This is a genomic window from Eremococcus coleocola DSM 15696 (genome assembly GCF_000428865.1).
Taxonomy (GTDB): domain Bacteria; phylum Bacillota; class Bacilli; order Lactobacillales; family Aerococcaceae; genus Eremococcus; species Eremococcus coleocola.
Map to the genome: position 1 here is coordinate 1 of NZ_AUAT01000013.1, position 57671 is coordinate 57671.

At 38.9% G+C, this 57671-nt stretch carries 60 protein-coding genes and 3 pseudogenes (1 of these 63 running past the window's edge); 32 read left to right on the top strand and 31 right to left on the bottom strand.

From position 1 onward, the window contains the following. Positions 1 to 177, bottom strand: a pseudogene (locus tag G396_RS12085) (IS5/IS1182 family transposase); the annotation flags it as partial. Between the two features lie 401 nt (positions 178 to 578). On the opposite strand from G396_RS12085, the gene G396_RS0104080 reads away from it, so the two are divergent. Further along, entirely contained in the window at positions 579 to 1553 is a 975-nt protein-coding gene (locus G396_RS0104080; RefSeq protein WP_028125130.1) for an NAD(P)H-dependent flavin oxidoreductase, read from the top strand. A gap of 359 nt (positions 1554 to 1912) precedes the next feature. On the opposite strand, the gene G396_RS0104085 is transcribed toward G396_RS0104080, so the two are convergent. The 6 genes and pseudogenes from G396_RS0104085 to G396_RS0104115 all read right to left on the bottom strand — a co-directional run bounded on the left by G396_RS0104085 (position 1913) and on the right by G396_RS0104115 (position 7202). Then, complete coding sequence (locus G396_RS0104085) at positions 1913 to 2743, bottom strand: DUF7973 family transport facilitator (protein WP_028125131.1); 831 nt, start codon at positions 2741 to 2743, stop codon at positions 1913 to 1915. Positions 2744 to 3081: 338 nt separating this feature from the next. Next, positions 3082 to 3561: pseudogene (locus G396_RS10105) on the bottom strand (ATP-binding cassette domain-containing protein). Positions 3562 to 3720: 159 nt separating this feature from the next. Then, positions 3721 to 4989, bottom strand: a complete 1269-nt coding sequence (locus G396_RS0104100; protein WP_006418798.1) for an MFS transporter — start codon at positions 4987 to 4989, stop codon at positions 3721 to 3723. Between the two features lie 84 nt (positions 4990 to 5073). Then, a complete protein-coding gene (gene pyrE, locus G396_RS0104105) occupies positions 5074 to 5709 on the bottom strand; it encodes an orotate phosphoribosyltransferase (RefSeq protein ID WP_028125134.1) in 636 nt (211 codons plus the stop codon). A 3-nt stretch (positions 5710 to 5712) separates the two neighbouring features. Beyond that, positions 5713 to 6456 (bottom strand): orotidine-5'-phosphate decarboxylase, encoded by a 744-nt coding sequence (pyrF, locus tag G396_RS0104110; RefSeq protein ID WP_028125135.1) that lies wholly within the window; start codon positions 6454 to 6456, stop codon positions 5713 to 5715. Between the two features lie 188 nt (positions 6457 to 6644). Next, positions 6645 to 7202: an ECF transporter S component gene (locus G396_RS0104115; protein ID WP_028125136.1), complete on the bottom strand. Its 558-nt coding sequence runs from the start codon at positions 7200 to 7202 to the stop codon at positions 6645 to 6647. 158 nt (positions 7203 to 7360) lie between these two features. Between G396_RS0104115 and G396_RS0104120 the strand changes: the two genes are divergently transcribed. Next, positions 7361 to 7804, top strand: a complete 444-nt coding sequence (locus G396_RS0104120) for a GatB/YqeY domain-containing protein (RefSeq protein ID WP_028125137.1) — start codon at positions 7361 to 7363, stop codon at positions 7802 to 7804. A 24-nt stretch (positions 7805 to 7828) separates the two neighbouring features. Continuing rightward, positions 7829 to 9199 (top strand): polysaccharide deacetylase family protein, encoded by a 1371-nt coding sequence (locus tag G396_RS10905; protein WP_051221106.1) that lies wholly within the window; start codon positions 7829 to 7831, stop codon positions 9197 to 9199. Between the two features lie 109 nt (positions 9200 to 9308). Here the strand turns inward: G396_RS10905 and G396_RS0104130 are convergent, their stop codons facing one another. Then, positions 9309 to 9944 (bottom strand): NUDIX hydrolase, encoded by a 636-nt coding sequence (locus G396_RS0104130; protein WP_028125138.1) that lies wholly within the window; start codon positions 9942 to 9944, stop codon positions 9309 to 9311. Between the two features lie 109 nt (positions 9945 to 10053). Here G396_RS0104130 and pgeF point away from each other — a divergent pair, with 109 nt between their 5' ends. The 4 genes from pgeF (at position 10054) to efp (ending at position 12528) form a co-directional block, all read left to right on the top strand. Continuing rightward, positions 10054 to 10788 carry a peptidoglycan editing factor PgeF gene (gene pgeF, locus G396_RS0104135; protein ID WP_028125139.1) on the top strand — a complete coding sequence of 245 codons (735 nt, stop codon included), beginning with the start codon at positions 10054 to 10056 and terminating at the stop codon, positions 10786 to 10788. Between the two features lie 75 nt (positions 10789 to 10863). Beyond that, positions 10864 to 11133 (top strand): 30S ribosomal protein S14, encoded by a 270-nt coding sequence (gene rpsN / locus G396_RS0104140; protein ID WP_006418790.1) that lies wholly within the window; start codon positions 10864 to 10866, stop codon positions 11131 to 11133. 123 nt (positions 11134 to 11256) lie between these two features. Beyond that, positions 11257 to 11910, top strand: a complete 654-nt coding sequence (locus tag G396_RS0104145) for an HD domain-containing protein (RefSeq protein ID WP_028125140.1) — start codon at positions 11257 to 11259, stop codon at positions 11908 to 11910. 60 nt (positions 11911 to 11970) lie between these two features. Then, positions 11971 to 12528 (top strand): elongation factor P, encoded by a 558-nt coding sequence (efp, locus tag G396_RS0104150; RefSeq protein ID WP_006418793.1) that lies wholly within the window; start codon positions 11971 to 11973, stop codon positions 12526 to 12528. A 108-nt stretch (positions 12529 to 12636) separates the two neighbouring features. Here efp and G396_RS0104155 read toward each other — a convergent pair whose 3' ends face one another. The 3 genes and pseudogenes from G396_RS0104155 to G396_RS11165 all read right to left on the bottom strand — a co-directional run. Next, positions 12637 to 13365 carry a GntR family transcriptional regulator gene (locus tag G396_RS0104155; protein WP_006418778.1) on the bottom strand — a complete coding sequence of 243 codons (729 nt, stop codon included), beginning with the start codon at positions 13363 to 13365 and terminating at the stop codon, positions 12637 to 12639. A gap of 75 nt (positions 13366 to 13440) precedes the next feature. Beyond that, entirely contained in the window at positions 13441 to 13983 is a 543-nt protein-coding gene (locus G396_RS0104160; RefSeq protein WP_028125141.1) for an LOG family protein, read from the bottom strand. 28 nt (positions 13984 to 14011) lie between these two features. Continuing rightward, positions 14012 to 14590: pseudogene (locus tag G396_RS11165) on the bottom strand (alpha/beta hydrolase family protein); the annotation flags it as partial. 286 nt (positions 14591 to 14876) lie between these two features. Between G396_RS11165 and G396_RS0104175 the strand changes: the two are divergent. From G396_RS0104175 to G396_RS0104210, 8 genes are all read left to right on the top strand, one after another. Continuing rightward, positions 14877 to 15449, top strand: coding sequence for a LemA family protein (locus G396_RS0104175; RefSeq protein ID WP_081683541.1), 573 nt, complete (start codon positions 14877 to 14879; stop codon positions 15447 to 15449). A gap of 238 nt (positions 15450 to 15687) precedes the next feature. Beyond that, a complete protein-coding gene (locus G396_RS0104180) occupies positions 15688 to 16446 on the top strand; it encodes a hypothetical protein (protein WP_006418812.1) in 759 nt (252 codons plus the stop codon). Positions 16447 to 16459: 13 nt separating this feature from the next. After that, complete coding sequence (locus G396_RS0104185; RefSeq protein WP_028125143.1) at positions 16460 to 17545, top strand: D-alanine--D-alanine ligase; 1086 nt, start codon at positions 16460 to 16462, stop codon at positions 17543 to 17545. A gap of 34 nt (positions 17546 to 17579) precedes the next feature. Next, the gene (locus tag G396_RS0104190; protein ID WP_028125144.1) at positions 17580 to 18998 is read left to right on the top strand and encodes a UDP-N-acetylmuramoyl-tripeptide--D-alanyl-D-alanine ligase; all 1419 of its coding nucleotides are present in this window, start codon (positions 17580 to 17582) and stop codon (positions 18996 to 18998) included. Positions 18999 to 19078: 80 nt separating this feature from the next. Further along, complete coding sequence (gene cshA, locus G396_RS0104195; protein WP_028125145.1) at positions 19079 to 20659, top strand: degradosome RNA helicase CshA; 1581 nt, start codon at positions 19079 to 19081, stop codon at positions 20657 to 20659. A 20-nt stretch (positions 20660 to 20679) separates the two neighbouring features. Next, positions 20680 to 21078, top strand: coding sequence for a holo-ACP synthase (acpS, locus tag G396_RS10115; RefSeq protein WP_006418893.1), 399 nt, complete (start codon positions 20680 to 20682; stop codon positions 21076 to 21078). A gap of 15 nt (positions 21079 to 21093) precedes the next feature. Then, positions 21094 to 22281, top strand: coding sequence for an alanine racemase (gene alr / locus G396_RS0104205; RefSeq protein ID WP_028125146.1), 1188 nt, complete (start codon positions 21094 to 21096; stop codon positions 22279 to 22281). Positions 22282 to 22291: 10 nt separating this feature from the next. Continuing rightward, entirely contained in the window at positions 22292 to 22918 is a 627-nt protein-coding gene (locus tag G396_RS0104210; RefSeq protein WP_006418731.1) for an MBL fold metallo-hydrolase, read from the top strand. Between the two features lie 277 nt (positions 22919 to 23195). Here the strand turns inward: G396_RS0104210 and cbpA are convergent, their stop codons facing one another. After that, positions 23196 to 23828, bottom strand: a complete 633-nt coding sequence (gene cbpA, locus G396_RS10120) for a cyclic di-AMP binding protein CbpA (protein WP_006418810.1) — start codon at positions 23826 to 23828, stop codon at positions 23196 to 23198. A 220-nt stretch (positions 23829 to 24048) separates the two neighbouring features. Here cbpA and G396_RS0104220 point away from each other — a divergent pair, with 220 nt between their 5' ends. From G396_RS0104220 to G396_RS10125, 13 genes are all read left to right on the top strand, one after another. After that, positions 24049 to 25446 carry a hemolysin family protein gene (locus G396_RS0104220; RefSeq protein WP_028125147.1) on the top strand — a complete coding sequence of 466 codons (1398 nt, stop codon included), beginning with the start codon at positions 24049 to 24051 and terminating at the stop codon, positions 25444 to 25446. A 79-nt stretch (positions 25447 to 25525) separates the two neighbouring features. Continuing rightward, entirely contained in the window at positions 25526 to 26212 is a 687-nt protein-coding gene (locus G396_RS0104225) for an O-methyltransferase (protein WP_028125148.1), read from the top strand. Continuing rightward, positions 26199 to 26495, top strand: a complete 297-nt coding sequence (locus G396_RS11910; protein ID WP_028125149.1) for an HAD hydrolase family protein — start codon at positions 26199 to 26201, stop codon at positions 26493 to 26495. Before G396_RS0104225 ends, G396_RS11910 begins: the two co-directional genes overlap by 14 nt. A gap of 11 nt (positions 26496 to 26506) precedes the next feature. Then, a complete protein-coding gene (locus G396_RS11915; RefSeq protein ID WP_028125150.1) occupies positions 26507 to 27022 on the top strand; it encodes an HAD hydrolase family protein in 516 nt (171 codons plus the stop codon). Between the two features lie 96 nt (positions 27023 to 27118). Beyond that, on the top strand, positions 27119 to 28495 hold the full coding sequence (locus G396_RS0104240; protein ID WP_028125151.1) for a L,D-transpeptidase family protein: 1377 nt from the start codon (positions 27119 to 27121) through the stop codon (positions 28493 to 28495). Positions 28496 to 28673: 178 nt separating this feature from the next. After that, the gene (yycF, locus tag G396_RS0104245; RefSeq protein WP_006418916.1) at positions 28674 to 29378 is read left to right on the top strand and encodes a response regulator YycF; all 705 of its coding nucleotides are present in this window, start codon (positions 28674 to 28676) and stop codon (positions 29376 to 29378) included. A gap of 2 nt (positions 29379 to 29380) precedes the next feature. Then, positions 29381 to 31237, top strand: coding sequence for an ATP-binding protein (locus G396_RS0104250; protein WP_028125152.1), 1857 nt, complete (start codon positions 29381 to 29383; stop codon positions 31235 to 31237). Further along, positions 31234 to 32631, top strand: coding sequence for a hypothetical protein (locus tag G396_RS0104255; RefSeq protein WP_028125153.1), 1398 nt, complete (start codon positions 31234 to 31236; stop codon positions 32629 to 32631). Before G396_RS0104250 ends, G396_RS0104255 begins: the two co-directional genes overlap by 4 nt. Positions 32632 to 32633: 2 nt before the next feature. Continuing rightward, positions 32634 to 33482: a two-component system regulatory protein YycI gene (yycI, locus tag G396_RS0104260; protein ID WP_006418865.1), complete on the top strand. Its 849-nt coding sequence runs from the start codon at positions 32634 to 32636 to the stop codon at positions 33480 to 33482. 220 nt (positions 33483 to 33702) lie between these two features. Beyond that, entirely contained in the window at positions 33703 to 35613 is a 1911-nt protein-coding gene (locus G396_RS0104265) for a DUF2207 domain-containing protein (protein ID WP_162139961.1), read from the top strand. 77 nt (positions 35614 to 35690) lie between these two features. Next, positions 35691 to 36542 (top strand): MBL fold metallo-hydrolase, encoded by an 852-nt coding sequence (locus G396_RS0104270; protein ID WP_006418904.1) that lies wholly within the window; start codon positions 35691 to 35693, stop codon positions 36540 to 36542. Between the two features lie 113 nt (positions 36543 to 36655). Then, positions 36656 to 37555, top strand: coding sequence for a DUF7916 family protein (locus tag G396_RS0104275; RefSeq protein ID WP_028125156.1), 900 nt, complete (start codon positions 36656 to 36658; stop codon positions 37553 to 37555). Between the two features lie 493 nt (positions 37556 to 38048). Continuing rightward, positions 38049 to 38828, top strand: coding sequence for a hypothetical protein (locus tag G396_RS10125; protein ID WP_051221109.1), 780 nt, complete (start codon positions 38049 to 38051; stop codon positions 38826 to 38828). Between the two features lie 384 nt (positions 38829 to 39212). Here G396_RS10125 and G396_RS0104285 read toward each other — a convergent pair whose 3' ends face one another. The 13 genes from G396_RS0104285 to G396_RS0104350 all read right to left on the bottom strand — a co-directional run bounded on the left by G396_RS0104285 (position 39213) and on the right by G396_RS0104350 (position 46696). Continuing rightward, a complete protein-coding gene (locus G396_RS0104285) occupies positions 39213 to 39842 on the bottom strand; it encodes a hypothetical protein (protein ID WP_028125157.1) in 630 nt (209 codons plus the stop codon). Between the two features lie 50 nt (positions 39843 to 39892). Further along, a complete protein-coding gene (locus G396_RS0104290; RefSeq protein WP_028125158.1) occupies positions 39893 to 40270 on the bottom strand; it encodes a hypothetical protein in 378 nt (125 codons plus the stop codon). Continuing rightward, positions 40261 to 40578 carry a hypothetical protein gene (locus tag G396_RS0104295; protein ID WP_028125159.1) on the bottom strand — a complete coding sequence of 106 codons (318 nt, stop codon included), beginning with the start codon at positions 40576 to 40578 and terminating at the stop codon, positions 40261 to 40263. The genes G396_RS0104290 and G396_RS0104295 overlap by 10 nt, the downstream gene beginning before the upstream one ends. Before the next feature lie 124 nt (positions 40579 to 40702). Next, positions 40703 to 41161: a hypothetical protein gene (locus tag G396_RS0104300; RefSeq protein ID WP_028125160.1), complete on the bottom strand. Its 459-nt coding sequence runs from the start codon at positions 41159 to 41161 to the stop codon at positions 40703 to 40705. Continuing rightward, the gene (locus G396_RS0104305) at positions 41158 to 41667 is read right to left on the bottom strand and encodes a hypothetical protein (protein ID WP_028125161.1); all 510 of its coding nucleotides are present in this window, start codon (positions 41665 to 41667) and stop codon (positions 41158 to 41160) included. The genes G396_RS0104300 and G396_RS0104305 overlap by 4 nt, the downstream gene beginning before the upstream one ends. A gap of 342 nt (positions 41668 to 42009) precedes the next feature. After that, on the bottom strand, positions 42010 to 42168 hold the full coding sequence (locus tag G396_RS11375; RefSeq protein WP_155857401.1) for a DUF2292 domain-containing protein: 159 nt from the start codon (positions 42166 to 42168) through the stop codon (positions 42010 to 42012). Between the two features lie 40 nt (positions 42169 to 42208). After that, positions 42209 to 42457, bottom strand: coding sequence for a hypothetical protein (locus tag G396_RS0104320; protein ID WP_155857402.1), 249 nt, complete (start codon positions 42455 to 42457; stop codon positions 42209 to 42211). Between the two features lie 274 nt (positions 42458 to 42731). Beyond that, complete coding sequence (locus tag G396_RS0104325) at positions 42732 to 43523, bottom strand: bifunctional DNA primase/polymerase (protein ID WP_028125164.1); 792 nt, start codon at positions 43521 to 43523, stop codon at positions 42732 to 42734. Positions 43524 to 43817: 294 nt separating this feature from the next. Beyond that, entirely contained in the window at positions 43818 to 45467 is a 1650-nt protein-coding gene (locus G396_RS0104330; protein WP_051221111.1) for a hypothetical protein, read from the bottom strand. A gap of 47 nt (positions 45468 to 45514) precedes the next feature. Beyond that, positions 45515 to 45667 (bottom strand): hypothetical protein, encoded by a 153-nt coding sequence (locus G396_RS11380; protein ID WP_155857403.1) that lies wholly within the window; start codon positions 45665 to 45667, stop codon positions 45515 to 45517. Between the two features lie 113 nt (positions 45668 to 45780). Continuing rightward, a complete protein-coding gene (locus G396_RS0104340) occupies positions 45781 to 45966 on the bottom strand; it encodes a hypothetical protein (protein ID WP_028125166.1) in 186 nt (61 codons plus the stop codon). A gap of 183 nt (positions 45967 to 46149) precedes the next feature. Beyond that, complete coding sequence (locus tag G396_RS0104345; protein ID WP_028125167.1) at positions 46150 to 46443, bottom strand: hypothetical protein; 294 nt, start codon at positions 46441 to 46443, stop codon at positions 46150 to 46152. Positions 46444 to 46480: 37 nt separating this feature from the next. Beyond that, positions 46481 to 46696, bottom strand: coding sequence for a helix-turn-helix domain-containing protein (locus G396_RS0104350; RefSeq protein WP_345917259.1), 216 nt, complete (start codon positions 46694 to 46696; stop codon positions 46481 to 46483). Between the two features lie 120 nt (positions 46697 to 46816). Between G396_RS0104350 and G396_RS11790 the strand changes: the two genes are divergently transcribed. Further along, complete coding sequence (locus G396_RS11790; protein ID WP_248623901.1) at positions 46817 to 47554, top strand: helix-turn-helix domain-containing protein; 738 nt, start codon at positions 46817 to 46819, stop codon at positions 47552 to 47554. Between the two features lie 103 nt (positions 47555 to 47657). Further along, positions 47658 to 48794: a site-specific integrase gene (locus G396_RS0104360; RefSeq protein ID WP_028125169.1), complete on the top strand. Its 1137-nt coding sequence runs from the start codon at positions 47658 to 47660 to the stop codon at positions 48792 to 48794. 97 nt (positions 48795 to 48891) lie between these two features. On the opposite strand, the gene sufB is transcribed toward G396_RS0104360, so the two are convergent. Genes sufB through sufC form a run of 5 tightly spaced genes read right to left on the bottom strand, consistent with a single transcriptional unit; the run spans position 48892 to position 54027 of the window. Then, entirely contained in the window at positions 48892 to 50280 is a 1389-nt protein-coding gene (sufB, locus tag G396_RS0104365; protein WP_425358106.1) for a Fe-S cluster assembly protein SufB, read from the bottom strand. Next, complete coding sequence (sufU, locus tag G396_RS0104370; RefSeq protein WP_006418903.1) at positions 50264 to 50779, bottom strand: Fe-S cluster assembly sulfur transfer protein SufU; 516 nt, start codon at positions 50777 to 50779, stop codon at positions 50264 to 50266. The genes sufB and sufU overlap by 17 nt, the downstream gene beginning before the upstream one ends. Next, positions 50769 to 52019, bottom strand: coding sequence for an aminotransferase class V-fold PLP-dependent enzyme (locus G396_RS0104375; RefSeq protein WP_051221114.1), 1251 nt, complete (start codon positions 52017 to 52019; stop codon positions 50769 to 50771). The genes sufU and G396_RS0104375 overlap by 11 nt, the downstream gene beginning before the upstream one ends. An 18-nt stretch (positions 52020 to 52037) precedes the next feature. Next, positions 52038 to 53243, bottom strand: coding sequence for a SufB/SufD family protein (locus G396_RS10135; RefSeq protein WP_006418740.1), 1206 nt, complete (start codon positions 53241 to 53243; stop codon positions 52038 to 52040). Between the two features lie 10 nt (positions 53244 to 53253). Further along, complete coding sequence (sufC, locus tag G396_RS0104385; protein ID WP_028125171.1) at positions 53254 to 54027, bottom strand: Fe-S cluster assembly ATPase SufC; 774 nt, start codon at positions 54025 to 54027, stop codon at positions 53254 to 53256. 161 nt (positions 54028 to 54188) lie between these two features. Between sufC and G396_RS0104390 the strand changes: the two genes are divergently transcribed. Both G396_RS0104390 and G396_RS0104395 read left to right on the top strand, forming a co-directional pair. Further along, the gene (locus G396_RS0104390) at positions 54189 to 55466 is read left to right on the top strand and encodes a S1C family serine protease (protein ID WP_028125172.1); all 1278 of its coding nucleotides are present in this window, start codon (positions 54189 to 54191) and stop codon (positions 55464 to 55466) included. Between the two features lie 394 nt (positions 55467 to 55860). Continuing rightward, on the top strand, positions 55861 to 56988 hold the full coding sequence (locus G396_RS0104395; protein WP_028125173.1) for an amidohydrolase: 1128 nt from the start codon (positions 55861 to 55863) through the stop codon (positions 56986 to 56988). Positions 56989 to 57120: 132 nt separating this feature from the next. Here G396_RS0104395 and G396_RS0104400 read toward each other — a convergent pair whose 3' ends face one another. Beyond that, positions 57121 to 57671, bottom strand: the 3' portion of a protein-coding gene (locus G396_RS0104400; protein ID WP_028125174.1) for a potassium channel family protein. Its footprint extends 118 nt past the window's final position; 551 of the gene's 669 nt are visible here — the last part of the coding sequence; the start codon falls outside the window, past its right edge — the gene reads right to left on this strand; its stop codon occupies positions 57121 to 57123.

A 57671-nucleotide genomic window follows, 5' to 3' on the forward strand; every position in this document is an offset into this window, starting at 1 on the left:
TTTTAACATCATCCGAGGATGATGGCCTGGACGCCCTGTGGAAGTAGGTTTAGGAAATTCACTATCAGGGATTGAATCAACGAATAAGCTAATGAAACGGGCATCGTGATTTTTAGCGATATCAAAATCTAAATTTAATACTAAAGAACAATCAGATGTGTTATAATGTTTATACATGAAAGCCACTCCTTTAAATGTATTTGTGCTTATTTACATTATATCATGTGAGTGCTTTCATGTTTACTAAAATAATAAAAAAAGGTCATTATCACGATTGCGATAATGGCCTTGTCTTTTTATGGACTGGACTTTTTGCCCAGCCTCTTCTTTTTTTGTTTTAATTTCGTTCATGTGAAAATTGAATAAAAACAACACTTACAATCAGCTGTTTTAATGAATTTATTAATAATGATTTGTGAAAAAATATAAAACATTATAACTTTACCTTATAGTCACTCTGTCTTTTTGTTATTTTATTTCTATCCTGTTTCTTGATAAAGTATATTTATAAATGATATCGCTTACATTAGAGATATCTTTATCTTGCTTAAGTTATCAAAAGATTAGGAGGGAATTGTATGAAAACAAAGTTGACTGAAATGTTGGGGATCAAATATCCTCTAATTCAAGGGTCGATGCAGTATATGTCTTTAGCTGAATTAGCCTCTGAAGTATCTAATGCCGGTGGTCTCGGCTTAGTTCCTTCGATGGCCTTCCCCAATGTAGATGCCTTACGAGCGGAAGTTCGTAAAATGAAGTCTTTAACGGATAAGCCTTTCGGCTTTAATATATCTCTAGTTCCGGAAGTAGTCATTCCTCAGATGATTTTTGATTATATCAATGTTTTGATTGAAGAAGAAGTGCCGGTCATCGAGACGTCCGGACAACGTCCGGGTAACTTTATAAAACCGATTAAGGAAGCGGGCATCCCAATCATCCATAAAGTTACCTCAATTAAGCATGCCTTAGCAGCCCAAGCGGACGGGGCAGATATTGTCACAGTAATCGGGACTGAAGGGGCGGGCCACCCTGGTTTAGACCAAGTACCTGGCTCTATTCTCTGGGCTAAGGCGGCTGAAGAATTAGAAGTTCCTGTTTTAGCTGCTGGTGGGATTGTCGATGGTAAATCCATGTATGCTGCCATGTCCTTAGGCGTTGATGGCATCCTAATGGCTTCGCGTTTTTTAGCTTCCGATGAAGTCAAAGCACCCCGTTCTTTCAAAGAAAAATTGATTACCTTACCTGAAACATCCACCGTGTTAACCATGAAATCCTTAAGGAATGCTATGCGGGTGGTTCATAACAAGCAAGCCCAACGGATCCTGGATGCGGAGGCTGCCGGCGCGACTTTAGAAGACTTGATGCCTTTAATTTCAGGCAAGGCGTCAAACATTGCTTTAATGGAAGAGCGGTATGACGATGCCCAGATGACGGTTGGTCAAGGTGTAGGTCGGATTCGGGAGATCAAACCAGCCCGGGAGATTGTGGCTGAAGTCATGGCTGATTTCTATGCAACTCATGATTATATGAAGGATTTAGTAGGTAAAGACTAGTCTCTGTTGTGAGGTACTATTATCGAGTTAGCAAATTTGTATCTTATTCGACTACTAGTCGATATTGTTAAAATAAAGTTAAAAAGCAGGACTGGGCAAAGAAATCCCAGTCCTGCTAATTTAAATTAAAATTTATACGATACAAGGCAGTAGTTGACTGGATGAAAACCGCGTTGTGAAGCAACTTGTTCCATTCTAGTCAACCTTGTGGGGGCGGGGAATCAAAGTAGCTGAGTTCACTGGTTCAATCAGCTACTGGAGCACTTGGAGCGAAGTGACTTAGTGCTCCAGTAAGTGAAAATCACAGATTTTCTACTTCTTGCCCGCTCCCACTTTTAATTTTCTATTTGAAGTAAAGGCTAGAAGAAAGTATTTAAGACAAAGGTTAGTAAGGCAATAGCATAACCCGGTGGGTCGATATGAGTTTTGGTATTAGTGTTCAAACCACGTGCGACTAGTTCAAAGACTGCCCAAGCAACCACCCCAAAGATAATCGCAATCGCATAGTTATTAAAGTGAGCCATAGCTAAACCAGCCAATAAACCAACATGGTGACCTACTGGGAAGTCAGCTCCAAAGATGGTAAAGAAGAATAGGAAGGCACCAAAACCAAAGCCAAAGAATGGTACGTTGGTCACAGAGGTCACATAAGCAATGACGGCAGCATAAGCAGCAGACCAAAGAATTCCAAAGATAATTTCTTTACCAGAAATAGCTAAACGACTTTGACCATTTTCAACAGGGCTTAATAGATTTTGCTTACCAAAGACAAGACGAGTAATAATTGAACCGACTACGATACCGACAGCACCCCCATCGGCTTGGATGCCCAGAACATTAGTAATTAGATAAGCAGATAGGTAACCGATGACTGCAAAACAACCACCGACTAGAAGCGCCATTGGTTCTTGAACGCCAAAAGGTGCACGGTCAATATCAGTTCCTTTGAAACCGTCAATTTCTTTGCTACCTAGGTAGGCAGTTGCAGCTACTGCACCGGTAAAGGCAATATGGGGACCAAAGAAGAAACCAAAAGCTACATCATTGAGGAAGGCATCAGATCCGGTTGCCACCATGATGGCAGAACCAACGAGAACAAAGAAACCACAGAGCCCGATGGCCGGGATGGCACCAATGGCAGCCCCGAAGACGCCACCAAAGAATGCAAGAATAAGAGATAATAAGTCCATAATTTCACTCCTTAAAAAATTATAATAACCTAAGCTTATTATAGAGGAATGCCCTTAATTAAACCACTAATACTTACTTATATTATCCTTAAGCTTTGGTCATACAAGGAGCCATGATTTACCTACCCATTTTGACTTGATTCAGCGTGGGTAAATCAAGGTTAAGCAAAAATCCAGGCCCAGCTATAAGCTGTTGCCTGGATTTCTGTCTAAGCGAAGGGGATTGCTTAGAGTGGGTTAGGAAGGTATTTCGCTCGAAATTTAGGTTCTAACCAAACAGAGTGGGTTGGGCTTAATTTAACCTCTTGCCCCATCTCATAATCAAAGCCAGAATCCCGCTAGTTATAGTGGTAGACCTCGCGTTTCCGTTCCAAAATTGGGTTAGGATGAGGTACTGCTGATAAGAGGGATTTAGTATAAGGGTGGATAGGATTGTTGAAAATTTCTTCCGTTGTCCCAGTTTCTAATAAATGGCCAATGTGGAGGACGCCAATCCGGTCGGAAATATACTTGACCATGGCTGCTAGGTCATGGGCAATAAATAATTAAGAAAGGCCGGTTTCTTTTTGGATATTTTTCATTAAGTTAACGATTTGAGCCTGAATGGAAACATCCAGAGCTGAGATGGATTCATCGGCAATAATCAATTTAGGATTCATAATGAGGGCCCGGGCAATCCCGACCCGTTGTCGTTGGCCCCCAGAGAATTGGTGGGGGAAGCGGTTAGCAAATTCGCGGGACAAGCCGACCCGTTCTAAAATATCTAAAGCGGCTTGTTCACGGGCTTCTTTAATTATTAGAGGGAGTTTTGAGGCAATTGACCGATAATAAAATAAAAAAAATGGGGTAAGCGATTTTTGGATGACAAAAATCCTTACCCCATTCCTTTAATCTAGGTATGGTGGGTGCTTAAAATTTACAAATATTCGAATCGAAGATTTCTTAATTCAAGAATGAGTTATTACCTGTCTTAATAGTTAGGCAATTTTTTCAAGAAGGGGAAAGTCAGACTTTGGGGCAACTTGATCTAGTTCAGGATTCATAGTTTGATAATTTGTTTTCTTAAGATTTGAAATGGACATCATCGCCACAAAACTAAGAATATAGAGTGAGGCAATGAAGAGCATGACTTGAGGTACACCCGCAATTTCAAGGATGTGACCAATGATGACGGAAGAAAAGCCTCCTACAGCTCGACCAACGTTTAAGATAACATTATTAGCGGTCGTGCGAACTTTATAGGCATAGAGACGAGAAATAATGGCGCCATAACCTGCAAACATTCCGTTGACGAAGAAGCCCATAATCGCACCTCCGATGAGGAGGGTGGCATAGTTGTTAACAAAAGTAAAAGCATAGACAGAAATCATGGAGCAAATTAGGTAAGTCCCGTAGGTTAAACGTGGTCCAAATTTATCTAGGACTTGGCCGAAGGTTAACATACCCAGACACATTCCTAAAATCGTTGTGACCATCCAGATTGATTTATCAGCAGCAATATTAAGCGAATTTTGAACCATAGTGGGTAACCAGTTCATCATGCCAAAGTAACCGGCGATTTGGACAGTGGTCATCACCATTAGGGCTAAGGTTTGGCGGCTCAATTTTCCAGTGGCAAAGAGGTCTGAGATTTTACCTTTTTGACTGGCGTCGATATGGTGGCTATGTTCTGCCTTAAGGGTATCGGCATCCACCGCAAAGTGCATCCAAACTACGAAGAGGAGTGGGAATAATCCGAAGAGGAAGAGGCCACGCCAGCCAAACATTGGGGCAATCAGTGCGGCAAGGACAGCAGATGAGATAGAACCAATTTGTCCTACAATCCCATTTAGAGAGGAAACCCGGCCCATTTTTTCAGCGGGGACAATATCAGCCATAATGGCAATAGCTACACCGTACTCACCGCCGACCCCAATCCCAGCAATAAAGCGCATGAGATATAAGTAGAAAAGAGATGGGGTAAAGAAGATGAGGCCAGTTGCGACTGCAAAGATAATAATGGTCCATTTGAACACTTTAAATTTATTATATTTATCGGCTAAGACTCCAAAGACAAGGCCTCCGAGTAACATACCAAAGTTAGTAATAGTGGCAATCCAACCAGCTTGGCTACCAGAGAGATTGAGTTGACTAATAATAGAAGCCATTGTGAAAGAGAGAAACATCACATTGAGGTCATCCATGCCGGATGCTACAATGGCGGCGATAAGGGCGTGACGGTTATTCTTGCTGAGTTTCTTATACATAATTATTCTCCTTTTAATGGAAGATCTCGCCTTCCTTTATTAAAACTGAGGGACTTGGTGTTAAGAGCGACGGACAACTAATTACTATGAATGAACCTTAGTCCAGGCTAAGGGATCTTGGTGCCAGGCAGTCAGGGTTGCTTTTGCATGGGCCAAGTCAGGATTCTGGGTAGCTTGATCAACCAAGGCTAGGTAGTTGCTTAGGGTATGGTAATCATAACCTGCTTGGGTAAATGCTGTTTTGCTAGAGTCTAATTGATAGTCAAAGATAGCTAAGCAGCCTAGAACCTTTCCGCCAGCGGCTTGAACGACATCAGCGGCAGCGATAACAGACCCACCGGTTGAAATCAAATCCTCAATCATGACGACCTTTTGGCCAGGCTTAAGTGGACCTTCAATGGTATTTTGTTTACCATGACCTTTGGCTGAAGCCCGGACATAAATCATAGGTAGATTTAATTGATGGGCGATAATCGCAGCGTGAGGAATTCCAGCGGTGGCTGTACCTGCAATGACGTCTGCATCTGGATAGTGGGTTTGGATAAGTTGGATGAAGCTCTCTACAATTTGATTTCTTTCCTGGGGATAACCGATTAAAAGCCGGTTATCACAATATATTGGCGCTTTTAGTCCACTTGTCCAAGTATAAGGTTGGTCAGGACTTAGGGAGACTGCTTGGCGGTCTAAAAGAATCTGGGCAATTTCTTGGGGAGATAACATAACTTAGACTTCCTCTCTTCTTTCTTTAAGCCCAGCTTGCCAATCGGTTTTAATCGTTTGATAAGCTAGATAAGGATCTGGCGCTTGAAAAATTGGACGCCCGACTACAATATAGTTAGACCCTCTTTGGGCTGCTGCCTTAGGTGTCATAATGCGCACTTGGTCTTCATGGTCTGACTGAAAACCTTGGGGGCGGATGCCAGGAGTTACAGTTAGAAAGCTAGGGCCGGTAGCTGCTTTGATTAAAGCAGCTTCTTGGGCAGAACAAACGACTCCGTCCAAGCCAGCTCCTTGACTTAATTGGGCCAGGTGTTTGATAGCATCTTCTAAGGGAGTATTAACCAAGAGTTCTTGACTTAACATGGTTTGATCAGTAGAAGTTAGATGGGTTACGGCCACTAAAAGTGGGGCTCGGCCTGCCTTTTGGCAACCTGCGAGCAGCCCTTCTTTAGCCGCTTCTAACATTCGGGACCCACCTGAAGCATGGACGGTTACCATTGAGACTTGGAGTTGGCTGAGTTGTTTCATGGCTCGATACACGGTATGAGGGATATCGTGTAACTTTAAGTCTAGAAAAATTTCATGTCCTTGGGCTTGGATTTCTGAAATCCACTGAGGCCCATAGTGGTAAAACATCTCCATCCCGATTTTAAGGTTAAGCTTTTGTTGATTGAAGAACTTTAAAAACTCACGGGCTTGGTCTTGGTGGTCAAAGTCGAGGGCAATGATTGGCTTCTGTGTATTCATGACAACTCCTTTCAAAGAAAAAGGTCCAGTTCTGTGAACTGGACCTGAAAATGGCTATTTAAAATAGTCTTAGACTATGTCATAGTCTAAGCTTGGCACATTCTTGGGTGTTTCACAGAACACAATTAAAGAATCAATATTTAACTTGTATACATTGTAGTGATAAAGAAAGGGAAAGTCAATGAAAATTATTGGCCCACAGGGTGGAAACGTTGGATAATTTGTTTCATTGGATAATAGAGAAGCGGTACGAGAATAGCAGTCACTAAGGCAGTGAATAAAGATGCGGGTAGGCCACTTAAAGCCGCGGCCATGGCTGCGGGGAAGGCGGCTCCAAGAATTAATTGTCTAACTAAATACTTAATAAAGATAATAATCACTTTACTGGCTCCCGCCACAATGCCTAAAGTGACTAAAGCCATAAACTTATCTTGGTAGTTAAAAATAGACCGATAAATCATTTCAACTATTAGAATAACCAGTAAATTTTCAATCACAGTAAAGACTGCGGATGAGGCATAACCATTGAGGACATCAAATAAGAATAGACCTACTCCTGCGGCCATCATCCCCCGCTGATAGCCCATCAGTAAGGCGGCTAGAACAACCAAGGCATTGCCAGGATGGACAAAAGTATTGGCAATGGCTGAAGGCATGGGCACCCGAATGAAAGTAATGGCAATAATAATTAGGGAAGCATACATACCAGCTTCAAGAACTTTAAATAGTTTATTGTTACTTTGCAATGAAATAACCTCCTATTAAATACTTATTGAGATTGTAACACAATTTGCTAGCATGAGGGTGTTAATTTGGTTACATTCTTAAGTATTTTTGCTTAAAATAAGGCATCATGCTAGAATAATGAAGAAATAGAAAACAGAGAGAAGAGATGGAAGTAATTATGACCCTTACAGAACAAATTAACCAAGACATCAAAACGGCTATGAAGGCTAAGGATAAAGAAACCTTAAAAGTCATCCGGATGCTAAAAGCAGCCTTGCAAAAAGAAGCCATTGACCAAGCGGGTGACCTGACAGCTGACCAAGAATTAACCATTATTAATCGTGAAATGAAACAAAGACGGGATGCTATGGCTGAGTTTGCTGCAGCTGATCGCCAAGATTTAGTCGCTGACCTGGAACAAGAAATTGCTATTGTTGAAAAATATCTACCAACCCAATTATCTGGAGCTGAAGTCAAAGCTAAATTAGAAGAAATTATTGCTGCAACTGGTGCCAATTCAGCAAAAGATTTCGGTAAGGTCATGGGTCAAGCAATGGCCCAAATGAAAGGGCAAGTGGATGGGAATGTTGTTAATAAACTTGTAAAAGAATTATTGGCCTAAGACAAGGCTAGAAGGAAAGATAGTATGCAAACAGACAAGCGAATTAATGGAATTATTATAGGATTAGCGGGTCTGATTCTTTTGATTCTGGTAGGGTTAGTTTTTTATATGTTCCAGGGGACGACCTCCGCTAGCCAGGCTGCTCAAGCACAAGCGGCAGTGGATAGCTTATTTACAGACGAAAGTCATAATTATTTGAATCCTGAGTATAGTAAAGAAAAATTAGCCACGACTCAGAAACAAATTAAAAAAGTAGGTTTTCTCGATCGGTCAAACTATCAAAGTCAAGTTCAACAAGCAGAAAAACTCTATCAAGGCCTCAGTGACCTTGACCAAGTCTTTGAAGGTAACCAAATAAAAGACCGGGGGGTAGCGATTCCTAAATTAGCAGATTTAGCGGTCAAGGTCGGGGTCGATCAAGCCTTACTTGAGCAACAAAGTCAAAAGCTTGAAGGGATTGCCCAAACGGGTACAGGCCAAGATTTAAAAAGTTTATACCAAGATGTGACGAACTTAATTGATGCTAAAGCAGGGGTCATGGAACAGGTTAAAGCCTTGCCGGAAATTAATGATGATTTTGATAGTCTAAGTCAAGCGGCTCAAGCAGTGGCTAATTTTTCAGATACTTACGCTAATTACTTAAAGCAGGGGCTTTACAAAGATGTTCAAGACCAATTAAATCAATATGGGCAAAAAGTTGGTCAAATGATAGTGGAATACCCCACTGCACTCGACCAAAATCCTAATCTCTTGGACTTATTAAAAAATACCCCCAGCTTAGCTTTGGGGTTGAAAGATAGCCAATATGAAAAACATCTGCAAGTGTCACTTACCTTTGATGATGGCCCTAATGATGAATTTACACCGCAATTATTGGATGTGATGAATAAATATGGGGTGAAGGGAACTTTCTTCTTAATGGGAGCTTATGTCGATGAATATCCTGAGATGACCAAACGAATTGTGGATGAAGGTCATTATCTAGGTAATCATACCTATAATCATTTTGACCTCCATGATCTGACTGATGAAGAAGTTAAAACTCAGTTTGAATGGACTAATATGGCCATTGAAGAAGCGACGGGAACCCGGCCGAAAATGTACCGGATGCCGTTTGGCGGTGGCGGTGAACGGGTGTATAATTTAATGGCTGATTCAGGAATGGAGTCTATCCTCTGGAATTTAGACTCACTTGATTGGAAGACACAGGACCGTGACATGATTGTTGAAGAAGTGATGAATGATTTGCAAGAGCATTCACTCATACTTATGCATGATACCAATCAAGCCACGGTTGATGCGATTGATATCTTAATTCCTAAACTACAAGAAATGGGTTATGAATTTGTTAGTCCTCTAGATATTGATTTTGAATTGCGTTATTTCCCAGAGTAGGCTTGAATGTAATTATAAATAGTAAAAAGATAAGTACCACCAGAAAGTGCCTGGTGGTACTTATTTTTTTATAATTTGAAAGTTTAACTTAGAAAGCTTAGGCCAAAGACTACATATCAAAGTCAAAGAAATGCTGGTCCTTAAGAATATGGATGAAACGAGAGGTTAGGTTAGCAGTCAATCCCCATAAGATTTCGTTAGGTAGTCGATAGAAGAGAATATTGTGATGAGGTTCCCGCCACCGGTAATTACGGCCATGGGTGATTAATTCATAAGGGAAGTCCTCGCCAATCTGAGTATCATAAGTGACCGAATAGGAAATTGGTTCATTTTTGGCCAGAAAGTTTAAAGGTACGGTAAAGAGACGTTCCACTTCTTCATTATAATCTATATCTGCCAGGCTAATATCTTTAAGCAAGCCAACAAAACATCGCATAATGGCCCATTCGGTGACGTTATAGTCTATTTCACCAAAAAATTCAATCTGTTGACTGGGGATGCGTAACTCTTCAAAAGTTTCACGGATGGCTGCTTCTTGAAAACTTTCACCAGGATCGACCGCACCACCAGGAAAAGAGGTGTCTCCTCCTTGAGAGATGTGGGCCGCCCTAACTTCGTAAAGGATATGCAATTGCCCATCAATTTCAATGAGTGGAATTAATACGGCATAATGTTTTTGTTGGCCATAAGGTTCGGGTTGATAATTCTCAACAATTTGTTTAATACGGGCAAATGATTGTGTCATTGAGCCAGCTCCTTGCTTTCTTAATCGTCGTTATTATACAATGAGTGCACTAAAATTAATAGCAATTGGCTTAGCGATAAGAATTGGAAAACTTAATAGGAGGACAAAGATGGTGGAAAATACATTTATCAGTCAAGGACTTCATTATTTTTTAGCAGGGTCTGATTTTGACTTTCGGTATGCTAAACAAGGTCAAGCAGTCTATGATCAACTGAATAAAATGATAGCCAGTATGGCCGTGCAACCGAGTCAGATTTACTTAGGCCACCAAGTTCATGGCAATAAAATTGTTAGAGTAGGACAAATGGAAGGAAAAGCCTTTGGTCCGGCTACCATCTACCCTTACACGGATGGCTTGATTACTGATCAAGCTCAAGTTGCTTTGGTGATTAAGTTTGCGGATTGTACGCCCATTGTGCTCCATGATCCTAAGCAAGGTGTGTTAGCCTTGCTCCATTCAGGTTGGCGGGGAACTAAACGAAAGATTGGTCCTAAGGCTCTAGCGATGATGGTGGAGGATTATGGCTGTCGGCTGGAAGATATTCAAGCTCATATTGGGCCTTCTATTGGCCAAAGTGATTATGAAGTTTGCTTGGATGTATATCAGGCTTTCCAAACTAATCCAGACTATCTAACTTTCTTTGAACCCCATACCGAAGACAAATATTTTTTAGATATGAATGGGCTTAATCAACACTTATTGGAGGAAGCGGGCTTAGATCGCGGTCAGATTCAAGTGGACGAACGCTCGACCTTTCAAGATTCAGCCCTTCATTCTGCGCGTCAAGAGGGCAAAGACTATGGTCTGAATGCGATTGCTGTCATGATGGAAAAAATTGCCTAAAAGACTTGCTTTTTTTTAACAAGAAGAGTATCTTATAAATCGTAACCATTACTGTTATAAAAAATAGGAGGATTTATGGCTAAGAAATCAAAAATTGCAAAATATGAAAAACAGTTAGCCCTTGTAGAAAAATATGCTGACTTAAGACATGAATTAAAGGAAAAAGGGGATTATGAAGCCTTAAGAAAATTACCCCTCGATTCCAATCCAGTTCGTTTAAAATACCGTGATCGCACGGATGGGCGTCCGCGCTCATATATGCGTAAGTTTGGGATGTCTCGGGTTCGTTTTAGAGAATTAGCCCATAAGGGACAACTGCCTGGTGTCAAAAAAGCTTCATGGTAGGCGAAAATTATATCGTTTAATTGCTAGTATGAGTCAAGCAAGTTAAGTCTTGCGCTCATATTTTTTTTGGATATCTCTTATCGTCAATCTTTGTTAAGATAGAAGAGAGAAAAGAGGTGTGAAATGACCAATCAAACGATCATTGATTATGTTAAAGCTGAATTGAGTCAGGATAAAACAGGTCATGCTTGGGATCATATTGAGCGGGTGGTTGCAAATTGTAGGCAACTCCTCGCCAAGTTAAACAAAGTGGTAGATGAAGAAATCGTCATTACTGCTGCCTATGTCCATGACTGTTTGGATGATAAATTATTTAATAATCCTGAGGAAAAAGAAGTACAATTAAAGCACCATTTATTAAATAATGGCTTAAGCACAGACCAAGTAGTTACCATTATTGATATCATCAAAAACCAATCCTTCTCAGCCAATTTGACGAGCCGTCAGGCTTTAAGTTTGGAAGGACAAGTCTTACAAGATGCCGACCGCTTGGATGCCTTGGGGGCAATAGGAATCGCTCGGACTTTTTATTATGCTGGGGCCAAAGGAAATCCGCTGTATAACCAAAGTTCTGTTCGGACACAACTCGACAAAGCTGCTTACCGTCAAGCAGAGAATTCGTCGATTAATCATTTCTATGAGAAGCTCTTAAAGTTAGAAAATCTGATGAATACGGAAGTGGGTAAAAACGAAGCCCATAAACGAACGTTATTTATGCAAGAATTCCTCAGTAATTTTTATCAAGAAATTGGACAAGCGCCTTCAGACAATATATAGTATAAAGTAGCGTCTTTATGCTATAATAGTGGAGTATTTTAGAAAAAGGAGAATGTATTTATGATTTCAGCATCCGATTTAAAAGCAGGAATGACTTTCTTGCAAGATGGTAAGTTAATTCGCGTCTTAGAAGCGAGCCACCATAAACCAGGTAAAGGTAATACCATTATGCGTATGAAATTACGGGACGTCCGTTCAGGGGCCACCTATGAAACTTCCTTCCGTCCTGAAGAAAAATTTGAACGTGCTTACTTAGAAACTAAGGAAGTTCAATACTTATATGCTATGGAGGGTACCGCCGTATTCATGGACTTAGAAACTTATGAACAATATGAAATTCCAGTCGATTCCATTGAAAATGAATTATTATATATTTTAGAAAATGAAAATGTTAAAATTCAATTCTTTGGTTCAGAAGTGATTGGGGTTGAATTACCTTCAACCGTTACCCTTAAAGTGGTTGAAACTCAACCTTCAATTAAGGGTGCCACTGTGACTGGTTCTGGTAAACCTGCTACTATGGAAACGGGTCTAGTAGTTAACGTACCTGATTTTATCGAAACTGGTGAAAGTTTAATCATTACTACTGCAGATGGTTCATACCAAAAACGTGCTTAATTAAAGTAAAGAATTAAAAACACGAGTCGAGAGCATTTGCTCTTGGCTCGTGTTTTTTGCTTTGTCTAATAGAGGCAATGGTTTATTTCATCTTTAATAAGGTCTTAATTAAGACTCTTTATGCCGGACATTAAAGGAAACAATGCCATATTGGTCTGGTGCAAACCGGACGGTGGTGTGTTCGAAGAGTTGTCCGAAGTCAGTGTAGACAAAGTTTTCTAGGATGCCGACACAATTATAAGCATTGAGGGTGATAAGATCGTAGTCATGGGCATTGGCACCTTCAACTCGCATGACTGATTTAGAGGCAGCGATTTTAAAGTCTAATTCTTGATCAATATAATCATAGATGGATGATTCAAAAATTTCTTTTGTGACTGTTCCAAGAATTGATTTTTTGAAATAGGAGGTATCGTACATGGTCGCTTGATGGTTTACTTTACGTAAACGCTCCACAAAGTAGACGATATCACCTACATTAAAAGAAGTAATCTTGGCAATAGATTTATCCACTGTAATTTCTTCAAAAGCTGTCACAATCGTCTCTTTATCGTTGAACTTATCTGAATTTAAATCAATCATCCCTTGGAAATTACCAGAACGTGAAAATAGAAAGTCAGCGTTGTTATTCTCTAAGACAGCAACGCCACGGCCCTTCACACTATAGGACCAACCTTCAGAATTTAATTGTTGGATTGCCCGCCGGACAGTATTTCGGCTAGCAGAAAAACGTTCAACCAATTCCATTTCGGTAGGTAAGAAGCCCGTTTGACGAAAACGACCCGCAACAATTTCAGATTTCAGTGTTTTATAAATATGATCAAATTTATTTTGCATGGAACCCCTCCCTGTTTAAACATATTATAAATGATTTTATTAAAAAATAAATAGGTCTGTCTCAAAAATCGTATTTTAGTTTGAATATTTGGCAAGTATGATTGCTATTTCGGTCAGACTCTGACAGAAATAAACATGTTGGAAGCTTGTGTTATCAATAAAAGCAACATCGACCATCTTTTTTAATAAATTGGCTAAGTCGTCGTAATAACCATTGATGTTATAAATAATACAAGGGGCATTGCCGCTCTCCATCCGCAGCCAAGCGAGGACATCAGCGACTTCTTCTAGGGTGCCTGGTCCGCCTGGTAGGGCAATAAAAGCTTGGCCTGCTTGGATAAGAGCTTCTTTGCGTTGACTCATAGTGTCAACTTCAATTAATTTATTTAAGTGGGTATGGTTAAGTTCAGAATTATTTAATACTTGGGGCACAATTCCGGTAACTTGACCTTGGTTGGCTAAGACGGCATCTGCTAGCAGTCCCATCAGTCCAGTCGAAGAACCACCGTATATTAGTTGGTGGTCTTGCTCAGCTAACCATTGCCCAAGTGCTTGACTCGCTTCCTGAAATTGAATTTGATTACTGGTTAAAGAACCACAAAAGACCGTGATGTTCATGTCATTCCTCCTATTAAAATTAATGGGTTTAAAACCAATCCAGTACATGGTTTAAACGGGCTAAACATAAATTGGGCAGGCCTTGTCTTGAAAGGCCATGACTTGACTTGGGATAAAGGATTAGGTCTGAGTCAACACCGCTTCGTTTAAGTGCCCGATACATCTGCTCCTCTTGTTCATGGGGGCAGCGGAGGTCATCGAGGCTATGAAGGAAACGAGTGGGTGTTTTAGCGGCTTTAGCATAAGCTAGGGGAGACATTCGCCAAAGATTTTTTATTTGACTGAGGTTGTTTTGTAATTGAAACTCCACAAAATGTGGTCCAATATCTGAGCTGCCATAGAAAGAAATTCAATTACTGATGGACCGTTGTGAAACGGCAGCCTGCCGGTCTGTATGACCGATAATCTAGTTGGTCATAAAGCCGCCATAAGAGCCACCTACAACATAGAGGGCCTTAGGATCAATTTCAGGATGCTGTGCTAACACATCATCTAACCCCAACATAAGGTCTTCATAATCCTTATAGCCATAGTCGCCCAAAATAGCGGCGACAAAACCTTGGTCGTAACCCGCGCCCCCGCGGGGAGTAAGTATGATAAGACCATATCATTGATAATTATTCTCTTCTTGATTGGGACAGGTTTCTAAATAAAAAATGTCATGGTCTGGATGATATTAAACTTGAATTAAACTATTTAATTGAAATAAGTCTTGGTAGGTGAGTGTAGCCATAGAAATCCCTCTTTTCTATTTATAAAGTAGTATAGCATATCATTTATGAGGAATTAATGAGAAGGGCTTAATGATAGAAAATAGCTATTTTTCGACAAGAAATTAGGGATAGGTTATAATAGACATAAGAAAAGTAAGTAAAGTTTAGGAGGACATAGAAATGAATGGATTAATCATCGTTGTTATAATTATAGCAGTATTGCTACTAATTGCTTTAGCTTGGGCTGGGATTTATAATCGGCTAGTTAAACTAAGAAATTGGGTTGAAGAAGCCTTTGCTCAAATTGACGTTCAATTACAAAAACGGAACGATTTAATTCCTAATTTGGTAAATACAGTGAAGGGTTATGCTAAGCATGAATCAGAAACCTTAGAAGCTGTTGTGAAGGCGCGTCAACAATTGGTAAATCTCCCAAGTGATGCCTCTGCTGCAGAAATCAACGCCCATTCCAATGAATTATCTGGAGCGCTATCTCGTTTATTAGTGGTAGTGGAGCAGTATCCTGATTTGAAAGCCAACACTAACTTTACCCAATTACAAGCAAGCTTGGAAGAAATTGAAAAGCAAATTGCAGTAGCCCGTCAATTATTTAATTCAAGTGTCGCTCAATATAATACAACAATCCAGTCAGTACCTAATAATATTGTGGCGGGAGTTCATCATTTTACTAAAAAAGAAATGTTACAGGCTCCTGAAGAAGCACGGGCAGTACCAACGGTTAATTTCGATTAATCTATAGATTTTGATTCGAGTCATAGGCTAGTTTGAGTCGATTTTTCCAGCTTATCATCTTATCTTTTAGGGATTTCCTAAAGAAGGGACGAGTTGTTAAGATGCTCAAGAAGTGCCTATGGCTTTTTTGAGCTTTACTTTGTAGGGAGCGATTTAAATAGGCTACAAGTCTATTATTTTTTGAGAAAGAATAGTACAATAGTGTTTATGCCAAAGCAATTTAGAGAGGGGGTAAATAATGGGACGGACTAATCTATATATTCATTATGATGCAGTAACTAATCATGTCATGACTCGAGCCATTAACTTTGAAATTCAGGATTTCCCTAAACATTATTTTCCTCAGAATATTATTTTGGCTGAATCAACTTTAGATTTTGGCCGGTTTGATCCTCAGACCAACTTTAAACTGATTCGTGGTGCCAGTGAGATTCAAGTTTATTTTGAATCAGCTCACAAAGAAAAAATGAGGATTTCTAATTGGATTGATTTTGAAACCTTGGAGGATATGCATGGCTTGACAGCTCAAGAAATTGCTGAAATCCTTTATCTCTTCCATGCTAACAAAGCTTTGAAATCAGCATTTTTCTATAAATTGCAAAATAATTATGTTTATTTAACCTTGCCAAATGGGTTAAATAAAGTTTATTACCGGCATGTACAGCATTTCTACCCGCGCTTTCAAAGAGCAATGGTGGTGCATATGAGTGAATTACTAAATGAAAGTCGATCCCTCTTCTTTATGAGAAAAGCTAAGGTTCAGGCTTTACCACTCGAAATTGCCGAGCAAGTAGCACCTATTTTTGTCAACGGGTTAAAAGTCAATTTTCAACAGGCATATGTCAAAGGAAGTCGTCATTTTGTCCCTCTGGATATTGTTGAAGATGAGTTAACCTTATTAACTTTAGATCAAGCACCTAAAAATCATATTGGTTTTATTATTTATGATAGTAATGCGGAAAAATGGAGTCTTGAATTGACTCTAGACCGGGATTAACGGGAGGAAACAAATGAAGATTATTGTATTATATGGCGGATTAAGCCCAGAACATGATATTTCAATTTTATCAGCGACCAATGTTATTAATGCCTTACTTGAAGCAGACTATAGTGTTCAACCTTATTATATAAATAAGGAAGGTAAGTGGTTAAAAGCACCGCTAGTCACAGAAAAGCTAGAATCTGATACTCTTCTTCAATTGAAACAAGCCCATGCCGCTTCTTGGGGAGATGGTCAAGGCTTGACTTCTACAGGCGTCTGGATTCAACCAGGTCAGATTGCTGAGGATGATGCAGTTGTCTTCCCAGTACTTCATGGCCCTAATGGCGAAGATGGAACGATTCAAGGCTTCCTAGAAGTATTGAACTTACCATACGTAGGTGCAGGGGTGACCGCTTCCGCTACTGGAATGGATAAAATCATTTCTAAACAACTCTTTGACCAAGCTGGTTTACCTCAAGTCCCTTATGTTTATTTCGACAAAAGAGACTGGCTCCAAGATCAAAGCCGTTGGATTCAAAAATGTGAGGGCAACCTTCTCTATCCTTTCTTTGTCAAACCTGCTAATATGGGATCAAGTGTGGGGGTTTCACGGGTTGAAAATAGTCAAGAACTGATTAAAGCGGTGGATGTTGCTTTAGAATTTGACCGTCGAATTGTAGTAGAACAAGGTATCTCTGCTAATGAGTGTGAGGTTGCAGTCTTAGGTAATGATGATATTCATGCCTCCGTCGTGGGTCGTTTGGTTAAAAGTAGTGACTTCTATGACTATGATGAAAAATACATCAATAATACAGTTGAGATGGAGATTCCAGCTAACCTACCTGAAGCCGTTTCTGACAAGATTAAAGACTATGCTTTAAAAGCCTATCGGGCAGTTGATGGAACGGGCTTAACCCGGGCTGACTTCTTTGTAACAGCTAACTATGATATTTATATTAATGAAGTAAATACTATGCCTGGCTTTACTCAATTTTCAATGTATCCAAGTTTATGGCAAGCAACGGGCTTAAATTACCGTGACTTAATTGATGAATTAATCCAATTAGCGATTCGTCGCCATCAAGCCAAGGCAAGCATTCGTAAAATCTATTAAGGTCAGTCAATAAAGTTTTAATTAGGAGTGGAGCATGAAAGCAATTAAATTGATGGATGTGGTCAAAGTAGTCCACGCAATCGACTATACGGCCCTAGATCGTTTTATTTCAGTCACAGGTGTCGAATTTGATTCAAGAAAGGTCAAACCAGGAGACCTCTTTGTACCTTTAAGTGGAGGCGCAACCGATGGCCATGATTATATTCAACAAGCCATTAAAAATGGCGCCGTTGCAACCTTATGGTCCAAGGAAGCACAAGCCGCCCCTGCCGACCAAATTGCCATTGTCCTAGTAGATGATACGCTAGTCGCCATGCAAGCCTTAGCTAATTATTATCGGAATAGTTTAAATCCTAAAGTTATCGGTATTACCGGTTCAAATGGTAAAACTACAACTAAAGATATGACAGCCAACGTCCTAAAAGCTAAATATAAAGTTCATAAGACGGAAGGAAATTATAATAACGAAATTGGTTTGCCTTATACTTTATTACAAATGCCAGCTGATACCCAAGTGGTGGTGTGTGAAATGGGCATGAGTGATTTTGGTGAGATTGAGGTCTTATCTAAGATAGCCCAACCCGATATCGCCGTCATTACCTTGATTGGTGAGAGTCATTTAGAATTTCTGGGGTCTCGCGCCAATATTGCTAAGGCTAAGTTGGAAATTTTAAAAGGGCTAAAAGAAGATGGTCTATTTATATATCCTGCTAATGAGCCGCTCTTACAAGAGGCGGGGCAAGCCCTCGGTGACCGTGCTCGCTCATTTGGTCTTGATAACACAGCCGATTTTTATGCTTATGACCTTAAAGAAGATAAGAATAAGACTTATTTCCATACCAACATAGATGACCAAGTCTTGTGCTCAATTCCCGTGATGGGGGCGTATAATGTTGGTAATGCCATGATTGCCTTAACCGTAGCGCAAGAATTAAAAGTACCAATCGAACAGGCAATTTTCCAACTGTCCCAATTCAAATTGACTAAAAACCGGCTAGAATGGTTAACAGCCAGCAATGGGGCCAGCATCTTAAATGATGCTTATAATGCCAGTCCAACCTCAATTAAAGCGGTCTTAAAATCCTTCTCCCAAGTAGAAACACAAGCTGAAGGTCGACGTCTAGTTGCCTTAGGTGATGTCAAAGAACTTGGTCCTGAGTCTGCCAATTACCATGCGGCCTTAAGTCAAGAGATTGACCCTAAAAAAATTGCGAAAGTCTATTTATTAGGTCCCCAAATGCAACATTTATATCAAGCGCTCCAAGCCAAATTCCCTAAACAAGCTTTATACTATACCGAAAATGACCACAAGGCTTTGGTGGCGACTATTCAAGCTGACCTTCAGGTCCAAGACCACTTATTAGTGAAATCTAGTTTAGGAACTGATATGCTATATGTGGTTGGAAAACTAATTGGTGAAGATATTTATAATCCATACCGTACAATTAAATAAAACAATGATACTGTGACCGTTAACCATTTGATAGATGCTTTACGAAATGGAAGACGTTTTTTATATGAAAGGAATTTATATTGAAATTTTCAGATTTAAACTTAAAAACAGAATTGATCGAGACACTCGACGAATTAGGCTTTGAAGAACCGACTCCGATTCAACAACAAGCTATCCCTTTTGTCCTCCAAGGGCGTGATTTAGTGGGTCAAGCCCAAACCGGGACAGGAAAGACAGCCGCCTTTGGCTTACCGATGTTACAAGGCCTAGATACCGACCACCGTGCTCTACAAGCTTTAATTATTGCTCCAACCCGGGAGCTAGCCATCCAAGTGCATGATGAACTTTATAGTCTTAGTAAAGGCTTAAAAACAAAAGTTTATGCAGTTTATGGTGGTTATTCAATTGGTAAACAAATTGACCGGATTCAAAAGTTAAAACCCCAAGTTATTGTGGGTACACCTGGTCGCCTTTTAGACTTGATGCGTCGTCAAATTATTGATACGTCCTATCTAAAAACTTTAATTATGGATGAAGCCGATGAAATGTTAAATATGGGTTTTATTGAAGATATTAAAGCCATTGTGGAACAAACCCCATCCAGTCGACAAACCTTAATGTTTTCTGCCACCATGCCTAAGTCAGTTCAAAATTTGGCTCAACAATTTCTAACCCAACCAGCTGAAGTGAAAATTGAAGCTAAGCATTTAACGGCAGACTTAATTGACCAATATTTTGTTAAATGTCGAGACTCAGAAAAATTTGATATTTTAACCCGAATGTTAGATATAGAGTCGCCTGATAAGGCCATTATCTTTGCCCGCACCAAAAAACGCGTCGATGAAATTGGCCGTGGTTTGAGTTTACGGGGTTATGATGCTGAATTGATTCATGGGGATGTCACCCAACAAAAACGGACACAAGTCATGAATGAATTCAAACAAGGACGTTTAGAATTATTAGTTGCCACAGATGTGGCCGCGCGTGGAATTGATGTATCGGGGGTCACCCATGTTTATAATTATGATATTCCGCAAGACCCTGAATCGTATGTCCACCGAATTGGTCGAACCGGTCGAGCGGGTAATGAGGGCCAATCAGTAACTTTTGTTATGGAAAGTGAATTGCCTTATTTACGGACTATTGAAAGTTTGACAAAAATTCAAATGACCCCGATGCGTCCACCAACTGACCAGGAGGCTGAAGCGAGCCACGTGCAACAACTTATTGACCGCTTAAATGCGACCATTGCTGATGGAACCGTTGATCCTTACCGGGCAACAGCTAAACTCTTATTAAATCACTATGAATCAAATGCCTTGGTGGCGGGTTTGTTAAATGAAGTGATTAATAATAATACTGAAATTGAGGTTCAAATCTCTCCACAGAAACCCCTACCGCGGGCTCATAAAGAAGAAAAGGGCAGAAGTAGAGGTAGACGACAATTTGATGGGCGTCAGCGCAAAAAAAATACAGATAAATTTGCTAAAAAAGAAAAGTCTACAAAGAAGTATCCAAAGAATAAAAAAACTGGTAAAAATTCAGATAAGCCAGCTGGTAAGCGACGGGAAAATGCGAATAATGCCAATAAAAGCCGTCACATCCGCCAAGATGGCAGCATAAATACGAATTCTTTCAAAATTCGTAAGAAAGATAAGTAAAATTATTAAGAGGTGAAATTATGAAAATTGGCATTGATATTGTTGAAATTGACCGGATAGCAAGTATTTTGGCCAAGTTTGATAATTTTCCTCAAAAGATTTTGACTGAGCAAGAGTTAGAGGTGTATCAAGACCTAGTTACACGTGACCGGAAATTAGCCTTTTTAGCGGGACGTTTTGCCGCTAAAGAAGCCTATGCTAAAGCTCTGGGAACTGGCTTAGGCGCTGTGGTACAATTAAAAGGCTTAAGTGTCATGAATAATCAAGCAGGCCAGCCCTACTTTGCTCAGGCTCCAATTATGCAAGGCGTAGCCTTGTCGATAAGTCATGAACGCCATTATGCGGTATCTAGTGTGATTATAAATCAGGGTGACCAGGAATTGAACCAAGCCCTTCAAGCCCTTCAAGCTAAGAAATAAGGAGTGTTATTGAAAATGGTAGGATATAGTGAACACCGCCCCACCCAAGCAATTGTAAATTTGTCAGCCATTGAGGCTAATATAAAATGGCAGCAAGCTAAGTTAGAGCCTGGCCAAAGTTTAATTGCAGTGGTTAAAGCAAATGCCTATGGTTTAGGTGCTGAACAGGTTGCGCGGACTGCCTTAAAAGCAGGAGCCGAAGGGCTTGCGGTAGCGACGGTTGACGAAGGAATTAGTTTACGGAAAGCGGGAATTATTCAGGTGCCTATTTTGGTTTTAGGTCTAACAGATCCTCAAGGGATTGCTGAAATTCTCCATTATAACTTAACTGTCACTGTGTCTGATTTAGATTTCTTCGACCAAGCTTATCAACAATTATTGACGACAGATGACCTATATTTACTCGATAATTTAAAGTTACCCTTCCATTTGGCTTTAGATACTGGAATGACCCGAATAGGTTTAAGAACAGAAACAGAAGTAAGCGATTTTGTTACTAAAATCCAAGCCTATGACTGGGTTGACTTCCAAGGAGTTTTCACCCATTTTTCAACCATCGGCGGGGGGCCTCAAGATTATGTGGAATATCAATGGCAACGTTGGTTGGATTTAACCGCTTTGATTCCAGAATCTGTTAAGATTCGTCATTATGCCAACTCTGCTATGGGTCTTTGGCAAGACCGTCAACCTGCTTCGACCTGGGTCCGTTATGGGGTGGCTATGTATGGTCTCGATCCTATGGATCGGATTCCTAGTCATTTTAAAGAACAAGTGGATACTAGCCAATTAGGCCTAAATGAAGAGGACCCTTTACAACCCGCCTTAGAATTAATTTCTGAGATTGTCTATGTCAAAGAAATACCCCAAGGAACCAAGATCTCTTACGGGGCAACCTATCAAAGTTCAGAAAAAGAATGGATTGCGACGATTCCGATTGGTTATGCTGATGGTTGGTTAAGGTCCTATCAAGTGATACCTGTCCTAGTGGAAGGTCATGCCTGTCCCGTAGTCGGCCGAATCAACATGGACCAATTAATGATTCGCTTACCTCATTATTATCCTAAAGGAACCCCAGTTACTTTAATTGGCCCTGACCATGGTGCCTATAATCATATTTCATGGATTGCCCAGCAAACAAGCACCATCGGTTATGAAATTATGACTAATTTAAGTGACCGGATTCCACGGATTTATATTCCTTAGGAGGTAGTATATGAAATTAAATGGTTTTGTAGTCGGTTTAGCCCAAGAAAATACCTATGTTTTGTCTGATGAAATAGGGCAAGCCTTAATCTTTGATCCTGGTGACCAGGCTGACCAATTAATTAATCAGATTGAAGCGGCAGGTCTCAAGCCAATCGCAATTTGCTTGACTCATTGTCATTTTGACCATATTGGAGCGGTGGATGCCTTACGTGATCATTTTGAAATTCCGGTCTATGCCCCCGAACTTGAAGCTGATTGGTTAAGTGACCCTAACTTAAACTTATCGGCTGGGATGGGGCTACCACCAGTCATTCAAGCACCGGCAGATTATTTATGGCAGGAGATGGGCCCGCAAACGATTGGAAGCTTTAACTTTGAACTAGCCCATGTACCGGGTCATAGTCCCGGTCATTTAATTTATCATTTTGCCCAAGAAGACTTAGTTGTTTGTGGCGATACAGTCTTTTATGAAAGTGTAGGACGGACAGACTTCCCGGGCTGCAGCTTTGACCAATTAAAGGCAGGGATTGAAGCTCATATCTTTACTTTGCCAGACGAGACCCAATTGTATCCTGGTCATGGACCTGCAACGAGTGTGGGTCATGAAAAACTACATAATCCTTTTCTAACTTAAAGTTGATATAAAAAGGGAGCGAGCAAGGAGCAGAAAATCTATGATTTTCGCTTGCTAGAGTATTTGGATAAATGTAGTTGAGCTCATACTTTCGCTCAACTACTGGGGCGCTAAGTTGTTTCACCTCCATGCGCCCCAGTAAGTGCTCCAATAGTTGAACAAAGATATGAGTTCAACTTCATTCAATAAAGAAATACAGCACACCACTGCGATTAAATTTAAATATACTAAAAATCAAAAAGGAGCTGGACAAAAAGTCCAGCTCCTTTTTAGGTAATTAATAGGTTTTAAGTGATTTGGCAAGATATCCTTTGCGGTTTAATACAGATACTAAGGTATTAATTTTAATTGGATCAGTTGCTTTATCCAAGGTAATCATAACAAAGGGATGTGGATTTAAAGGGGTTGCTTTAAAGGTTAGTAAAGAAGAATAGGTTAAGTAGCGATGAGTAATCTTTAAAATCCGGTGTAAGTCTCGGATAATATCACTCAGTTCTACGCGAATAACATAGGGAGATTGACCTTCCCAAGCTTTAGAAAGATAACTAGTAAAATCTCCGTGGTAAACTACGCCAACAAAGTGGTGATTTTGGTCTAGAACGGGTATATAGGGAAGATCGCGGATGGTAAACAAGAGGGTATGGAGGGAATCTTGAATATGGACAATTCGTGATGAGTTTTTCAGTAGGTTAGTGACCGATACTTGACCTAAGTCTTCCTGAGGATGGTGAAAGGCGTATTTGTAGATATGATATTTATAAATATTCCCCCGAAATAAACTATTACTTGCATCCACGACTGGGGCACAGCGTTGGTCAGTATCCTCTAGAATCATCAGTGCATCTCGACAATTTAGTGATTCGGGAATAGTTGTGATGTCCTCTTTAGGAATTAATAGTGATTCAATCATGTCATCCCTCCTTTAAAATTTTATGTGATTTCAGTAGCATATTGTAACAAAGCCTTAGAAAAATAACAAGGCTTCCTCATTGTATTTTAATCAATTGTTTTATTTCTTAGTTTATTTCAAGGTGAAAGGAGGGTCGTATCAAGAAAAGATTGCATTTTATGGCTTAAAATAATATAGTATGAAGTGATAAATATTTTTTATAATAAAGGAGAGAAAATTAATGGGTTCCTCGGGGTCCTTGTGGACACAATTATTAACAGTTTTTATTCTTACAGCGATTAACGCTGTCTTTGCGGCATCAGAATTAGCTTTTGTGTCGGTAAATCAAACTAAGCTCATGCAACTAGCTGATGAAGGTAATAAAAAAGCAAAAAAGGTCTTAGCTTTACTAGAAAATTCTGATGATTTCTTAGCCACGATTCAGGTAGCCATAACTTTAGCTGGTTTCTTATCTTCAGCATCCGCTGCAACTTCGTTTGCAGATCGTTTGGCGCCATACCTATCGGCTGTGCCAGGAGCACAAACCCTAGCTGTTGTGATTGTAACCTTAATTTTATCTTATTTAACCTTAGTTTTAGGTGAGTTATTTCCTAAACAAATTGCCTTACAAATGCCAGAACGAATTGCTATGGCAACGGCAGGACCAGTCGGCTTAATCAAGGTTTTTTTCAAACCCTTTGTCAAGCTCTTATCTTTATCGACCGGCCTCTTACAAAAGATTACTCCGATTGAATTTTCTAAAACGGAAGAGAAATTTACCCGAGATGAAATGAAAGTTATTTTACAAGAGTCTCGTAAAGAAGGCTCCATTGACTTGACCGAATTTACCATGTTACAAGGGGTTCTTTCCTTAGATAATAAATTGGCTCGTGAAATTATGGTACCACGGACAGATACCTTAATGATTGATATTGAAGATGACTATCATGAGAATTTAGATACGATTTTAAATAGCCCTTATTCACGAATTCCAGTTTATCAAGATGATAAGGATAATGTCATTGGGATTATTCACTTAAAGAATATTGTTAAAGCTGCTCAAAAACAAGGCTTTGATAATATTGATATTAAAGAGATTATGACGGAGCCTCTAGTGGTTCCTTCAACCATGTTTATTGATGATTTATTAATTGAATTTCGCCGCATCCAAACCCACTTGGCTATTTTATTTGATGAATATGGTGGGGTAGAAGGAATCGTTACCCTTGAAGATATCTTGGAAGAAATTGTAGGTGAAATTGAGGATGAATCCGATGTGGATACCAATGAAGATATTACCAAGATGGATGATAACTATTTCTATATTAATGGTGGGATTGCCATTGAAAAATTCAATCAATATTTTGACCTTGAATTAGAAGCTGAAGAAGTTGATACCCTTGCTGGTCTTATCATTTATCATATTGGTTATGTGCCAGATGATGATGAACAGATTCATTTACGGGCGGGTCAATATGTTTTAACCACTTCTGCGATTGAAAATGGTCGGATACGGGGCATCCAGTTAGTCCGTGATGCAAACCATGACCTAGAGGTTGAATATGATTTAAGTTCGCCGGAAGAACAAGCTAAGTTTAAAGAAAGCTTGGAAGAATTGATTGACGATTCAGAAGAATAAGAATACTTTTGAACAGACCTTAAGAAGACAATTGAAAGACTTCTTACTGGTCTGTTCCTTTATTATGGAGGAAGTAAATATGTTAAATGAAATGATGCACCGGCCCATTGTCATGGATAAAGTCCTTGATTTTATGCGCCACAATCAAAGCTCTTTTGCAGGTGCCTTAGGAGAAATAGAAGCCTATGCTAACGAACGTGGGATTCCGGTGATTCCCCATGAATCGGCTAAGTTTATTGATTTTCTGTGTGCAAGTCTTCAACCCCAGTCTATTCTAGAAATCGGGACTGCGATTGGTTTTTCTGCTTCTTTGATGGCCCAGCACCTTGATGGGGGAGGACACTTAACTACAATTGACCGTTATCCTAAAATGTTTGAGCGTGCGAAAGAAAATTTTGTTAAAATGAATTTACAAGATCAAATCACCCTCCTAGAGGGAGATGCCCAGGATATCTTGCCAACTTTAAGTGGCGATTATGATTTGATTTTTATGGATTCAGCTAAAGCCAAGTATGTAGACTTCTTGCCAGAGTGTTTACGGCTTTTAAAGCCTGGTGGCATTCTTTTAATCGATGATGTCTTCCAAGGTGGGACGGTCTTTGATGATGAAAGTCAAATTCCTAAACGAGTCCGTAAAATTCATCGTAAATTAAACGAACTCTTTGAGACAGTTTTGCCTGATTCAAGCTTAAGAACATGTCTTTTGCCCCTAGGGGATGGCTTGATGATGATACGTAATGAAAGGAAATTAGATGGGAAAATTTAAATTAATTGCCCTCGATTTAGACGGTACCTTACTGGATGACCAGAAACATATTCCAGACATTAACTTACAGGCAGTGGCCACTGCTCAGTCTGAAGGGTATCAAGTGGTCTTGTGCACGGGACGCCCTTTAAACGGTGTAATTCCCTATGCTGATCAGGTTTTTGGGCAAGCACCAGCATATTTAATCATCAATAATGGGACGAATATAATAAAATGGCCTCAAAAAGACCTCCTAGTTGATAACTACCTAAAGATTCAAGAAAAGAAAGTATTTGGTCTTTAGTAGCTCCTTTTTTGGATCAAGGCTTAGAGTTAGCGGCCATATCTTATGATGGACTCTATCTAGTTGGTAAAGAGACGCCGTCTGCTATGATGGAAGCAGAAGCGCGCATCACTTTTTCAGATTTAAGTTTCTTACCAGTTGATCATTTTATCAGTCAAGATGATTTGAATAAGTGTATTTTACTTGGAGAGTCAGCGGTCTTGGATCAAGTTCAAGCTCAAGCAGAGCAGATAAATTTTTCTGTGGTTAACCTAATCCGGAGTCAAGCAAGTATCTTAGAATTTTGCTTACCTGGTATCAATAAGGCCCAGGGTTTGGCGAAACTTTGCCGGACTTTAGGGATACAATTAGAAGAGGTTATGGCAGTCGGCGACCAATTAAATGACTATGAGATGTTAGCGGAAGTAGGTCTGTCGGTGGCTATGGGACAATCTCATCCACAAATTCTAGCCTTAGCAGATAAGGTGGTGGCTTCGAATGAAGCCGGGGGTGTAGCCCAAGCTATTTATGAATTATTAGATAAGTAACGGCAAAAAGTTAAGCATAATTAACATAAAATTCACACTTTCATGTTATCATTCAGATTTGAATGAGAGAATTTATAAAGATAAAGGTGGTAAACAATGAAGAAGCTAGTCCTATCTCTTGTCGGCCTCGTGCTCCTATTAGTTGTAGGATACGGTGCTGGTATTGGTTATTATGCCGATAAATTTCAGGCGAACACAAAATTTGGTTCAATAGATGTGTCAAATTTGAGCCTGGCCCAAGCCCAAGAGAAAATTAAAAAAGAAGTTAATAATCGTCAGGTCACAATTAATGAAAATGGTAAGCAATTAGGTACGATTAAATTGTCTGATTTAAAGCCTAGTTTTGATTTAGAAGATGGTCTTAAACAAGTCTTTAATTCACAAAACCCAAATGCATGGGTGACTTATTATTTTTCAACTACAAAATTTGATAATCAAGTGACAAAAGAAGTGAAGGTTGATAAGAGTCAACTAGGAGACGCCTTGGCAAAATTAGATATTACTAATGAAGACCGAACTCCTACTAAAGAGGCTAGCATCGAATATACAGAGGCGGATGGCTATCATGTTGTGCCGGCAGAAATGGGAAACCAGTTTGATGTGGATAGTTTATCTCAATTAATTCTCGATAATATTAAAACAGGTAAATCAAGTGTAGATGTTAAAGAGGCCTATATTAAGCCAAACGCTAACGGTAATGATAAAAAAATAGAAGAAACCATGGCAGCGATTGATAAGGCGGCATCGACCAAGATAACTCTAGAAATTGTTGGAGACAAGGTTGAAGTGCCGAAAGAAGAAATTCTAAAGGCGATTAATTTTAATGATGCAAATGAAATTGTTTATGACCAAGCGACCTTACAAGAATATGTTAAAACTTTAAATGACAAATATGCTACCTTTGATAAAACCCGTAAGTTCAAGTCTACCTTACAAGGTGAAGTGGACGTTTTACCGGGCACTTTAGGGTGGTCAATTGATAGCGAATCGGAAGCTGCCCAATTGGCGGCTGACTTAGAAGCAGGTAAAGATGTTAGTCGTGAACCTGCTATTGTTGGAACTGGCTACGGTAGCACGGGTGACGATATCGGCTCAACTTATGTCGAAATTGATATGGCTAATCAAACCATGTTTATTTATAAAGACGGTCAAATTGTCTTGGAAACTCCAATTGTAACGGGCCGTGTCGGTACTGATACGATACCAGGTGCTTATAGTGTTTGGGACAAGCAAAAAGATGCTGTCTTAAAGGGATATAATTCTCATACGCAAAGAGATTACGCTCAACCAGTGGCTTATTGGATGCCATTTGATACCACCGGCCAAGGAATTCATGATGCGTCATGGCAATCTTCCTTTGGTGGTGACACTTATTTAAATAATGGATCTTTAGGTTGTATCAATACTCCGCCAGATGTCATGGGTCAAGTATTTGAAATTGTTGAAGTGGGTACACCGGTTATTGTATTTTAGTTAATTGAGAGCGGGACAGAAGTTAGGAAATCGGAGATTTTCACGCTTCTGTTCCGCTCCCTTCTTATAAAACTAGAAGTTGAAATTTAAGCAAATAATGCTTGTTGACCGCTTTTATGATAGAATAGACAAGAAGCCGAGTATATAAAAAGATAAACTCTAGTAAGGAGTGAACGAAATGCATAAGATTTTAGTGGTAGATGATGAAAAACCAATTTCTGATATTATTACTTATACGTTAAAAAATGAAGGCTACGATATAGTCACTGCTTTTGATGGTGAAGAAGCACTCGAACAATTTGAAAAAGAAAATCCTGATTTAGTCTTATTAGACCTTATGCTACCTAAGAAAACAGGGCTTGAAGTCTGTCGGGAAATCCGTAAAGATTCAGCGGTACCAATTATTATGTTAACCGCAAAGGATTCTGAGATTGATAAGGTTGTTGGGCTAGAACTGGGTGCGGATGATTATGTGACTAAACCATTTTCTAACCGAGAATTAGCAGCCCGGGTCAAAGCCTCTTTACGGCGCAATGCGCTCGTAACTTCAGATACTTCTGAAACAGAGTCTTCCGATATTGTGATTGGCGATTTGGTAGTGCATCAAGAAGCCTATATTGCTTCCAAACGAGGTCAAGAAATTGAATTGACCCACCGTGAGTTTGAATTACTTCATTATTTAGCTAAACATATTGGGCAAGTCATGACACGAGAACATTTACTCGAAACAGTTTGGGGTTATGACTATTTTGGGGATGTTCGAACAGTGGATGTGACAATTCGACGGTTACGGGAAAAAATTGAAGATCAACCGAGTCATCCATCCTATATTGTCACCCGTCGCGGCGTCGGTTATTTTTTAAAGAACCCTGATCAGGAGTAAGCATGAAACGACGTACATTTCACATTTTTCAATCAATATACTTTAAAATCCCCTTGCTATTCTTATTTATTTTGATGGTTTCTTTTCAATTTATCGGTGTCTTCTTTATTGATAAATTAGAAAACCAATCGGTGAATTCTTTTAAGTCACAGATAAATACGCAAGGGGATTTTTTGGCGAGTAATTTAATTCCTATTTTGACTGATGAAAACCTATCGGAGGATGACCTAACCCTCCGCCTCGATCAAACCATTGATACTTTCTCATCCTCTAATCCTACTAAGATTTGGGTTTTAAATCCGAACCAAACAATTCTGGCCACAGATCAAGATATCGAACGAACCCAAGTCGGGGCCCAATATAATAATGCAGCGGTTCAGGAAGTGCTTCTGTCCCGGTCTAGTTTTGCTGGGGAAATTGATTCAAATACCCGCCAACCTATTTATCAATTGGTTAAGCCAATTATTAGCAATGATTCCCAAGTTCTGGGCGCCATTGTGATTGAAGCAAGTATGGAACATATTGTGACCCAGACCCGGGATATTATTCAATTATTTTTACAATCAGTTCTTTTAGCCATTGTGATTGCGATGACGATTGCTTTCTTCCTATCGCAAGGCTTAACCCGACCCATCGAAAATATTCGCCAACAAGCGATTCGCATTGCGGAAGGGGTTTATGACTATCCTGCTCATGTCTTTGGCAAAGATGAATTGGGCGAGTTGGCTCTGACAATCAATGAACTGGCGGATAAGGTAAAAGATGCCCAAGAATCGACTGAATCTGAAAAACAACGTTTGGATGGGGTTCTACGGCATATGCGGGACGGGGTTATTTCGACCGACCGGCGGGGGCGCGTTGCTTTAGTTAACGATCGTGCTTTGTATCTATTGAATATTTACCAAGAGCAAGCTATAGGCAAATCAATCGTAGAACTATTAGACTTAGCAGATGATTATTCTGTGCATGATTTAATGTTTGAAGATCATGAAGTCAAAATTGAAAAGACCATCAAAGATATTCAGACAATTATAAAGGCCGAATTTTCTGTGATCCGCCGTGACACTGGTTTTGTTACCGGCTTAGTTTGTGTGCTAACGGACGTAACTGAACAAGAGAAAACCAACCAAGAGCGGCGTGATTTCGTATCAAATGTATCGCATGAGTTGCGGACGCCCCTGACTTCCGTTAAAAGCTATAGTGAAGCCTTACTGGATGGGGCTTTGCAAGATACCTCATTGGCCCAACCCTTCTTAGAAGTAATTCAATTGGAAAGTAACCGGATGATTCGGATGGTATCTAACTTACTAGACTTATCTAAAATTGATGGGGGCCAAATTATTTTACAAAAAGATTTAGTGGACTTTAAGCGCGTGGTTGATCATATTGTTGATCGAATGGAGTTTACGCTTGAATCGGGTCAGAGGGATAAAAATTATAAAATCGTTCGACATTATACACCCCGGGATATCTATGTTGATATTGACCAAGACCGAATGACTCAAGTGATTGATAATTTAATTAACAATGCGATTAAGTATTCCCCCGATGGGGGCAAAATTACCATTGGGCTCGAAGATAATCGTGATAGTGTCATCTTTTCTGTGTCTGACCAAGGGTTGGGGATATCCCAAGTCGATGCTGAGCATTTATTTGAACGTTTTTATCGGGTGGATAAGGCGCGCTCACGAGAGCAAGGTGGTTCAGGCTTAGGCTTAGCCATCTCTAAAGAAGTTGTGGAGCTCCATGGTGGACGAATCTGGGTTGAATCGATTGAAGATGAAGGCTCTACCTTTAGCTTCGAGTTGCCGTTTACCAGTATGGATGAACTTGAAGGGGAATGGGAGGAGTTTGAATGAAAGAAAGAAATATAATCACCCTTTTTTTAGCCTTTTTTGTTCTGGTCTCTTTATTATTTTCTTACTATTTACTTTATGATGTGACTGGCTTTTCTACTTTAATTGGACGAGATCAATCAAAAAATACAGTTGATGCTAATATTGCTACACATTCGAATGAAGAATATTATCAGGCGACCCAGTTAAAGCTGACCGATATTTTGACTTTCAAAAATGTAATTGTGCGACTGGATGATCAAGCCTACAAGGTAAACCAAGACGACAAGTTAAAAACCTTACTTGGTTATTTAAATAATCAAGCGATAGAAGTCCAAGATAAGGAAGAAAGTTTAAGTCCAGAAGAGTTTAACCAATTATTTAATGGGAATTATTTAGAGTTACAATTTTCTGCCAACCTACCTCTCTCTGTTTATGATCAGTGGATTAAGAATTGGGATAAGCATGAGGATTTCCCCATAAACAAGGTTTTAATTCCTTTAGATGAAAATGAAGAGCAAATTGTTTATCTGATTGATGGAGATAAAAAAAGCTATGTCCAAGCAGAATTAAATTCAGAATTATCGGCGGATGAATTGGCTAGTTTATTTAGAGATGAAAAGCAAGATTTTACTCCTGTCCACCGTTTTTTAGGGGCGCAAGGCTTTCATTATTTACCGGTCGATGGGCCTAAAGTAGATTCTCAAGAATATACTCTTGAATTATTGCCAGAATCTCTTTATGTCAGCAAAATGTTTAGCGATGGCTCTGATTATTCTGTGCCAGACTCTAACAGTAATATGAGTATTTATAAAAATTATCAATATACATTAGAAATTAACCGTCAACAACAAAAACTTGATTATGTGATTAACCGAATATCACAAGGGGAGCGGGTATCTAAAAAAGATCAAGTACTTAATTCCTTTGCGCCCATTTCACGCTATGAATTTTGGAACCATGATTTTAGGATTGAAGATTTTAATAATAGTATTGCCACCTATCGGCGTTATTTGAATGGGATGGCAATCTATAGTCCCTTAACTTCGGTAGACTATGGTGCGGCTTTTGTTCATTTAAGAAATGATGCCTCAGGTGAAATATATCGCTATCAAAGTTCTTTAGTAAATTTCTATGCCCATGTCATCGACCAATCCCAAAGCCAGCAATTAGAAACGGGGCAGGAAATCTATGATACGCTCTTGGATTATGGTTATGATATGGATCAGTTTTCAAAAATTGAAATTGCTTATGAGTGGCAAAGTGATATGGAAGATTTCAAAAAAGTAAAATTAATACCTAAGTGGTTCTTGACTTTGGACCATAAGACCTATAGTTTAGATGCCATTAAGAGTGAAGAGTTTGCCACGACTTGGCAAGACCGCATGACTAATATGCAAGATGAGGAGGAAGAATAGGCATGGATTTTAAACGAATCAATGTACTCTTACTTGTCTTTTTCATCGTGTTTGATTTTTACTTACTCCACATGTTATTTACTCGGGTGGAGGCTGATACAGATCAATCCACCCAACAGGTAGAAAGAGCTGTCGAAGATGAGTTAGAAGCTAGAAATATTGGTTTTGAAACTTTAGGTGAAGAAGCTATTCAACTTCCGCTGCTAAAAACGCAAAATTCTAATCATTTAGCTGAAAATATCGGACAATTACAAAATCAAACGGCCACCATGGATAGTAATCGGCAGTTAACGTCGAGTTTTGACCAACCATTAGACTTAGGTTTGGGAATTAATCAAGAAACAGCTGGTTTATCTGATGAACAGTTTAAATTACTCTTGGATAATTTCCTAAGACGGCCTGAATTAGTGATTAATGGTGATCTTTATAAATCATATTGGTACATACCTTCTGAGCGTTTAATAATATTAAGGATGATGGATGAGGAAGGTCATGTAATAATTGATGGCACAGCTGATTTACGTTTATTGCTAGATGAAAACTATCAACTTATTTCCTATACGCAAACCTACCAAGCTGGTTTGAAGCAACTTGATACCCAGGTTCAGGCTCTTTCAGAAAAAGCAGCCATGGAAATTCTGGAAAGTCGGATTGAAACAGCAATTCCTGATAATTCTCAAATTATTACGGCTCGTTTAGCCTATTATCGCTATACTGCCCTTAAGGATTATAATATTTATTCGCCTAGTTGGGAATTTATTTATAGTCGGTCAGACGGAACCTTACGGACAATTATGGTTGACGCCACACGGGGTCAGGTAGTGAATCGGAATCAAGTTATGATCAATTAGTTATATACATTTATTTAAAAATATAACAAACTCCTAGAATAGCCCAGTTTTTGCTTTAACATGTAGTTCAAGCATCATACAAACCGATATAGGTTGGCTGCTTTAGGAGTTTTTCTAATTCATAAATAAAATATTTATTAAATCTGACTCAAAATTAGTTAGGAAAATTTTATTTCATGGTAAAATAAGCTTAAGTAAGTGGAAGGGAATGTGGAAAAGTATGACTAATAAAATAAAAAAGATTTTTAGATTGTTGCTTGCTCTCAGCTTAACTTTTCTGGTCTTGGTATTCGCACCAAGAGTTCAAGCCCAAGATGTGGATTTTGATATCACTGCGCTAGATATTGTTGCTGATGTTGAAGCTTCCGGCGATGTACACTACCAAGAAATTTATACTTATGATGTGAATTATTTTAATGGTATGCGTGTGAACAAGGACTACGGTGGACATACCTTAACCAATTATAAAGTGGGTATTCTCAATTCAGAAACAGGTCAGGTTGACTATCTAAAGGAGTCTAATAATCAAACGGATAATACCTTCTCTTATGTAGATAACGGGCGAGAAGGGACTTTCACTGTTTATCGTCGTACTGAAGATCAAAAGGTTAAATTGGTTTTAGAATATACCTTAGACGGAGTAATTACCAACTACAATGACACAGCAGAATTTAATCAAAAAATTGTTGGTTCAGCTATTGATGAAAGGTTAGATGTCACAGCACGAATTAATTTACCGGGTAAAGTAGCGAATAAAGAAGACTTTCGGGCTTGGGGCCATGGCCCAAGTAATGGTCAAGTCTACCCTAAAACAGAGAATAACCAATCGTATATTGAGGTAGAAGTACCGAGTAATCCCTCAAATCAATTTGTCGAAGTTCACGCAATCTTCCCAACATCTTTAACGCCGAATAATACCAATGTTGTGGCAGAAAATAAGAAAGAGAACATTATTGAAACGGAGAATGCTCAGGTGGAAGCAGACCGGAAGGCCCACCAGAAAAACCAACTTATTCTTTTAAGTATTGCAGCTGTTTTTGCTTTACTAGGCTTACCAATGACAGTCTTTTTATACTTCTTTTATTTCAGAGCACGTAAGAAAGCCAATCCTCAACCCGTGCATGTGCCAGACCATGTCTACTCTCTACCAGATGATGTGAGTCCAGCTGTTATGGCAGCGGCGGTCCTAAGACCTGAGCCGAATAGTGATGATTTTTCTGCGACGATACTAGATCTAGCTCGTAAAAAATATATTCATTTAAATGAAATTAAGAAAGAAAAACGGGGCTTTTTAAATTTCGGTACAGATGAGACCTTAGAGATTTCCCTGAATCCACAAGCGCCGAGTCGGGACCTTTTACAAAAACACGAACAATATGTTTTAGATTATTTAACACCTGAAGAAGGTCAAAGCCAAACTTTGGAAGATATTTCAGAACGGATTTCTCACCATAAGTCTTACCGTAAACAACAAAATTCCTATTGGACTCGGTTTAAAAATAATGCAGCAGTCAAAGGGGAACGTCTCTTCGGTCCCAAACCTAAAATCATTAATGCTTTATTCGCTCTATGTGTCCTAGGGATTGTGATGACTGTAATTGCAACTATCTTAAGTCTCGTGTCTTTCTGGCCTCAAATGGGTTGGCAAGTATGGGTAGCGATTATGATTTGGAATCTAGCAAATATTCTAGCCCTTATTGTGCTCATGGTCTTAGTGTGGAAGAAACCACCTATGACGACCCAACAAGATAAAATGACGAAAGAATGGCAAGGTTTTGCTAATATGTTAGAAGATGTCGGGCAAATGGATATGCGCCAAGTTGCATCTCTACCATTGTGGGACGAATATTTGGTCTACGCAGTTTCCTTGGGGGTGGCGGATAAAGTGATAGATGCCATGAATAAAACCTATGGAGCAGAAGAGCTTGAAAACCTATCTATGCCGGGTACCTTCTATTCCAATCCCTTTTATATTAATCAAATGCTACGTAACTCTGTCTCTGAAAACATTGTATCCGCAGCACCTAAACCTTCTTCCTATTCTGGATCCAATTCAGGCGGTTTCGGGGGCGGTTTCTCAGGCGGATCTTCAGGTGGGTTTGGGGGCGGCTCAGGAGCAGGTGGCTTCTAAGACTTGCAGACTAAGTCTTAGCATGATAAGCTAACTTAATCCTGTATCCTTAATTAAGCAACTTAGAAAGTGATTAGATGTCTTTGGAAAAAACCTTAAATTTAAATATTAATAGTCCTTTTAAGCAAGGGCCATCTGACTTAAGCTTTTCAATTTTAGCTTCTGGTTCTTCAGGTAATTGTACTTATATTGAGTCGGCGACAACCCATTTGATGGTGGATGCGGGTCTAAGTGGCAAACGCATCGAAGGTCTCTTTCAACAAATTGACCGGTCACTTGCCCAAGTGGATGCCATCCTAGTCACCCATGAACATAAAGACCATATTCATGGGGTTGGGGTTTTGTCACGTAAATACAACTTACCTATCTATGCCAACCGAAAAACCTGGTCGGTGATGGCGAATATGATTGGTAAAATTGCTCCAGAAAACATTAAATATATTGAAAATGAAGAGATGATTACCATTGGAGATATTGATGTTTTAACCTACAATGTAAGCCATGATGCAATTCAACCACAATTTTATGCCTTTCAACGGTCTAAAAAGCAGTTTGTTATGTTGACTGATACAGGTTATGTTAGCCAACGACTTCGGGACTTACTGAAAAATGCCGATGCATATTTAATTGAATCCAACCATGAAATTGAAATGCTGAGGTATGGACCCTATCCCTGGTCCTTGAAACAACGCATCCTGAGTGATAAAGGACATTTATCGAATGAAGATGGTGCCTTAGCCATGATAGATTTAATCGGTGAAAAGACTAAAGATATTTATCTGGGCCACTTAAGTCGAGATAATAATACAAAGGTTCTAGCCTTGTCTGCCATGGAAGATACCTTGACACAGTATGATTTTGATATTAAACGTCAGATTAAATTGCATATGACTGATCCAGCTATGGCGACAGAACTAAAATATTTATAGAACTTCAGTATATGGGAGCGGGACTTTTTGTCCCGCTCCCGAGTTTTTTATAAATATTTGTGAAAGGGCTTTTCCGTGGTAAAATAGATCTATATTTAAAAGGAGGTTTTTACATGGTAAAACGTTTTTTAAGTGCGAATACGTCTGAGATTTTAGCAATGTCTGGTGCGGAATTAAAACAAAGTATAAAAGCATCAGAAGGCCGAATCATTGTTTCTGAAAATGTGGTCATGGCAGCGCCTGTGATTGGGGATATTACCAATGCTGAAATGGCCCGCGCTTTTGGGGCAGATTTACTCTTGTTAAATGGTTTGGATGTTTTGAATCCAGTTATTAATGGATTGGGTGACTATGAAGGTAATTTCGTAGACCGACTTCATCATTTAGTGGGTCGTCCCATTGGGGTGAATTTAGAACCGGTTGACCCTAATATTGAGATGATGAGTGAGCTGATTGAAATTCCTAAAGGCCGTCAAGCCAATCCTGAAACCTTAGCTGAAATAGAAAAACTGGGGATGGATTTCGTTTGCTTTACCGGAAATCCAGGGACTGGCGTTACTAATCAAGCCATTATTGATACAGTCAAACAAGCCCGCCAATCTTATTCAGGCTTGATTATAGCTGGTAAGATGCATGCGGCTGGGGTGGATGAACCGGTCTTAGATTTGGATATTGTGCAAGCCTTGATTGATGCCGGAGCGGATGTTATTTTAGCCCCTTCAGTTGGTTCAGTGCCTGGCTTCCAAGCCCAAGAATTGACTGAGGCAGTTAAGATTGCTCACCGTCATGGAGCACTTGTGATGTCTGCTATTGGTACCAGTCAAGAATCGGCTGAGCCAGAAACAATCCGGTATATGGCCATCCAAAATAAGATGTGTGGCGTAGATATGCAACATATTGGTGATGCCGGTTATGGTGGTTTAGCGCCAGTTGACAATATCTTAGTCATGAGCCGAGCCATCCGCGGCCAACGCCATACGCTTTCTATGATCGCGCGTTCAATTAATCGATAATTACTGATAGTTGTTAAAAAACAATCTTTTTACGAGACTTTTTACCTCAAGAAAGATTGTTTTTTTTATTAGAGTGGATGGATATAAGCTATTTTTATTCGGTTGTCTAATCTAAAAGTATGTGATAAAGCTTTGAAAAGTATATATAGTTTTATAATTTACTTATATTTTATGGTTTAATAATGCAGTGAATAATTTCGGAGATTATGGTTTAAATTTAAAAAAACTGTAATGTCAATCTTAGTTTGTTTTTATAACATATATAAAATTTAATGATTTGCAATGAAAAAATATTATTTTTATAATTTACTTAAGAGGTACTGTAATCACTTTTTTAATATAGACTTATGTCTAAGGAACTCGCTAAAGGTTCACTAAGTTTAGAAAGGATGCGTCAAAATCAAACAATTTTAGGAGGAAGGGAGGTAATCAAAGTAGCTATATAGTTTTACTATCCAGGATAAGTTAGAATATTGCCAAAGGAGGTAAAATCATGCAAGCATTAAATAATAAGCAAGTAGTTAAGGCTTCACTTGCTTGTTTAGCTTCAATCTTTGTACTAGGAACGACCAGCCAAGTTAATCATGGGGGTGAATTCCTATTCTCTCCTGTTTCCGTTAATGCTCAAACAGTGTCACCTGAGGACCAAGCTCAGAAAATTTTGGGGCAATTGGTGGAACTTTACCCTGAGACTCCCTTGCCCAATCATATTTTAACGGCACAATCGCCTGAGTTCCTTTCTGCTGCGACGACCGGCCAAGAAAAAGATGGAAAATTCAAAATTCTTTATTATGCCACTGAAAATCCAATAGACTTAGACGATACAAAAGTTAATAACTTACAACCCCTTGCTTCATTTGAAAAAGTCACCTATCCAGATAAGAACCAAGCTCAAGAGGCTGTGAATCAAGTGATTGATCCAAATGGTCAGGAAATTGATTTGGGCTATGGGATTATTGGTTATCAAAATGGTGGCGCTGGATCACGCTTTACTTATTGGCAGGAAGGCAATTGGGCGCTAGGGGTCCGGACCCCAAACATGGAGAATGCTGAGTTTATCGAACTTCCATATCAAGTTGTGACCTATTTGGAAGAGCACTTGTTGCCAGCACCCCGAGATAAGGGACAAATCAGCCTGGATGAAGGGGCTGCCTCTGATTTAGGTGTTAACCAAATTATTTGGCAAGAGGATAATATTGTCTATTCAATTAGTCATGTCGATCCGATGGCTGCGATTATTATGGCAACTTCAATCACTGAAGCTGCTGAATAATGATTAATGATGCAAGATAAGATTTTGGATAAATTTTACTAGAAAAGAAATGTTTTGTTAATTGAATAGTCAAAAAAACAGCTAGGAATACCTATAACATAGGATTCCTAGCTGTTTTTAAAATTAACCAACACTACCTTCCATTTCATTTATGCAATTTATGGTAATAAACGATAGTGTTTTAGGGTTATTATAAAGCGGTTTTTAGATAAAGTAGATTAGTGTAATTGATACTAAGAACGTATTAACGTATTAAAAACGTATTTAGTTAGCTCCCCGTCATTGAAGCTTAGCCGTCCATTTCCTGGGCGGTTATTTAATATAATTTTTGTTAGTTTATAAACTAACTGTTTGAATCATAGCCTTTTAAGTGGTAAAAGTTTTTTACATGGTTAGGGTATCAATAGTATGAGCTTCCCAATTTTCATAAGCTTCTATTTTTGCATCTTGGGCATTTTTCGAATTATTAACTAGATTTTCATACATCATCATGCCGTAAGGGTCATTGCTGATTGTTACAGATGATTTATAAAATTCTAAATCCCGTTTAAATTTGGCCATTAAGTCCTCAAAAACAGCCTGTTTACTTTCATAATCAGGATATAAAATTTCATTATTCTTGGCTACACTTATGATTTTTTTCATAGCGGTTGGAATTGCTACATAACGTTTAATATAAGTGTTTAATTCTGTTCGATTCATATCTAAGCCATCTAGCAAGTTTAATTCTGAAGCTATGTCTGCAGTGATAGCTTGGGTGTTCTTTTCGATTTTTTCCGACTCATCAGTCAAGAATTTATCCATTTCATTATAAAGCGGTTCTAAATAGTCATAGGGCTCTTTATTTTCGCTCTTAAAGTCATTTAATCGCTTATCATATTCCGACCGATATATTTTACCTTGCTGTAGTTCACTTTGCAATTTATTATCTAACTCAATATATTGGCGCTTTAATTCTACACGTTTTTTTCCATAAGCATTAATTTTTGTCTGTAAATCTTTAATAGTTGTCATTTATTATCTCCTTTATGTTTTTTCTAACTCTATTCAGCATCAGCTTTTAGTTAAAAGTTTTCTTGCTGTTCATTCTCTAACGCTTCCAATCTTTCCAGTATCTCCGCTTGCATATCTATTTCTAGGCCGTGATAAGCTTTCTCTAGTACTAGATTACAAGCTTGTATTTTTGCATAAGGTGAAACCTTGTTATCGTCCAGAATCTGCTCCAGCACTTCGGTGGCTTTGGTAGATAGGTACTGTAAGCGGGTGGTAGTCAAGTCCATTATATTTCGCCTCATTTGCTTATAGGCTTCTTGAAACTTATCCGTACTTAGCCAGCGGTTTGCTGTTGACCTTGGCACATCCGCCATTCTACAAGCCTTAGTCACATTGGGTTCTTGCAATAGTGCTAGCAGAAATTTTTCTTGTCTTGCGTTTATAGCCAATTGTCATCACCTACTTTCTTATAATACCAATCCCAAGCCTTACCAATTCGTTTTTCTTCAGTGTCATCTTTCGGGAAAAAATTAATCAAAATACTAGACACCTCGCTAGTATTAGCATCAACAAATTGTTCCATGGAATCAAAATCAGTAAATATTTTTTTAAAGTGACCACTTCTAACGATTATTCCGTCCCCGTCTTCTGTTGGTTCTAAGATTAGAAAATAGAATGCATTTTTAGCCTTTGCTTTTCGTTCTAATTCAGTGACTTTATCGCTCAAATTCTTAAAATATCTTATTCTATTCTTCATTTCTCACCCCCTAGGTAAATGTCCCATTGTGTTTATATGTTTTTTCGCATTAATCACCCCCCTTAAATAGCCGTTTCTAGCTCATTTCAAAGTGTTAGGTGGGTAATGGTAAGTGAAATAGTCTTTAAATCCTTGTATAAAGATGGTAACCATCTTCATCAGTTAAATCGAAAGGGTAGCCTTTCTCTTTCTCGTAAAGCCCATTCTCATAGATATACCTAACCATGACTTGGCTTAGTTCTTTATGGGCTTGGTACAATATTGCTTGGGTTCTTCCTGGAGTCAATCCGACTTGTTCGGCAACTTCAGCAATCTTTGGAGTTCTAGCAATCTTATAGCCCATCATGATACTTTGGTCACCACTTCTTACAGTAATTTCTGGTAGTACCAGCCACTTCATTATGAATACCTTGGCGCACAATGGATCAATACTTTTTAGATTGACTAAGTAATGGTTCAGCCATTCTAAATCATCCGCACTTGCCACATCTTTTAATTGATAGATAATACATAAACGTATAAGCTTACCAGGTTTTAACGAAAAGGTCAGATTTTTATATTTTACTCTTTGCGTAAGCGTCACACACTCACCCCCAATTCTTTGAATAAATCGTCAACAGCACTAGCCATTCTTTCCCACTCTAATTTTCGTTGTTCCTCATATTCAATCATCATTTGCTTTTTACTAGCCACCCAATGGGCATCTAAATAGAATTCAATTTCCTGGATATAATCATACAATGCTTGTAATTCTGGGCTAATTAAATCATGTTTTAAAGCCGTTTTAAAGCGGTGTAGGTCTTCCTTGGTATATTCTTCCAATAGTAGGGCATAACGCTTCCTGGCTCGCTCTGCTTTAGCATAAAGGGTGTTCTCGTCAGCAATAATCTGGCACACTGAATTAAAAGGGTCACAAGCGGTTTGCCACTCTGGATTGGTTAGGCCAGCTAGCATTGTGCCAGTCATAGAACGCTGCAAATAGTAGAGCCTACTTACTTGCTTGGCTTTATATTCTAGCTCTTGGGCTTTAGTTTCTAGGTTTAAATAATGGGCTAGGGTCTGCCTCATTAGTGATTCATTGTCATTCACACAATTCGCACCACCTCACACAATTAAAAAGAGCAACTCAAAAGATAGATAGGTTAGTATCTGCCTTTGGTTGCTCCACTTGGCTTATTTATTTTTTTCTTCTGAATCGCAGTAGAATGTCAATTCCCTTGCCGTGTTCTCTAAATGTAATCCTTGGTAATAAAAATGACGAATTAGTCATAAGGTAATTTAGCAACTCATCATCTTGTATATCATCAGCCAGTTGGTGAAATGCTTCAGATATAGTGGACTTGTCTAGGTTCTTCTTAATCTGTAACGTAAATTCATCCATCCAGGTACTTGTATAGTAGGATTCTCGGTTATTTTTTAACATATCAGCACCTACACTTTTTCTGTTTCAGTTCTGTGTATTGTTTTAACCTCGCCTTGTTGAATGACCAGCTCAATCCGCCCATAATTTAGCGGTTTAATTGGGGTGATCTTGTTGCCATGTTTGATTAAAATATAACCTTGGTTTAGTAAGTTAGTTGGGTTTCCCATTTGTCACGCTCCTTTTTTATCAATTGATTTACATCATTTCCTAATAAATTTGTGATTCTATATCCATTTGCATATCGATCATTTCATCTCTTAGCTTCAATTCCATATCCGTTATGGAACAATCTAGCCCATCTTGGCCTTTCTTTAGTAGGGTTATTTCTTTTCTTAGTTGTTTAACAATGTTCTTCATTTCCTTGGCTTTATCGGCATGGGCTGTTTTGATAGATTTTAGGCCATCAAATATCTGTTCTGTATAATATTCTAGGTCAGATAATCTTGACTGAATCATGCTAATGTCTTGTCTGATATATCTAATTTCTAAATCAATTTCTTCATTAGTTGGTATCATAGTTAGTCCCTTTCTATAATTTAGCTGAAAGTCTGGCAATCTGGCAAAAGTCTGGCAATCTTATAAACGTTGATTTAACAGTATTTGTGTGGGTGGTTGCCATACTTGCCAAGTTTCCAGGTTTTCTATACCTTTTTATATTTTTACTAATTAAAAAGCAGTATCGTTGACTTAGCTATTTAAATTAAAAATATTTGGTACTCTAATCCCCCGTTCAATTCGCACTATTTACCGTTGCTATCCATTCAGATTCTGTAAAAACATCTCCATTTTTAACATTTCCAATCAATTTCTTTAATGGTTCAATTGGCTTACTACATTGTTTTGCATAGCTTGAAGCTAGATACAGATCGTTATTTCTTTCAATAGATTCACCTTTAATAATTCGCTCGTATGCTTCCTTACCTAGACCGCCTGAACCTGTTAAATGTGAAAAATCATAATTAGTTAATGTAGCGGCAACTGAATATTTATTAATTTTCTGTTCTTCAAAATTTCCTCGTACAGAAAATATATGTTTTTCAAAGTCCCCCTCATAATAAACGGGTTCATGCAAGTTAGTAATTTCATATTTACCCTTTTTTGTAACACTACCACCAAAAACAAAATAATTATTGTCGTGCGCCTTTATATCTACACCGTCTAAATATCCAATTTTTTGGCCGTATTCAATGCCGTTGTGCTTTTTGAATATAATATGCTTCCCACCGCTCGGAGTGCTTTGTACCATTGTATTTTTGGCATTATCAACCAATTCATCATAGTACGGGATTCTCTTTAATGATTCAAAACCATTGTGGCCATGTAAATCAATATCGATACACCACACCCCTCGGGTTAGCATGCCAAATGCAGATACTTTTGAATATGCTTCAATATTTCGATTTACAAAATCTGAATCAATCGTTATATCTTTAAATGCTACAATTGGTTTTTTATGTTGATCTAAAGGGATAATTTGTAGTCCATAATTTAGTAGATCAATTGCTAAATCGTATCCGTTCATTTTGACCTCCTTTATATTTTATTGACTTGAAATTATTTAATACTTTTATACCCCTTACGCTTAAATCGATACCCCTAAAGAAGTATTTTAAAAATAAAAATATAAACGTTGATTTAAAGCCATTCTTAAAAACAAAATAATAGTTGTCTTAGAGATAATAGTAATAAGAGTAAGGAGTTGATACATCAATATTTTAAGCGTATTTTTAAATGTAAGTTTAACGTAAGGCTTACGCTTGTAAAAAATCAATAAGAGTAAGGTTTTTTGTCACTTACTCTTATTAAGAGTAATGATTTATTTTATTTTTTGACTATCATATTCTTCTAACATCTTTAAGGAAGCATTAAATATTTTTTTGTCGCCTATTTTATGGACTCTGCAAGTCAAGCCGTCTATCCATTTTGGTTTATTAATAGCGACTCCGATTTTTTTCATATCTTCTTTAGCTTCTTTAAATCTTAAGTTGCCATAATCTTCATAAATAGCAGCTTTTAATATCTCGTCTTTGGACAGAATAAAGCCATGTTGCGCTATTGTTAGAATCATAATGCGTTGCGTTTCTGTAAAATCTTCTGCACTTGCATAGTTCTTAAGAACCGTATCTTTAAAAATAAACTTACCGCCTATTTCATTAAGATAGTTCAAACTGTTAATTAGAAAAGATACAGAAGCCTGTAACGATAACTCATTGTTCGGCTCGATAAAGTCCCAATAAGGTTTAAAGTACTCATGTCTTTCCCTAGTGGTTTCATTCTTTGGGCGGTCTTTAAAAGCTATTTTTACCGTTCTAGAGGTATTTGCGGTAATATCACCAATATCCACATTTTCATTCGTGTCTAAAACTAAAACCGATTCATTTTTGAAGCTAACGGCATTTTTACCTAATGATCTACCTGTTATAATTTCCCCTGTAGCGATTTTCCTCAATGCTCGCATGCCTTTTGCATCGATTGAACCTGATTCGTTAGCATGCGCCACATCAGCCCCCATAAAGGATAGCCATGCGTTTTCAGTTGAAGCCCCTTGATTATAAACTAGAGCGTCCATATTAACGGGATTTACTTTGAATATCTTATTGAAAGTTTTCATGAAAATTCCTTTACCAGTTCGTCCAAAGTCCTTCAATAAGAACCATTTTTCAGAAGGTATTAACTTCATCTTGCGTAACAATATATATGCATGTAACAATTTTATGTTGTTTAGACTTTCATTCTCATTTGCAATATTCGTAAGCATTTTATCAGCAAAAGACGCGTTTATATCTGATTCAGAGATTTCAAAGTATTCAAAAAATAATTCATTTTCTTTTGGTGGTTCACGCTTCATTATTAGTTGCTCACAATCAAAGCGCCAATCAATACCTGAAATAGAATATTCCAATAATTGGTAAGAATGCCTTAATTGCATGTGTTCTGAATAAAGTTCCAACATCACATCAAAAAAATCATCAATATATAATGCAAAGTTCTTCCCTGTAGGGTAATATTCATTAAAATTTTCATGTTTAATCGTCTTAAAGCTATGCTCATTCACGATAACAAAACTGTTTAACTTCTTTGAATAAATAACCTTGTTAGATGCTAAATCAATGAAAAATCGTGCATAATTATTAAAATGATCTGATTTAATAATTTGAGTTTCATTACCGTTTTTATTCTTTTTGGTATATAAACTTCCATAAAATGCACCTAGATTTTTCGAGTCAATAATATAAGACAAAGGAACATTCGAATATATTTCGGGCTCTCGTCTGAATTTCTGTACATATGCTTCCCCAATATTTTCAGTCAATTGGAATATATCGTTTATATCTGCAAAGAATATTTTATTTAAAATATTTTTTATCGTTGCTAAATTCCTGATTTGACTAACGTTATCAATATTACGTTTAATAACATTTAGTTCATCAGTTAGATATTTGGCGTCAATATCATCATAGTTCAATATATCGCTCCTTTCTTTATAGATTCCTCTTTGTTTGTATCAACATGCTATTTAGTCAATAGCTTAATTTCCTTAACAATATCTTCCGCCATCTGGTTTAATGCTTGGCGGTGCTTATTAAAAAAGTTTACAATTCGGTCATATTCTGCTTGGCCATCGTGTTCTAATACATAAGCTAGGTATTCATCTACAAAGTCCATCTGTCTACACCTCACTATTACTTAGTCTAGTTTCGGCAAGCTCTTCTTCATCATCACAATTAAGTAATAGAGTCGCAACAACATCTAATGTTTCGATAATAGCGTCGTTTACTCTACCTTGCTGGCTCAAAAAACTTATAAGCCAGGTTTTCAAAACCACATACTTCAAGAGTATGTAGACAGCAAAGCGTTTCAATACTTGTTCGGTGTAGTTCTAGCTGGTTTATAATTTCTGCAAGTTTAGATCCTAAGTCTTTGAGTTCGTTACTGGTCATAAGTACATTTTTATTTTCGTTCATTCTAGGTTTCTCCTTTATAAGTTGTTGGCAATCTGCTATAATGAACACAAATAGGTATATGACTTCCTAATCAATACCCTTGCCCTTGGAATTGCCGTTCCTGGGCTTTTTTTATGTTCATTTGCCATCGTTGGTTGCTCCATTCTGGTACAAAGTTTCTAAGCTCTTGACGGGGGAGCATTTTTAATATTTTAAATCGTTTAGAAACTCGTGCACATCGTTAATATCAAACATAATCTCTTTACCTTTATGGAATGATTTCAAGCCTAGTGCTTGCCATTCCCTTATTTGGGCTGGGCCACAAGTAAAGTATTCACATAACTGTTTCTGATTAAAGTAACGGCTATTGGTGAGTGCTTTTTTTGTGGCTTCTTCCACCGCCTTTTTAGCCAGGTCAAGGAAGATGCTATAGATCTGTTGTTCTTGGTCTGGTGGTAGGCTTACCAGGAAAGACGGGGGATTTTGTTGGTTTATCATTGAATCACCTCCTAATCAATTTACTTTTGCATACTTTTTATTTAAAAAAAATATCGTCAATAGTTATTGTAGGATTAATAAAACGGAATATTTCTTTAAGTTTAATTTTTTCTTGGTCAGTAAATTTAGCTTTGCCTATTTCTTTTCTAGAATATGATTGCTTAGTAATATTTAATTTATCAGCAATTTGGGTTTGTGTTAATCCCAACATATTTCTATATCCCTTAACTTTGTTAATATTATATGTAATCAACCTAGCTCCTCCTTTCTTTACTTCTGCATACAAATCGTAACATGACAAATTGATTCAGTCAATACTTTTATTTACTTTTTCTGATAACTATTGTAAAATTACAATGAAAAGAGGGATAAAATGAGTAATGCTGATGTAGGTTGGAAAATAAAAAAGATAAGGCTAAACCTCGGTGAAACTATGGAAGAGTTTGGAAAAAGGTTTAATACTAGCAAAGGAACAGTTAATAACTGGGAAAAAGGAAGAAATTTACCTAATAAAAATAACTTACTGTTAATAGCTGAACTTGGTAACACCACCGTTAATGACCTGCTAACAACTCCTGATGATAGTACAATTTTTGATAGGTTATTATTGACTGGCATTACTTCAGTTGAAAAAATATTAGGTTTTCCAAGTGAAAAAGAAAAATCTGATATACGCGACAGTAATTTGCGCAAAAAAGCTCAACAAAAAAATATTGATTACTTTAATAAACATTGGGAAGTATGGACTGGGCATGATTACAACTACATTCTCGCACAATATAATGAAAATAAAATAGATGTGTTACCTACTGAAAAAGAGTTAGCAGTTATTCGGGAAATTAGTAAGGAAAACTTTTACAAATTATATGATTATGATGCAAGTTTATTTTTTTCAGAATCTGTAGCCAGACGACGACTAAGCATAGCCATTGCTTTTACACAAGGTTATGAAGCGATTAATCCATGGTACACTACACAAATTAAGTACTTTATAGATGAGGTCGAAAGGGCAGAAACCTTAGTACCAAAAAATATTTCTAATGATTTACATAATTACTCAAACAAACTGAAAAAAGTTGTTGATTATTTAAATAATATTGATAAAAAATAACCATCATTCACACCATAATTTTTATATTATGTCCGCTCCTGGTAACCAATCCATTTAAGCGGACTCCTTAACGCTCTTGACGGGGAGTAAGGAGTGATGATTGATGATAAAAAAATACACAAAAAAAGACGGATCAACCGCCTATAAGTTCGTGGCTTATTTAGGCATTGACCCGTTAACAGGAAAGCAAAAGCGGACTACCAGACAAGGATTTAAGACCAAAAAGGAAGCCCAACTTGCTGAAAGTAGGCTTAAGCTTGAAATAGATAAATCGGGGTTTTCAAGCGCAAAGAAGCTCACCTTTAGCCAGGTATATAATCTATGGCTAGTGGAACATCACAATACAGTAAAGCCTGGTACTTATGCCACTACTAAGCGTTATGCTAGATTGCACATACTTCCTAGAATCGGTAATACTAAAGTTGACCGCCTAAATGTTGTGAATTGCCAGAAGCTGGTCAATGAATGGGCTAAGACCTTTAATAGTGCGAAATATCCCAAGGGAATAACTCAACAAGTGCTTGATTATGCTGTTAAAATGCAACTCATAACAGATAATCCTATGAGAAAAGTAAAGCTCCCTAATCGTAAGGAAATGCCTGATAATCAGGAGAATTATTACAATAGTGAGGAGCTAAGTAAGTTCTTTGAGTGTGTAGCTGATTATGGGAATCAGAAGTTTTTGAGTTTCTTCAGAATCCTAGCTTTTACAGGAATGAGGAAAGGGGAGGCCTTAGCCTTAACCTGGGGCGATATAGACTTCAATGCTAAGACCATTACAGTCAGTAAGGGGGTCAGCTTAGATGAAGCTGGCAATCCAATTATAACTACACCTAAGACTAAAAATAGTATGAGGGTTTTAAGTGTGGATGCCCAAACGCTCAACATCCTGAAAAAGTGGCGAACGCTCCAGCTCACTCAATTAATGAAAAAGGGAATCAATGGGCTTGACTCTAGTCAGTTGCTATTTACTTTTGGTAATAACAGAGTCTACCGACCAAGCTACACAAACGGTTGGCTTATCACCATCATTAATAAGTATAATCTTAAGTACATCACTATGCATGGGTTCAGACACTCCCACTGTTCATTACTGTTCGAAATGGGTACACCTATCCAAGTAGTCCAGGAGCGTTTAGGTCACTCTAACATAAAAACTACTATGGATATTTATACTCATGTTACTGAAAAAGCTAGAGATCAGATTGCTGATAATTTTGCGAAATATGTCAATTTTTAGGAAAAACGTATTAAAAAACGTATTAAATTCTATTTTTAACCAAAATAAAAAAGCTAGGAATGGCTCTGCAACAAGCTTCCTAGCTATTCTTATATTCTTAACCAACACTACCTTCCATTTCATATGAAATGAGTCGATTTAATTCGACGGCATATTCCATCGGTAGTTCTTTGGAGAAGGGTTGGACAAAGCCCATAATAATCATTTCAGTAGCTTGGGCTTCAGTTAACCCGCGACTCATGAGATAAAAGAGTTGTTCTTCTGAAATGCGCGATACCTTAGCTTCATGCTCTAGGGCAACTTGGCCATTATGAATCTCATTAAAGGGAATGGTATCCGACTTGGACAATTCATCCATAATGATAGTATCACATTCAATATGAGCCTTAGAACCTTGTGAATTGGGTCCAAAATAAGTTTGGCCGCGGTAGTCTACCTCACCGCCATCTTTGCAGATGGATTTAGAAATAATTGAGGAGGAGGTATGGGGCGCCATATGATAAATCTTAGCTCCGGCATCTTGGATTTGATCTTTACCAGCAAAAGCGATAGACATCACCGTGCCGCGGGCGCCGGCTTCTTTTAAGACGACGGAGGGATACTTCATGGTAGTGTGGGCGCCAATATTACCATCCACCCATTCCATCGTAGCATTTTCATAGGCATGGGTCCGCTTGGTAACTAGATTATACACATTATGGGACCAGTTTTGGATGGTGGTGTACCGACAATAAGCATCCTTTTTGACGATGATTTCAACGACTGCACCATGGAGGGAAGCAGTAGAATAAGTTGGGGCGGTACAGCCTTCCACATAATGGATTGAGGCCCCTTCATCCACAATGATCAAGGTCCGTTCAAATTGGCCAGTGGCTTCATTATTGATGCGGAAGTAAGTTTGTAAAGGAATATCACATTTCACTCCCTTAGGCACATAGATAAACGATCCACCAGACCAAACGGCCCCATTTAAAGCAGAAATGAAGTTATCATTGTTGGCTACAACAGTAGCAAAATACTCTTTGAAGAGTTCTGGGTAATCCCGTAAGGCTGAGTCGGTATCGGTAAAAATAATCCCTAATTTATCAAATTCTTGTTTGAGGTTATGATAAACCGCTTCGGACTCATATTGGACGGTGGCTCCGGCTAGATAGGCTCGTTCGGCTTGGGGAATCCCTATTCGCTCAAAGGTATCCTTGATTTCTTGCGGGACTTGGTCCCAAGACCGTGCGGGTCTAGGGGTGGCTTTTTGATAGTAAATAATATCATCAAAGTTGAGGGCAGATAGGTCAGGCCCCCAATCGACCATGTCTTGCTGATAGAATTCTTTAAGAGACTGGAGACGAAAGTCTAGCATCCATTGGGGTTCTTGCTTTTCTTTGGAAATAGCTCGGACAACTTCTTCTGAAAGCCCCTTGCCAGTGGAAAATAAAATTTCGGCTTGGTCACGGAAACCGTATTGGTAATCATTAATTTGTGGAATCATGGCCATGACTTGAGTCACTTCCTTTCTGAGTTTGATCTTGTAAATGTTGGTCAAGACAAGCTTGACTAGCTTTCCAAGCTAAGGCAGCACACTTGTAGCGGGCGGGAAATTTGCGGACGCCGGCTAAGATAGTAGCATCTTTGAGTTGGGCTTGGTCTTGTAAACTTAAAGAATGGGTTTGCCCCTGGTCGTCTAGACCGCCAATTAAGAAGTCAAAATTTTGAATCAATTCCTGGGCTTGGTCTAAATCGTGTCCTTTGAGGGTTTGGGTCATCATCGAGGCTGAGGCCAAGGAAATTGAACAGCCTGTTCCCATAAAGGAAATGTCCTGGATGATTCCATCTTGGACTAACATTTGAACCTCTAATTGATCACCGCACGTAGGATTATAGAGTTCCATCCGGTAGTTAGCTTGGGCGAGTGACCCAAAATGTCGAGGATGTTGGGCGTGGTCAAGGATGGTCATTTGATAGAGATCATTTAATTGTTCAAGCCCCATGGGTAAAAAACTCCTTTACTTTTTGACTCGTAGCTAAGAAAGCATCAATTTCAGCCTGGGTGTTATAGACGCCAAGACTGACCCGCAGACAGGCAGGAATCTGTAGTTGCCGCATTAAAACCTGGGCACAATGGTGGCCAGCTCGGAGAGCAACCCCTTCTAAATCATAAGCTGTGGCTGCATCGTGGGGATGAACGTCTTGAATATTGAAGGCTAAAATACCGGTGCCGGGTGGTGAATAAATATCAAAACCACCGAGCTCTCCTAAGCCTTGTCGAGCATAGGCAGCTAAGTCTAGCTCATGTTTTTGAATGGCAGAAAGCTCTAAATCTTGGATAAAGGCGATACTTTCTGGTAAGACTAAAACCTGGGCTAGGGGTGGGGTTCCGCCTTCAAACTTCCAGGGGCCTTCTTTATAGCTCGCTTCATAATCATTGACTTGATGGATCATTTCACCCCCATAGAAGAAGGGGCGGCACTGGTTTTGGAGGTCGGACTTTAGATAACAAAGACCGAGACCTGAAGGCCCATACATTTTATGACTGGACCAAACATAGGCATCCACATCCCAGTCTGATATGGCAAGTGGCAAGTGGCCCGCAGCTTGAGCCCCATCTACAATTAAGAGACAATCGTATTGGTGGGCCAATTCGGCAAGTGCTTTTAGGTCTTGGATTACGCCCAAGACGTTGGAGACATGGTGGATGACCAAGGCTTTGGCGCCAGTTTCTAATTGGACTTGAAGGTCGGCTAAGTCTACTTGATAGTTTGGCTTAAGTTTAAGATAGTGGAGTTGGCTGCCGGTCTCTTGGCAAAGTACTTGCCAAGGGACTAGATTAGAGTGGTGCTCCAGACGAGTAGTTAGAATACGGTCGCCGGCTTTCATACGGGGTTTCACTAAGCTCTGGGCTAGAAAATTTAAACCAATTGTAGTGCCGCCATTAAAGAGAATTTCTTTAGCGGATTCAGCACCACAGAAGTCAGCCACGGTTTGGCGGCAAGCTTCATAGGCTTGCGTTGCTTGGTCAGCTAGTTGATAAATCCCCCGGTGGACATTGGCAGATTGGGTGGCATAGACGTGACTTAATTTATCAATGACTTTTTGAGGTTTCTGACTCGTAGCGGCGGTATCTAAGTAAATTAAGGCTTGGTCTTGGATGGGTAAGTTTAAATAAGGAAAGGCTTGGCGAATTTGGTCTTGTGGCCAAGCTATCTTTTTGGGTTTGTTGTGGGCTTGCATGGCCCCTCCTTTCTGGTACTATGCACGTAAGGATGCAAGTTTCTGATCCATAATTGCAATCACTTGGTCTTGAACTTGACGGCTAGGCATACTATGAATAACTGAACCTAAAAAGCCACGAATAACCAAGTATTCTGCTTCTTTACGTTTGAGACCGCGGCTCATTAAATAATAGAGTTGGTCAGCATCAATTTGACCGATGGAAGCGGCGTGACCCGCGGTGACTTCAAATTCATCGATTAAGAGGATAGGGTTGGCATCACCCCGGCCCTGGTCACTGAGCATGAGGACCCGACTTTCTTGTTGGGCATCGGCTTGTTTGGCCCCCTTGATGATATGGCCGATTCCGTTAAAGCTTAAACGGGCTTGGTCTAAGATCACTCCATGTTGGTAAATATGACCGACAGAATAATTGGCTTGGTTGACAACTTTAGAATCAATGACTTGGACCTGGTCTTGGTTGGCAATGGCCACAATCTGAACATAAGACTGTGATCCTGGTCCTAATAGATAGGTATCTAAGTCAAGAATAGTATTGGCTTGATTCATAGCAGCAATTGACCAATTGATTTGGGCATCTTTCTGGGTAGCTCCGTAGCGTTTAAGATAGAATTGTCCTTGAGCGGAGTCAATGGCATCTAAGGCAAGATAGTTCACTTGAGCTCCTTCGTTAGCAATTACTTCTACCATCAGACTGCCCTTGTTGGCTTGCTGGCCTTGACTTTGAAGGCGTTCCAAATAGGTAAAGTGGCTATGGTGGTCAGCTAAGAGGAGGATGCGTTGATTAAAGCCGGCTTGTTTTTGATTATTAATGAGAACTGTGATATCAAGTGCTTGGTCTAATTCAAGATAGGGTGGCACATAGATAAAGAGTCCTCCTTGTAAGAAGGCCAAATTATAGGCGGTAACTTGGTCGGCTTGACTATCTATCACGGAGAAAAGGTTGTCTTGAATTAAGTCAGGATAGGTAAGGCAGGCTTGGAAGAGGTCCATGATGATGACCCCAGATTGGGCTAACTGAGTAGCATCGTAATGGAAGACTGGAATATCTTTTAAATCACTTTGGAAGAAATCAAAATCTGAAAAATCAACCCGTTCAATTTGGGGTGGGGTCAGACTTTTCCAAGTTTTTTTGGCTACTTCCATTTTATTTAAAAAACAAGTGGGGAATTTCTTTAAGTTGGGAATTAAAGCTTGGTGTTGGTCCATCGTAGGTGTGTGCATATGCTACCTCCTAGGCGTGTAGACTATCAAGGTCAAACCCAAGCTCTTTAGAAATTTCCTTGTAGCCTTCTGCTTCCAAGCGCTGCGCTAGTTCGGGCCCCCCTGTCATGACAATTTTGCCATCCATCATAATGTGAACAATATCAGGCTGGATATAATTTAAGAGACGTTGGTAGTGGGTAATAATTAGAGAAGAGAATTCAGATCCCCGCATGGCATTGACACCCTTGGCAACCACTTTTAAGGCATCGATATCTAGGCCAGAATCAATTTCATCTAGAATCGCAAAGGCTGGTTCAATCATGAGGCATTGAAGGATTTCATTGCGCTTTTTCTCACCGCCCGAAAAACCTTCGTTGAGGTAACGAGTGGCCATACTTTCAGGCATATCCAAAAGTGCCATTTTTTGATCTAATTTTTGAATAAATTCGGGAATTCCCATTTGATGGTCTTCATCACGACGGGCATTAATTGCAGCCCGCATAAAGGTGGCGTTGGTGATACCAGGAATTTCAGATGGATATTGCACGGCTAAGAAAAGTCCAGCTCGGGCGCGTTCATCCACTTCCATGGCTAAAACATCTTGGCCGTCTAATGAGATTTGGCCTTGGGTTATTTCATAGGCCGGGTTGCCCATAATGGCTGCTGCTAAGGTAGATTTTCCTGTTCCATTGGGGCCCATAATGGCATGGATTTCACCACTATTAAGGGTAAGATTGACACCCTTAAGAATTTCTTTACCTTCTATTTCAATATGTAAATTTTTAATTTCTAAAGTTGACATAGTGTCCCTCCATTCATCTTGTCTTCTTTATTATAATTCAATTTCGTCCATATTTAATCGTTTTTTATTAATAATTAATGAAAAATAATTCACACAGATTTCATAAATAGATGGTATAGTAATTTCAATCAATAAAAGATACCAACGAAGGGATGATAAAGATGACGATGAATTATAATAAACAAAAACAAAAAACTTCCTACTGGCGAGGAATTTTCTCAGGCTTGGTCGGAGCTCTTGTCTTAGGTCTGACTTTCTTACTGATTGGATATGGTTTTAATTACCGGGTACAACCGGTACATTCACAAGAACAGCCACTCTCTTCGACTGATTTTGAAAATACTATCACTTCAGTGGTTGATAAAACTCGGGATGCTGTCGTGACAGTTTCAAATTATCAAAACCAACAAAATTTACAAAATGTTCTTCCTTTCCCTTATAACCAATTCCAAAATCAAGAAGATAGTCAAGGCCAAGAACAAGGTCAAGATGGTGGGATTGATTTAGATAAATTTGATAGTCAACAAGTTTTAACTGCAACAGGGTCTGGCGTTGTCTATAAAGTAGATGGCAAAACAGCTTATATTGTAACCAACCACCATGTGATTGATGGTGCCGATTCGGTTGAAGTCACCATGGCAAATGGGGATACCCTTGAAGCTAAAATTGTGGGTTCAGATTCACTCAGTGACTTAGCGGTTTTAAGTATTGATGCTTCAAAGGTCACCCAAACGATTGAATTTGCGAAATCTGAAGATGTGAAAGTCGGTAATATTGCCATTGCAATCGGATCTCCAATAGGGTCTGAGTATGCCTCTTCTGTAACCCAAGGGATTGTGTCCGGCCTAGACCGACAAGAACAAGTTGACTCTGATGGTGATGGTAATCCAGACTGGGAAATGACCGTCCTACAAACAGATGCTGCAATTAACCCTGGTAATTCTGGTGGCGCCTTAGTGAATAGTCAAGGTAAATTAATTGGGATTAACTCATCTAAGTTAGCCGATGAAACTATTGAAGGAATGGGCTTTGCGATTCCAGCGGATGATGTTGCTAAGATTGCCCAAGAACTTGAAGAAAATGGCCAAATTGTACGTCCACAATTAGGGGTAAGTATGTATGACCTTTCAGCAATTTCTTTGAATTCTCGCCAAGAAGTTCTTAAATTAGATGAAAACACCACCGATGGTGCGATCGTAGTAGAAGTAGTGGCTGGTTCTGCTGCTGAAGAAGCCGGTCTGCAGCAATATGATGTGATTACTAAAGTTAATGATACCGATATTACCGATAGCCAAAGCTTGAAGAAAGCACTTTATGATTACAAGGTGGGCGATACCATTACGGTAACCTATCTCCGTGAAGGTAAACAAGCGACTGCCCAAGTTACTTTAAAAGCTCCAAATAACCAAACTAATACCATGCAAGGCAGTCAAAACTAAGTTTAAATTAAGAAAAAATCTAAAAATGTCTCTTTCAAAATAAATAGATATTAACAGACCATACAGCACTTATCCACAGAAATCTGTGAATAAGTGCTGTTTTTATGGAATAACGGTGGATAAGTAATAAGTAATCCACAGAAAACTGTAGATAAGTTAATATTATTTGTTCAAATCATCCCAGATGGCTTGTGCATAAGTAGGAATTATCAGGCTTATTTTAATGCATTAACATGTCAGCATATTATCAATAAATCTATAAAAGAGGGGTTAGGGCTAGAACAATATTGTGATGATTAAGTAAACTCTAATGGGATTCTAGTTAACCAGCTCTTGAGGCTAGGGGATATATTTCCTATAATAGCAGTGACAAATTACAGAAAGAAGCGTTTGTATGCTCAAAGAAGATTTAGCAACTTGCATCGATTTACGTCACCAACTCCATCGTCATCCAGAACTATCTTGGCAAGAAACTTGGACTAAGGCTAATTTACTCCATTTTCTAAAGGAAAAAACAAATGTTTTTGAGATTGTGGATAGAGGTCATTATTTCTATGCTTTTTATCAAGGTGCCATTGAACCTGAGGCTAGCGCAATTGCCTTTCGGGCAGATTTTGATGCCTTACCGATTGAGGATAAGATTGCAGCAGATTATGTTTCACAAATACCAGGCAAGGGCCATAAATGTGGTCATGATGGTCATGCGGCAACCCTGTGCGGCTTAGCCTTAGAAATTAACCGGCTTAAGCCTGAAAGAAATGTTGTACTCCTCTTTCAACCGGCTGAAGAAGTGGGAGAAGGAGCTAAGGCTTGTTTAGATGTTTTTGCAGAATGTAAGATTGACAGTTTCTATGCTTACCATAATTATCCTGGGCAACCTTTTCAGACCGTTGCTTTAAACAAGGGGACTTTGGCACTGACATCGAAGGGGTTAAATTTGTATTTTAAAGGGAAACCCTCCCATGCCATGCGTCCCGAAGATGGGATTAATCCCTCTTATGCTATGGCTAAATTGGTGTCCGCTTTAGAAAATATACAGACAGACCACTCCTTATTTAAAGGAATGATCCGTTTGACGATTGTCCATGTCGCTGTGGGAGAAAAAGCTTTTGGCATTTCTGCGGGGCAAGGGGTTCTGCGACTCACTATTCGGGCCCTCTATGATGAGGATTTACAGCATTTAGAAGACCTAGTGGTAGCGCAAGCTCAAAGTTTGAGCAAGCAGTACCAGCTAGAATTTTCTTGGGATAGTCAAGAATATTTTCCAGCTACGGTCAACCATAGTGAGGCTGTTGATAAAATATGGCAAGTCTGTCAAGGTCAAGGCCAAGCGATTAAGGAATTAGAAGAACCCTTCCGAGCCTCTGAAGATTTTGCTTACTTTCTTCAAAAAGTACCTGGAGCCATGTTCTTTATGGGAGACGGGGAAGATTATGCCCCTTTACATACAGAAGGCTTTGATTTCCCAGATGGTTTGATCGAACCTGTAGTGGAAGTCTTCTATGGGTTAATTCAAGCGTAAATGTAAATAGTTTAATTTAAGATAAAAAAGGCAGACCCAGAAAAAATCAGCGATTTTCTCTGGGTCTGCCTACCTAAATATTGAGGGCTTAGATTAGTTAGCCCACGTTTAAAATTTATAGTTTATACGAGCTTAATGGATGTTGCCGAGATAGTCTTCGTGTTCAAAGGTATGCGAATTTGCAATCCCTACTAGGACAATTTCATCAGGTAAGGGGTCACTAATTGGGACCCCGGTCATTGGTTCCCCTTTTTCTGGCCGGATTCCAATCAAGTTAATTTCATATTTTTGGCGGAGGTCTAATTCTTGTAAGCTCTTGCCAACCCATGAATCAGGAATATCAAATTCGATGACGGAAGTATTTTCATCGAGACGGAGGACTTCATCAATCCGGTTACGTAAAAGTTTAGAGGCTAGGCGGTAACCAGAATCTCGTTCTGGTGAAATCACCGCGTCGACCCCTACTTCATAGAGGACTTCTTCAAAGGTTTTGGAATGAGCCTTAGCAATGATCTTTGGTACATGAAGTTTTTTGCAGTGCATGACTGCAAGTACGGCGGATTCTAGGTTGGAACCGGTAGCGATAATCACCACGTCGCAGTTATTAATTCCGATATTTTTTAAAAGTTCAATATCAGTAAAGTCCCCTACAGCACTGTAGGTCACTGCATCAGCGATGTCTT

Excerpts from the sequence above, each read along its gene's own strand:
- G396_RS0104080 (WP_028125130.1), top strand. The coding sequence starts at position 579 with ATGAAAACAAAGTTGACTGAAATGTTGGGGATCAAATATCCTCTAATT.
- G396_RS0104085 (WP_028125131.1), bottom strand. The coding sequence starts at position 2,743 with ATGGACTTATTATCTCTTATTCTTGCATTCTTTGGTGGCGTCTTCGGG.
- G396_RS0104100 (WP_006418798.1), bottom strand. The coding sequence starts at position 4,989 with ATGTATAAGAAACTCAGCAAGAATAACCGTCACGCCCTTATCGCCGCC.
- pyrE (WP_028125134.1), bottom strand. The coding sequence starts at position 5,709 with ATGTTATCTCCCCAAGAAATTGCCCAGATTCTTTTAGACCGCCAAGCA.
- pyrF (WP_028125135.1), bottom strand. The coding sequence starts at position 6,456 with ATGAATACACAGAAGCCAATCATTGCCCTCGACTTTGACCACCAAGAC.
- G396_RS0104120 (WP_028125137.1), top strand. The coding sequence starts at position 7,361 with ATGACCCTTACAGAACAAATTAACCAAGACATCAAAACGGCTATGAAG.
- G396_RS10905 (WP_051221106.1), top strand. The coding sequence starts at position 7,829 with ATGCAAACAGACAAGCGAATTAATGGAATTATTATAGGATTAGCGGGT.
- G396_RS0104130 (WP_028125138.1), bottom strand. The coding sequence starts at position 9,944 with ATGACACAATCATTTGCCCGTATTAAACAAATTGTTGAGAATTATCAA.
- pgeF (WP_028125139.1), top strand. The coding sequence starts at position 10,054 with ATGGTGGAAAATACATTTATCAGTCAAGGACTTCATTATTTTTTAGCA.
- rpsN (WP_006418790.1), top strand. The coding sequence starts at position 10,864 with ATGGCTAAGAAATCAAAAATTGCAAAATATGAAAAACAGTTAGCCCTT.
- G396_RS0104145 (WP_028125140.1), top strand. The coding sequence starts at position 11,257 with ATGACCAATCAAACGATCATTGATTATGTTAAAGCTGAATTGAGTCAG.
- efp (WP_006418793.1), top strand. The coding sequence starts at position 11,971 with ATGATTTCAGCATCCGATTTAAAAGCAGGAATGACTTTCTTGCAAGAT.
- G396_RS0104155 (WP_006418778.1), bottom strand. The coding sequence starts at position 13,365 with ATGCAAAATAAATTTGATCATATTTATAAAACACTGAAATCTGAAATT.
- G396_RS0104160 (WP_028125141.1), bottom strand. The coding sequence starts at position 13,983 with ATGAACATCACGGTCTTTTGTGGTTCTTTAACCAGTAATCAAATTCAA.
- G396_RS0104175 (WP_081683541.1), top strand. The coding sequence starts at position 14,877 with ATGAATGGATTAATCATCGTTGTTATAATTATAGCAGTATTGCTACTA.
- G396_RS0104180 (WP_006418812.1), top strand. The coding sequence starts at position 15,688 with ATGGGACGGACTAATCTATATATTCATTATGATGCAGTAACTAATCAT.
- G396_RS0104185 (WP_028125143.1), top strand. The coding sequence starts at position 16,460 with ATGAAGATTATTGTATTATATGGCGGATTAAGCCCAGAACATGATATT.
- G396_RS0104190 (WP_028125144.1), top strand. The coding sequence starts at position 17,580 with ATGAAAGCAATTAAATTGATGGATGTGGTCAAAGTAGTCCACGCAATC.
- acpS (WP_006418893.1), top strand. The coding sequence starts at position 20,680 with ATGAAAATTGGCATTGATATTGTTGAAATTGACCGGATAGCAAGTATT.
- alr (WP_028125146.1), top strand. The coding sequence starts at position 21,094 with ATGGTAGGATATAGTGAACACCGCCCCACCCAAGCAATTGTAAATTTG.
- G396_RS0104210 (WP_006418731.1), top strand. The coding sequence starts at position 22,292 with ATGAAATTAAATGGTTTTGTAGTCGGTTTAGCCCAAGAAAATACCTAT.
- cbpA (WP_006418810.1), bottom strand. The coding sequence starts at position 23,828 with ATGATTGAATCACTATTAATTCCTAAAGAGGACATCACAACTATTCCC.
- G396_RS0104220 (WP_028125147.1), top strand. The coding sequence starts at position 24,049 with ATGGGTTCCTCGGGGTCCTTGTGGACACAATTATTAACAGTTTTTATT.
- G396_RS0104225 (WP_028125148.1), top strand. The coding sequence starts at position 25,526 with ATGTTAAATGAAATGATGCACCGGCCCATTGTCATGGATAAAGTCCTT.
- G396_RS11910 (WP_028125149.1), top strand. The coding sequence starts at position 26,199 with ATGGGAAAATTTAAATTAATTGCCCTCGATTTAGACGGTACCTTACTG.
- G396_RS0104240 (WP_028125151.1), top strand. The coding sequence starts at position 27,119 with ATGAAGAAGCTAGTCCTATCTCTTGTCGGCCTCGTGCTCCTATTAGTT.
- yycF (WP_006418916.1), top strand. The coding sequence starts at position 28,674 with ATGCATAAGATTTTAGTGGTAGATGATGAAAAACCAATTTCTGATATT.
- G396_RS0104250 (WP_028125152.1), top strand. The coding sequence starts at position 29,381 with ATGAAACGACGTACATTTCACATTTTTCAATCAATATACTTTAAAATC.
- G396_RS0104255 (WP_028125153.1), top strand. The coding sequence starts at position 31,234 with ATGAAAGAAAGAAATATAATCACCCTTTTTTTAGCCTTTTTTGTTCTG.
- yycI (WP_006418865.1), top strand. The coding sequence starts at position 32,634 with ATGGATTTTAAACGAATCAATGTACTCTTACTTGTCTTTTTCATCGTG.
- G396_RS0104265 (WP_162139961.1), top strand. The coding sequence starts at position 33,703 with ATGACTAATAAAATAAAAAAGATTTTTAGATTGTTGCTTGCTCTCAGC.
- G396_RS0104270 (WP_006418904.1), top strand. The coding sequence starts at position 35,691 with ATGTCTTTGGAAAAAACCTTAAATTTAAATATTAATAGTCCTTTTAAG.
- G396_RS0104275 (WP_028125156.1), top strand. The coding sequence starts at position 36,656 with ATGGTAAAACGTTTTTTAAGTGCGAATACGTCTGAGATTTTAGCAATG.
- G396_RS10125 (WP_051221109.1), top strand. The coding sequence starts at position 38,049 with ATGCAAGCATTAAATAATAAGCAAGTAGTTAAGGCTTCACTTGCTTGT.
- G396_RS0104285 (WP_028125157.1), bottom strand. The coding sequence starts at position 39,842 with ATGACAACTATTAAAGATTTACAGACAAAAATTAATGCTTATGGAAAA.
- G396_RS0104295 (WP_028125159.1), bottom strand. The coding sequence starts at position 40,578 with ATGAAGAATAGAATAAGATATTTTAAGAATTTGAGCGATAAAGTCACT.
- G396_RS11375 (WP_155857401.1), bottom strand. The coding sequence starts at position 42,168 with ATGGGAAACCCAACTAACTTACTAAACCAAGGTTATATTTTAATCAAA.
- G396_RS0104320 (WP_155857402.1), bottom strand. The coding sequence starts at position 42,457 with ATGATTCAGTCAAGATTATCTGACCTAGAATATTATACAGAACAGATA.
- G396_RS0104325 (WP_028125164.1), bottom strand. The coding sequence starts at position 43,523 with ATGAACGGATACGATTTAGCAATTGATCTACTAAATTATGGACTACAA.
- G396_RS11380 (WP_155857403.1), bottom strand. The coding sequence starts at position 45,667 with ATGGACTTTGTAGATGAATACCTAGCTTATGTATTAGAACACGATGGC.
- G396_RS0104340 (WP_028125166.1), bottom strand. The coding sequence starts at position 45,966 with ATGAACGAAAATAAAAATGTACTTATGACCAGTAACGAACTCAAAGAC.
- G396_RS0104345 (WP_028125167.1), bottom strand. The coding sequence starts at position 46,443 with ATGATAAACCAACAAAATCCCCCGTCTTTCCTGGTAAGCCTACCACCA.
- G396_RS11790 (WP_248623901.1), top strand. The coding sequence starts at position 46,817 with ATGAGTAATGCTGATGTAGGTTGGAAAATAAAAAAGATAAGGCTAAAC.
- G396_RS0104360 (WP_028125169.1), top strand. The coding sequence starts at position 47,658 with ATGATAAAAAAATACACAAAAAAAGACGGATCAACCGCCTATAAGTTC.
- sufB (WP_425358106.1), bottom strand. The coding sequence starts at position 50,280 with ATGATTCCACAAATTAATGATTACCAATACGGTTTCCGTGACCAAGCC.
- sufU (WP_006418903.1), bottom strand. The coding sequence starts at position 50,779 with ATGGGGCTTGAACAATTAAATGATCTCTATCAAATGACCATCCTTGAC.
- G396_RS0104375 (WP_051221114.1), bottom strand. The coding sequence starts at position 52,019 with ATGCAAGCCCACAACAAACCCAAAAAGATAGCTTGGCCACAAGACCAA.
- G396_RS10135 (WP_006418740.1), bottom strand. The coding sequence starts at position 53,243 with ATGCACACACCTACGATGGACCAACACCAAGCTTTAATTCCCAACTTA.
- sufC (WP_028125171.1), bottom strand. The coding sequence starts at position 54,027 with ATGTCAACTTTAGAAATTAAAAATTTACATATTGAAATAGAAGGTAAA.
- G396_RS0104390 (WP_028125172.1), top strand. The coding sequence starts at position 54,189 with ATGACGATGAATTATAATAAACAAAAACAAAAAACTTCCTACTGGCGA.
- G396_RS0104395 (WP_028125173.1), top strand. The coding sequence starts at position 55,861 with ATGCTCAAAGAAGATTTAGCAACTTGCATCGATTTACGTCACCAACTC.